The organism is Bradyrhizobium sp. UNPA324 (assembly GCF_006658635.1).
Lineage (GTDB): Bacteria > Pseudomonadota > Alphaproteobacteria > Rhizobiales > Xanthobacteraceae > Bradyrhizobium > Bradyrhizobium nanningense.
Genome location: NZ_LFJD01000004.1, coordinates 3,654,652 through 3,711,087, shown reverse-complemented (window position 1 = coordinate 3,711,087; position 56,436 = coordinate 3,654,652). Strand labels below are relative to the sequence as shown.

Here is a 56,436-nt window from a genome sequence, read left to right as displayed (position 1 = left end):
GGGAAGACCGTTGCCGCAGGCGGCGTTATGTCGTCGAGCTGCTTCAGCATCACCGTGACGTCGAGATGATCCGCAAGCAGGCGGCCGGCCTCGATCGCGGCCTCGTCGCGTCCGTAGATCAGGATTACGCCCTGGCTCGACAAGGTGACGAGCGGATAGTCCGGGGCCGGAACGGACGCGGATGCGAGCAGGGCGGCCATTTTCGCGCCAGCGCGCGCGCCGTCGCGCGACCAGCCGGCCGTTTCGCGGACATTGACGAAATTGATCGCATCAAGCCGGTCGCCGGCCTCGTCCGAGAACTGCGCCGCCTGCTGCGTGCAGGCAACGGTCAAGGCTCCTTCTGCTGCCGCGATCTTGCGGAAATGATCGAGCTCCGCACCGCAGAGATGGCTAAAGCTCTTGATCTCGCTGCTCGGACATCCGCGCCGGATCGCGGCCACGTCGAGGCGCATCGTGCCTTCGCACGAGCAGATCAGGATGGTTTTCGCTGGTTGCTCCAGGTTAACCCCTCCGCCGTTCGGGCGCCGACGATGGACTCGCGCCGACCCCTTGTCTCGTATAGACATTATCCATCGGGAAGAAAAGGAAAGCGGAGGACGGCCTGCCGTCGACCCCAGTGAGCCATGTTTCCCTGGCGGAACCGATTCACCTGCCGCCGCCGTTCACATTGGTGCGGCTGCGCGAGAGTGGCGACGCTTTTGCCCACGCATGCCGCATTGCACCGGAAAGCGGCGCCGGCACGCTCGTCTATGTCGGCCGCTTCGACCTCGCGGAGTTCGCCGTCGTGCTCGAGCCGGCCGAGCCCTTGCGCAGCGCGCGGCGTGCGTTTTACGCCGGCATGGTCGCTCTCACCGATGCGCTTCGCGCCTATGCGCCCCCGAGCAAGCCGATCACGATCGGCTGGCCGGATGCCGTCAGGATCGACGGCGGGCTGGTCGGCGGCGGACGCATGGCTTGGCCTTCCGATGCCGACGAGGATGCGCCGCCGCCGTGGCTGGTGTTCGGCGCCATGATCCGGACAATTGCCATGAGCGATGATGATCCCGGCGTTCACCCGCTGGTCTCGGCACTGGATCACGAAGGCTTTGGCGAGGTCGGCGCCGCGCAGATCACCGAGAGCTTTGCCCGGCACCTGATGCTGGCGCTCGATAGCTGGCGGGTTGATGGCTTTGACAGCCTTGCGCGCGACTATCTCACCCGGATGCCGCGTGAAAGGCAGACGATTCAGCGCATCGACGATCGCGGCGATGTTCTGACACGCCGCATCGGAACGGATCGGGTCGAACGAAGCGATCTCGTGCAGGCGCTCGCGACGCCGTCCTGGCTTGATCCCTCCCTTGGAGGACCGCGCCTGTGAAGCTCCTGCGCACCATCGCGCTCGATCCCTCCGATACCTTCGTGTTCGACGTGGCCGCGGAGCCGGGCGAATGGGCCGTCTCCGGCGCGTTCCGCTTCTGGGATCGCGACGGCGCCCGGCTCGAGGGCAAGGAGCGAGCGGCGTTTCGCGGCGGCTTCCTCGGGGTGCAATCCTGGGGCTGGTCGACATTGGCGCAAATCGTTCCGGCCACCGCGGACGACTACCATGGTTTGATCGATCTCCTAGCCGGGCAGCTCGTCGACCGCTTCGGCGCGCCGGATATGGCTGTTGCCAAGATGGCCGCGGAAGAGGAGGTCGCATTCGCGCAGTCGCTCTGCAGCCATCCGATCAGCTCGCTTATTGCAGTGCACCGGACCTCAAGCGATGGCGAGGTGCGCGAGTCCTTCCGCCGCCTGCAGCTCCGCGAAGGGCAGGGGCATAGCAAGGCGTTCTCGTTCATGGAAATGGAGGACGACGTCGAGCCCGGCGGCGCTCTCAAGCTTGCGGATCTGGGCCGGGAGCCAACCGTCAGATGAACGATTTCTGGATCGCGTGTGGCCATCACCTGCTCGATCGCGACGAGGGCGGCGGGCTCCGCGTCACCGATGAGTTCCTCAAGGCCTATTTTGCCCGTCCAGAACTGATGCCGCCGGAGGACGCGTGCCCCGTCGAACGCCGGCTGCACCGGGAGCTGCTCGCCGAGCCGCGTCGCATGGTCAGCGCGGAGGAAGTCGCCGCGATCGTCGATGCCGATGCGAGGGAGAATTGGCGCTTCGTGCTGGCGTTTCGCGATCTCCTGGTGCGGCATCCGACGCTCGAAGCCGCCTATCTTGCATCGGTACGGTCCGGAGCGAACGATCTGCCGCCGCTGTTCGTCAACCAGCTCGTGCACGTCATCCTGCGGAATGCGCTCGACGGTTGCGACGACCCGTTCGTGCTGCGCGCGGCCGAGCTGTTCTTCCGGATCCAGCGCATCCTGCCACATGAGCAGGCCCTGTTGCTCGGCGACGAGGAGATTGTCGGCGGCCGGAGCCCGACCCCGGTGCTCTCTCTGATGTCGATGCTGGGGGCGGCCCTTGATGCGACGATCGAGGTGTTGAGCGAGGAGAATGCGCAGGCCTATTGGCAGCGCAGCGACCAGTTCGACATGGCTCTCGACCTCACGCCCGATGGGCGTGGACCCGCGGCGCTGGCTCTGGCGATGACGCGTTGGGTATCCCATCTGCTCGGTATCAACGTGACGATCGAGCCGCTGCGGGCGCTGCAGGACGCCAAGCTGAGCTGGTATGTCGGGCTCGACGCCGACGCCACCAGGCTCGGCGACCGTCTTTGGCGCGGCGAAGAACTCGACGAGCGGACCGCGGACCGCGTGCTCGCGCTGTTCCGGCTGACCTTTGCGGATTCCAGCCACGCGCTCGACGATGTCGGGGATGAGCCCGTCTACTTGATCCTGTCGATGACGCCCGATCAGAAGCTTCGGTTGAAGCCGCAGAATCTGCTGACCGGGCTGCCGGTGAAACGTCTGGAGATGGCGACATGAGCCCTGCTGCGCTGCCGTCCCTCTCGATTCCTGTCGGCGTCGTGGTCGAGCGGCGCAAGGCGGCCTCGCCTTGGGCCGATTTCGTCTGGCGCGGGATTGCCGTCCTGCCGGACGAGCCGGCCACAACACCCTGGACGGTGCTTCGCGAGCAGGACGACACGACCCTGTTCTATGCCGGAAGCGCCGCCATCGAACTTTATCCGTCCGAAACGGCGCGCTATCGTGACAATCTGGCTTCAAGCAATCCAAGCCTGTGGACTGTGCTGACGCCATCGGAAGGCGTCTGGCCCTATGCGGTTGCGGCGGTGACCGCCGATCCTGCGGAGGGCGAGGGCTTTACCGAAGCCGCCGACAATCTCGTCGAGGCGGTGCCGATGCCGGAGGCCCTGCTTGAGGTCATTGAAAAGTTCGTTGCCGAGCATCATGTCGAGCGGGAGTTCGTCAAGCGTACGCGGCGCCGAGCCGACCCGGAGGCGTTGGCGCGGCGCGAACATGAAGGCGGACAGGAATGAGCGAGGAGGAGTTCCTTTCGCGTTGGTCCCGCCGCAAGCGCGAATCGCGAGCGGAGCCGGCGAAGCCTGCCGAGGCACAGCCCACGCCCGCGTCCGAGAGCAGGGACGTCGAGAGCGAGTTTGACCTCTCCAGCCTGCCGTCGATCGACGACATCAACGCGGTGACCGACATCACTGCCTTCCTGAGCAAGAATATTCCCCGGGAATTGAGCCGTGCGGCTCTTCGCCGCGCCTGGGCGACCGATCCCGCCATTCGCGACTTCATCGGGCTTGCGGAGAATGCATGGGACTTCAACGACCCGACGGCGATGCCGGGCTTTGGACCCCTCGATTGCTCCTCGGAGGAATTGGCCGCGCTTGTCGATCGCGTCGTCGGCGGGGTGCGTGAGGCGGTCGAGTCTCTCCCAGAGGCGTTGATTGAAGCAGTGGATTCCCCCGTGGAATTGCATCAAGCGGATGCGACGGTCGCATCCGATGCTGTCGAGCAGTCGAACGCGACGGAATGCGCGGCAAGCCCTGCTGCAGTGCAACCGACGGTCTCAGGCAGATCTGCGGATCTTGCGGAGCCCGTCGGGCCCCGCACCCACGGTGGTGCACTGCCGCGCTGAGCAGCACGACCAAAGGCTATAGGTCCGGGCTATGGGCGGCAATTGACCAGCTCTGGAACCAGGATTACGCTCCCCTAGTGCTTTGAAACAAAGACAATAATCAAGCAGACGGGACTCTTGGATGGGAGGTCCACGTGCGTGATGACGGGCTCGAACGCGCGATCGGTGCCGCAGGCGGCATAGCTCAGCTTGCGCGGAAAATCGGCATCAGCCAGCCCTCCATCTCGAACTGGACCCGCGTGCCCGCACAACGGGTGATTGCAGTCGAAACCGCGACGGGTGTTCCCCGCAACGACTTACGGCCCGATCTCTACGAACAGGCCACGCCCGCAGAACTGGTCGACCCCGTCGATGACGCGCGTGCGCAGGAATACGCGCTGCTGGCGACACTGCTGTCTGCGCCTCCGTCGAAACGTCTGCTCGATCGGCTCGCTGCGCTGGCCGGTAACGCGACGCCGCTCGGGCGCGCGCATGCGGCGCTGGCCGATGCCGCCGAGAGCGCGGTCGCAGCGCAAGTCGAGCGGCAGTATTTCGATCTGTTCGTCGGGCTGGGCCGTGGCGAATTGTTGCCCTACGCCTCCTATTACCTGACAGGTTTTCTGAACGAACGGCCCTTGTCGCGCCTGCGCGCGGATCTGACGCGCCTCGGCATTGAGCGGATTGCCAATAATTCCGAACCTGAGGATCACGCCGCCATCCTGTGCGAGACCATGTCGGGTCTTGCCGACGGCAGCTTCAATGCTTCGCCCGAGGCGCAGCACGCGTTCTTCGAAAAGCATGTGTCACCTTGGATGGGGCGGTTGTTCGCCGACATGGAGAGTGCCGGCAACGTCCACTTCTATCGGGCAGTCGGCGCGGTCGGCCGCACATTCATCGAGATCGAGACGGAAGCATTCACATTCGCCAACTGACCGAGGTGCCTTGGTCCAGGAGAGATGCGATGAGTGACGAGACGAAAGCAAAGGTCGGACGCCGCGACTTCCTTCGCAAGGTCGGCATCGGCACGGTCGGCGCCGGCGCGACGCTTGCGACGCCGCTCGTCGGGTCCGCGCAGGCGGACAGCGAAAACAACGATGAAAAGCGCAAGGCCCGCTACAAGGAATCCGATCACGTGAAGACGTATTACCGCGTCAATCGTTATCCGGCCAAGGGAGGCTGACCGTGCTGATCAAGCGAACACACCAGCATTCCCTGCGCCGGGGCTCCGTCATGGAGTCTCTTGCGGGACAGGCCGGCGGTCTCGACCGCCGCAGCTTCCTGCGCAAATCCGGTGTTGCCGGCGGCGCGCTTGCTGCGCTTGGTACCATGCCGCTCGGCAGCGTGCGTAAGGCGGAAGCAGCCAAGGCCGGTCCGCTCACCGAAGGCGCGACCATCCGCAAGAGCATCTGCACGCATTGCTCGGTTGGCTGTACGGTGACTGCCGAAGTCTTGAACGGCGTATGGATCGGCCAGGAGCCCAGCTGGGATTCGCCGATCAATCGAGGCTCGCATTGCGCCAAGGGCGCGTCGGTGCGCGAACTCGTGCACAGCGAGCGGCGGCTGCGCTATCCGATGAAGCTCGTGGGCGGGCAGTGGACACGCGTGTCCTGGGACACCGCGATCAACGAGGTCGGCGACAAGCTTCAAGCCGTACGCGAGAAGTCGGGCCCCGATTCCGTCTATTGGCTCGGCTCGGCCAAGATGACCAACGAAGGCGCCTACCTGTTCCGCAAGCTCGGTGCGTTCTGGGGGACCAACAACACCGATCACCAGGCTCGCATCTGCCATTCGACTACCGTCACCGGCGTCGCCAATACCTGGGGCTACGGCGCGATGACCAACAGCTACAATGATATCCGCAATGCGAAGACACAGGTCGTCTTGGGCGGCAATCCGGCCGAAGCGCATCCGGTATCGCTGCAACATCTGCTCGAGGGCAAGGAGCTGCAAAAGGCCAACTTTGTCGTCATCGACCCGCGCCTGACGCGCACGGCCGCGCATGCAACCGAATATGTGCGGATGCGGCCGGGCACCGACATCCCGGTGCTCTACGGCATGATGTGGCACATTCTCCAGAACGGGTGGGAGGACAAGGAGTTCATCCGTCAGCGCGTCTACGGTTTCGACGACATCAAGAAAGAGGTTGAGAAGTGGCCCCCGGAAGAAGTCGAGCGCGTCACCGGCATTCCCGGCGAGCAGCTCAAGCGCGTCGCCAAGATGTTCGCCACCGAGAAGCCGGCAACCCTCATCTGGGCCATGGGCCAGACCCAGAAGACCGTCGGCACCGCCAACGTGCGGGCGAGCTGCATCGCGCTCCTGATGACCGGCAATGTCGGTAAGGCCGGCGCTGGCGCCAACATCTTCCGCGGCCATGACAACGTGCAGGGTGCGACCGATGTCGGGCTCGATATCGTCACGCTGCCGTTCTACTACGGCCTCGCCGAAGGCGCCTGGAAGCATTGGTCGCGGGTCTGGGAGGTCGATTATGACTTCCTGAAGTCCCGCTTCGACTCCAAGCAGATCATGGAAACCCCGGGCATTCCGCTGACCCGTTGGTTCGACGCGGTGACGCTGCCCAAGGATCAGGTCGCGCAGAGAGATAATGTGAAGGCGGTGTTCGTGCAGGGACACGCCTCCAACAGCATCACCCGCATTCCTGAGTCCCTCAATGGTCTGAAGGCGCTCGAGCTGCTCGTCATTGCCGACCCGCATCCGACGACCTGGGCCTCGCTCGCCGTCGAGGCGGGCCGCAAGGATGGCGTCTACATTCTGCCGGTCGCCACCCAATTCGAATGCAAGGGGTCCCGCGTCGCCTCCAACCGCTCGCTGCAATGGGGCGAGCAGATCGTGAAGCCAATCTTTGAATCGAAGGATGATCTCGAGGTCATCTACCTGATGGCGAAGAAGCTCGGTTTCGCCGACCAGATGTTCAAGAAAATCAAGGTCGAGAACAATCTTCCTGAAGCGGAGGATGTGCTGCGCGAGATGAACCGCGGCAGCTGGTCGACCGGCTATTGCGGGCAATCGCCCGAGCGCCTCAAGGCGCACATGAAGAACCAGGCCAAGTTCGATATGCTATCGATGCGGGCACCGAAGGACGATCCCGAGGTCGGAGGCGACTATTACGGTCTGCCCTGGCCGTGCTGGGGGGCACCGGAGGTCAAGCATCCCGGCACGCCGCTGCTCTACAACACCAATCTGCACGTGATGGACGGCGGCGGCACGTTCCGGCCGCGGTTCGGCATCGAGCGCGAAGAGAAGTTGCCGGACGGCACGACCCGGAAGGTGAGCCTGCTGGCGGACGGCTCGTACTCGTTGGGGTCGGGAATTCAGGACGGCTACCCGGAGTTCACGCTGGCGAGCCTGAAGAAGCTCGGCTGGGACACCGAGCTAACCGAAGCGGAAATAGCTGTGATCAACAAGGTCAATCCGGCCAATCCGGACGCGGTGTCGTGGGCGCTCGACCTGTCGGGCGGGATCCAGCGGGTGGCGCTGGCCCATGGCTGCGTGCCTTACGGCAACGGCAAGGCGCGCATGAATGCCTTCGGCTTGCCGGATCCGATTCCTGTTCACCGCGAGCCGATCTACACGCCGCGCGTCGACCTCGTCGCCAAATATCCGACGCTGCCCGACGCCAAGCAGTTCCGCATGCCCAATATCGGGTTCTCCGTGCAGAAGGCGGCGGTGGAGAAGGGGATTGCAAAACAGTTCCCGCTCATCCTGTCGTCCGGCCGCCTGGTCGAATATGAGGGCGGCGGCGAGGAGACCCGAACCAACCCGTGGCTCGCTGAATTGCAGCAGGACATGTTCATCGAGATCAATCCTGCCGATGCCGCCGAGCGCGGTGTCAAGGACGGTGGCTGGGTTTGGGTCACCGGTGCCGAGAACAATTCCAGGGCGAAGATGAAAGCGCTCGTCACCGAGCGCGTGGGCAAGGGCGTTGCCTGGATGCCATTCCACTTCGGCGGCTGGTTCGCAGGCAAGGATCTTCGCGGCAATTACCCGAAGGGCACCGACCCGATCGTGCTCGGCGAAAGCGCCAACACGATCACGACCTACGGATACGACCCCGCGACGGGCATGCAGGAGCCCAAGGTCACTCTCTGCCAAATCGCGGCGGCTTAGGAGTAACGACGATGGCTCGGATGAAATTTCTCTGCGACGCCGATCGCTGCATCGAGTGCAACGCCTGCGTCACCGCCTGCAAGAACGAGCACGAGGTGCCATGGGGCATCAACCGGCGCCGCGTCGTCACCATCAACGACGGCAAGCCGGGCGAGCGATCGATCTCGATGGCCTGCATGCACTGCACGGACGCGCCCTGCGCGGCCGTGTGCCCGGTGAACTGCTTCTACACCACCGCCGACGGCGTCGTGCTGCATTCCAAGGATCTCTGCATCGGCTGCGGCTATTGTTTCTACGCCTGCCCGTTCGGTGCTCCGCAATATCCGAAGGTCGGCAACTTCGGCTCTCGCGGCAAGATGGACAAATGCACCTATTGCGCCGGCGGCCCCGAGGCCGACGGCAGCAAGGAGGAATACGAGAAATACGGCGCGAACCGGCTGGCCGAAGGCAAGCTGCCGCTGTGTGCCGAAATGTGCTCGACCAAGTCGTTGCTTGCAGGCGACGGCGAGATCATCGCGCAGATCTACAAGGAGCGCGTCATGAAGCGCGGCTATGGCTCGGGCGCATGGGGCTGGAAGACCGCATATCGCGAGACAATCGAGTCCTGACATGGGCAGTCGAAGGGCGCGCAATACCGGGGAGGACGTCATGGCGTCGTTTGGAAGGTTCATTCGTCTGGCGCTGGGCGCCTTCGCGCTGCTTCTCTTGGTCATGGCGGTGCCCGCGAGCGCACAACAGGTCAATCCGACGGCAAGCTCGGTCAAGGAGCAGCAGCTTCTGCAGGAGTTCAACCGGATTCAGGGACGCGTCAGCATTCCCGATCAACGTTCCGGCGTTCTCGAGCAGCCGCAGGGCCGTGAGTGGCGGGAATTCCGCAACGTGACGCTGCGTTGGATCGGTGGCATTGCCATCCTCGGCATGATTGCGGCCATCGTGATCTTCTATCTGACCGTCGGGATGGTGCGTCTCGAAGCCGGACGGTCGGGGCGCACCATCGTGCGCTTCAACGCGTTTGAGCGTTTCGTGCACTGGCTGACGGCAACCTGCTTCATCGTCCTGGCGATTTCCGGGCTGAACATCACGTTTGGCCGGCCGTTGCTGTTGCCGCTGATCGGCTTCGAGGCTTTCTCGGAATGGTCGCAATGGGCGAAGTTCGCCCACAATTACCTGAGCTTTCCGTTCACTCTCGGTGTCATCCTGATTTTCCTGATGTGGATCGGTGGCAATATCCCGAACAAGGTGGATATCGAATGGGCGAAGCGCGGCGGGGGCTTGATCGGGCATGACCATCCGCCGGCCTATCGCTTCAACGGCGGCCAGAAGATGATCTACTGGATCGTCGTGATCGGCGGCGGGCTGGTCGCGACGAGTGGCTATGCGCTGATGTTCCCGTTCTACGGGACGGGAATCGAGGGCATGCAAATGGCCCAGATCGTCCACTCGATCGTGGCGGTCCTGTTTGTTGCGGCGATGATCGCGCACATCTATATCGGCACCATCGGGATGGAAGGTGCGTTCGAGGCCATGGGCTCGGGCGAGGTCGACGTCAACTGGGCGCGCGAGCACCACAGGCTCTGGCTCGACGAGCAGAACGCGCGAACCGGGCCGAACGACGGACAACCGCAGCCTGCAACCGCCGCGGCGGAGTAGGACGCGCAGCCTGAAGCGGCCGGCCTTATGGTGCCGGCTCTTTGCCAAACAAGACGGAGCGGTCCTGGATGTCCTGTTCGGGCAGCCGGGCCGTTTGACCTGTCTGCATGTCCTGAATGGACGCCATGCCGCTCTGACCGGAGCGGAGCAGGGCATGCGATTTGAGTATAGTGCTGGCTGCACCGGCCAGAACCAGGGCTGCAATGAGCGAGAGCATGAGGCGTTTCACGCGCATCTCCGTCTGTCATTTCCACCCGGCACGACGAATACATCCGGATTGTCCTTTTGGATGTGAGCCACTTCACAGCCATCGGTTCCATGTTCGTTGAGACGTCCAACATGCTCCGCACGTCGCATGCGGATTCGAGCTTGCGATGCAGACGAAAGCCAAATCGAATTCACGGCAGACAAGCGTCGAATGCCGGACTTGAGCTCCAGCCTCAGAGGAGGTCGCTCAGGCTGAGAGCGAGAGAGACCGTTCTTGACGATCGCGCTCTCTATTCTCTCTGCCAAATTTCAACAGCACTGATTGGAATTGTTTGAAAAACGCTTTGGAATCTTTCCAGATTTTAGCTGCGCCACATCGCGGATGATCGAGACATTCTAAATCGCTGCGCACGCATTTGCGTTGCCGTCACGCGAGCGTCTTCCTAAAGAGGCGATGCAGATTGCTGGCAATCGGATGTGGCTGACAAGACAAAAGCCACCAACGCGAAGTGCGAGCCTGCAAGAAGTTGAATGACGGGCCATGCGCGTCGAGCTCGGATGCGAAGAGGGGATCTTCGATCCGTGATCGCCGCTGGCTGCGCGTGAGCCGCTTCACGGCGACCACGTGCATTGAGGAAGGGCTTCCTTGAAATGCGACGTAGGGGTGGGGTTGGTGCGGTGGCTCGCTTTGCTGCGGCGCTGGTAGGTGGTGTGGCGTTGCTGGCGTGGTTCGGATCGCCTGCTCGATCTCAAGCGCCGCAAGGCGGCAACTCCCTTCCACCGGTGACTGTCGAAGCGCCGGCCGAACAGTCGGCCCGCCGTGCGCCACCCAGGCGAAACGACGCCCGGGCCCGATCGACGCCGCGGCGCGCCCCGCAGGCCCCAACCGTCGCCGTGCAATCGCAACCGAGTGTCGTTCCCACCTTTGCCGGCGGTCAGGTCGCGCAAGGCGCGCGGCTGGGACTACTCGGGAATACCAGCACGATGAAGTCGCCGTTCAACGTGACGAGCTACACGGAAAAGTTCATTCGGGATCAACAGGCGGCAACGGGTGCGGACGCCTTGATCCTCGATCCATCGGTGCGAAGTTCCCACCCGACGGGCGGCGTGGTGGACTCCTTCAACATTCGTGGATTTCCGATCAACGAAGGCAACAACGGTGAATTCGCCTTCGAGGGCCTTTATGGAATAGCGCCGACATATCGCATCTTCACAGACTACGTCGAGCGCATCGAGGTGCTCAAAGGTCCCTCAGCCGCGCTCTCCGGCATGGCGCCCAATGGCGGCGTTGGCGGGATCATCAACGTCGTGCCCAAACGCGCGGAGGAGGACCTGACCCGCCTGACCGCAAGCTACGGTTCGGCTGCACGCTTTGGCGGTCACTGGGACGTTGCGCGGCGCTACGGCGACGGCAAGGAATGGGGTGTACGGGCCAGCGGGAGCCTCCGCGACGGCGACACGCCCATCGATCGTCAATCCGAGACGACGGGTGTCGGATCGCTGGCTCTCGACTATCGGGGGGAACGGTTCAGGTCCTGGCTCTATCTGATCGCGCAGACCGACCGGTTCGATGCTCCGTCGCGTCCCTTTCTGATGGCTCCCGGCCTGCAGGTGCCAAAGGCGCCGGACGGCCGGCTGAACGTGACCCAGCCCTGGGAATGGTCGCGCATCAACGACCAATCCGCCTTGCTGCGGACCGAATACGATGTCAGCGATCAGGTCACGCTGTTTGCGGATGTCGGCGGCTCCAGGACCAATGTCGAGCGGTTCTTCGGTCTTCCGACGATCGTCAACACGCGCGGCGACACCACCTCGACGCCCCAGTTCTTCGGACTCAGCATCGATCGAACCACCTATGATGGCGGCCTTCGCGCTCGCTTCGATACCGGCTTCGTCCATCACGCCGTCGCCTTCCAGGCCTCGGTCTATCATGACGCTCTGTACCGGCGGCTGACCAATGGCAGCCTGGTCGGGTCGAACATCTACGATCCGACCGTCGCGCCGACCCAGTTCGCCAACGAGATCAGCGATCGCCCGCGGCTCTCGGACAGCGAACTCACGGGGCTCTCGATCGCCGACACCTTGTCCGTGCTCGACGAGCGGGTGCTGTTGACTTTGGGTGTCCGGCGCCAGGGCATCGAGGCGAACAACTACCTGTCCAATGTCGGGACGCTGACGTCGTCCTATGACAAGAGCGCGGTCACCCCGGTGGTCGGCCTCGTCGTCCGGCCTCTGGAAAATGTCTCTCTTTACGCGAACTACGTCGAAGGTCTCGCGAGGGGCGACGTTGCTCCTCAGAACGCGTCCAATTTCGGCGAAGTGCTGCAACCCTACGTCGCCAAGCAGTACGAGGCCGGCATCAAGGTGGACTTCGGCCGGGTCGCGACCACCTTCAGCGCCTTCGAGATATCGAAGGCGAGCGGCGAGCTGTCCGCCGGGCGTTTCGCGGCGACCGCCGAACAACAAGTCCGCGGGCTCGAGCTCAACGTCTACGGCGAGCTCATGCCGGATGTTCGTGTTCTCGGAGGCGTTTCGCTGCTGGATGGCACCCTGACGAAGACGGCCGTCGCGGCCAATGTGGGCAACACGCCAATCGGCGTTCCGAACATCCAGGCCAATATTGGCGTGGAGTGGGACCTGCCGTGGATGAGAGATCTTACTTTGAATGGAGCCGTCATCTACACCGGCAGGCAGTTCATCGACACCGCGAACAAGCAGCCCATCCCGGATTGGACGCGGCTCGATCTCGGCGCCCGTTACACCACGGCGATCAACGGCAGGAAGACGGTCTTCCGCGCAAACATCCAGAATGTGACCGGTGAGAGCTACTGGTCCAGCGTGGCCTCGTTCGGAACCTTCTTCCTGGGAGCACCGCGCACCTATCTGCTGTCGATGACTGTGGACATGTGAACCACCTGCGCGCCTTCGTGAAGGCGCGGTGGTGGAAGCAGTTGGCGGCAACGCATCCGCGGACCGTCAACTTGGTCGGCAAAGTGGATAGTTGCTTGCCAATCGAAGCACCGCATGCCGCTCCCGCACCGTGCGGAGGGCGACCAAAAATCCCCCATTGAATCAATGAGGTGACTTTCCTTTCCGTGTGCCTTTCGGCCGCCAGGTTGAAAGTGGCGCGGCTCTTGCTCTTGCCAGTATGAGGGTTCTTGATAAACGTCATACTGCGGGATGAGGCGGATGGAGCAAGCGGTGAGGCGGAGTTTGCGGGCGATCGAATCCGGCACGATGGTGCTGTTCGGCGGGCTCGTTGCCGCCAACATCGCCGCATGGGTTTGGGCCTTCGCCCTGTTCGGTGACCGGCCGACGGTGCTGGCGACTGCGCTGCTGGCCTGGGTGTTCGGTCTGCGCCACGCCGTCGATGCCGATCACATCGCCGCCATCGACAATGTCGTGCGCAAGTTGATGCAGGCAGGTGGCGCGCCGCAAAGCGTCGGCCTCTATTTTGCGCTCGGCCATTCCACAATTGTCGTGGTCGCGACCATATTGCTTGCGTTCGGCGTGGTCAGCCTTGGCGGCGACAGCCTGCTCAGGGAGATCGGCGGCCTCATCGGCACATCGGTGTCGGCGCTGTTCCTGCTCGTGATCGCGGCCATCAATCTCGTCATTTTCACCGGCCTGTGGCGGACGTTTCGCGCCGCACGGGAGCAGGGTGTTCACGACGCCGAAGGGCTCGAGGCGCTGCTCGCCAATCGCGGCTTCCTCGCGCGACTGCTCGGGCCGCTATTCCGCCTGGTGACAAAACCCTGGCACATGTATCCGCTCGGATTCCTGTTTGGGCTCGGCTTCGACACGGCGACCGAGATCGGCCTGCTCAGCATCTCTGCGACCGAAGCCGCGCGCGGCGCTTCGGTTGCAGATATCCTGGTTTTCCCTGCGCTGTTCGCCTCCGGCATGGCGCTGGTCGACACTGCCGATTCCGCGCTGATGGTGAGCGCCTATCGATGGGCGTTCGTCGATCCCCTGCGAAAGCTCTGGTACAACCTCACGATCACCGGTGCCTCGGTGACGGTCGCCCTGTTGATCGGCGGCATCGAGGCGCTCGGGCTCGCCGCCGACCGTCTCGGCCTGTCCGGGGGCGTTTGGACGCTGGTCGACGGCCTCAACGAGTCGCTCGCCAATGTCGGCTTCGCCGTGATCGCGCTGTTCGCGATCGCCTGGCTCGTCTCGGTCGTGCTCTATCGTCGCATCTTCGAGGGCGGTCGGCACCCCGCTGCAACGGAGGCTCTGGAATGCGCCGATGCGACCGAAGCGGCGTGAGCCCGGTCGTGGCGGCGGCGCGCTGACGGCACTCTCGGCCCTGGTCCTGCTCGCGGATGACGGCCGCGCCTTCGCGCAGAGCAGTCCTACCTCACGCGAGCTGCCGGCGATCGAGATCGATGGCAGCGAAACGCCGGGGCGCAAGAGGCCAGTTGCACCGCGCCGCACCGGCAGGCCGCCCGCGGCCGGCCACCGCATCTTTGTGTATCCAGCGGCAGCGCAGGCCTCGGATGTGCGCAGCGTTGCCGCGGGTGCAAAGGACCAGCCTGGCATGGCCAGCGAGATCACCATCTCTGGCGAAGAGCTCAACGCCCACCCTTTCACACGGCCGGGCGAAGCGCTCGAAGCCGTGCCGGGCCTCATCGTGACGCAGCATTCCGGCGAAGGCAAAGCCAACCAGTATTTCTTGCGCGGCTACAATCTCGACCATGGGACCGACCTTGCCATCACCGTCGACGGCGTCCCCGTCAACATGCGCACCCACGCGCACGGCCAGGGCTATGCCGATCTCAACTGGCTGATTCCGGAAACGATCGCCGAAGTGGATGTGCGCAAGGGTCCGTACTTCGCCGACGAAGGCGATTTCGCCTCGGTCGGCAGCGTCCATGTCGGTTTGATCGACCGCACCAAGGGACTGGCGCAGGTCACCGCCGGCAGCTTCGGCTATCGCCGTCTGCTCGGCATGGACTCCGCCAAGGTTGGTGATGGTGCGTTGCTCGTGGCCGGCGAGATCGGCACCTACAATGGCCCGTGGGACAATCCGGACAATGTGCGGAAGCTCAACGGTCTCGTGCGCTACAGCCAGGGCACCGCGACCGATGGCGTGTCCGTCACCGGCATGGCCTACGCGAACACATGGAATTCCACCGATCAGGTGCCGCTGCGCGCCATCACGGGCGGCTTGCTCGATCGGTTCGGTTCGGAAGACCCGAGCGACGGCGGCAACGCCAACCGTTTCGCACTGTCAGGCCGCATCGCGCAGACTGACGAGGTCGGTTCGTGGAGAGCAAACGCCTATGTGGTGAAGAGCCAGCTCGATCTCTTCAACAACTTCACCTATTTCCTCAGCGATCCCGTGCTCGGCGATCAGTTTCACCAGCACGACGATCGCCTGATGGCAGGCGCCAACATCTCGCGCACGCTGGACAGTTCGTTTGCCGGCCTGCCGATGCAGACCACCTTCGGCCTGCAATCGCGCTATGATGCGATCGATCTCGCGCTCACCAACACCCTCCGGCGCGGCTTTCTCTCCAACGTCCGCGGCGACAAGGTCGGCGAGGGCAGCGTCGGCCTCTATGCCGAGAATACCGTGCGCTGGACTGACTGGCTTAGAACGACAGTGGGGTGGCGCGGCGACTATTATGCCGCCGACGTCACGTCGCGGTTCAATGCCAACAATTCGGGCCGAATTGATGCCGCGCTCGGCAGCCCGAAATTCAGGATGATGCTCGGCCCATTCAATCAGACCGAGTTCTTCCTCGGCGCCGGCTACGGCATGCACTCCAACGACGCCCGCGGCCCGACCACGACGGAGGATCCCCGCGATCCCGTGACGAGGCTGACGCCATCGCCGCTGCTGGTGCGGACCAAGGGGGCGGAGGTCGGCGTGCGCAGCAGGATCGTTCCTGGCCTGGATAGCTCGCTCAGCGTCTTCATCCTGGATCAGGATTCCGAAATCCTGTTCTCCGGCGACGCCGGCGACACGTCGGCGACCCGCGCCAGCCGCCGCTACGGCTTTGAATGGACCAACCATTATCGGCCGAGATCGTGGATCGACATCGACGCCGATCTCGCCATGACCCATGCGCGCCTCCGCGGCTATGACAGCGAGCAGGCGGCGGTCTATGTCTCGCTTGCCGGCTATCCCGAGGCGCAAGTAGGCAACGCGCCCGGCAACTACGTTCCGAACGCGCCGGCGATGGTGGCATCGGCCGGCATCACGCTCGGCGAGAAGACCGGCTGGTTCGGAACCTTGCGCTGGCGCTATCTGGCATCGAGCCCGCTGACGGAGGACAACGCGTTCCGCTCCTCTGCGATCAGCATCTTCAACGGCCGTCTTGGCTATCGCATCGACAATGGTTGGCGCCTCCAGCTCGACGTGTTCAACCTTTTCAACACGAAGGCGAACCAGATCACCTATGCCTATCGATCGCTGCTCAAGACCGATACGCTCTATAACCTCTGCACGTCAGGCACCGCGCCAACTTCAGTCTGTCAGAATGGCGTGATGGACTACGTGCTGCATCCCGTGGAGCCGTTGACGGTTCGGGTCACCATCGCCGGGGCGTTCTAGCTTTGCTTGGGTCGCAGGTGGTTTCCGCCATCCTGGGATTGCTAGAACATGGGTGTGTTGTGGTAGTGAACGGTCAGGTTGGCGGCACATCGCGGCCTGAAAGCGTAGCAGGGAACCGTCGATGAACCGTGACCTCGATCTCGCCAACTTTGAATTGCATCCGCAACGTGGTGCGGTGCTGGCCGAGGTGCATGCTCGCCCCTTCACCCGGTTGACGGCGCCGGTCACTGTGCTCCGCTTTGCTTTTCTCAGCCAGGGCGAGGTCGCTGCCGCGGACCGGCAGAAGTTCGTGGCGTTCTGTTTGTCGCACGGGCAGGCGCCGCCGGACGCCGGGACCAAGCATCACCAGGTGACGATCGATGCCGCTCAGCTGCGCTGGGAGCAACATTCGGAGTTCAGCACCTTCACCTGGATCCTGGGCGGTTCCGAGACGTCCGCTCGCCGGTTCGGCGAGATCGGCGAGGAGTCCGCCGCGCTGATCCGGTCGCTGCGGCAGTCCGGCCAGTTGCTGGTGGCGGTCAAGCTCGAGGTCGAGCAGACCTCGGCGGCCCTGGAACGTGCGCAGCAGCTGTTCGAAAGAGGCAGCCTCGCCGTCGCCGCGGTGCGCAGCGGACCCGCGGTCGTCGCATCCGATTTTCGCACGGACGATCAGGGCTTCGTTCGTATCCTTGTTTGCAACGACGGTTTGTCGCCGGGGCGGCTCGGCGCCCTCGTGCAGCGCGTGCTGGAGATCGAGACCTATCGCACGCTGGCGCTGCTCGGTCTGCCTGCTGCGCTCGAGCTTTCGCCTTCCGTCGATCATATCGGCCGGCGGCTCGTCGAGGTGCTCGAGGAGATGCAACGCGCCGAAGACCTCCAGCTCAACAACCATCTCTTGACGGAACTGACCGCATTGGCGGCTTCGCTCGAAAAGGGCGCGGCCGGCAGCCTGTTTCGGTTCGGCGCCAGTCGGGCCTACAACGAGATCGTGCAGGCTCGCCTCGCCGTAATCGAAGGCGGCGAGATCGCGGGCTATCCGACCTGGTCCTCCTTCCTCGCCCGCCGGATGGCACCCGCGATGCGCACCTGTGCGACGATGGAGGACCGGCAGGCCGACCTGTCGATCAAGCTCGCGCGCGCGGCCGACTTGTTGCGGACACGCGTCGACGTCGAGCTCGAGGAGCAGAATCGCGACCTGCTGCGCTCGATGAACGACCGCACCCGGTTGCAATTGAGGCTTCAGAGCACGGTCGAAGGCTTGTCGGTGGCGGCCATCGGTTACTACGTCGTCAGCCTGTTCGGCTATCTCGCCAAGGGCGCCCATGACGGCGGCCTGCATGTCGAGCCTTCGCTGGCAACCGCAATCTTCGTGCCGATCGCCGTCGCCGTGATCTGGATCGTCACCCGCAATATCCGCAGGCGGCACTTGAAGCATGACGAAGCATCCGGCGCTCACGACTGAGGCGCGAACGAGCCTCTTGCGCTTCGTCGATGAGCGGTTGAAGCTAGGGCGACCGGGAGACATCAGATGAGCCGATCCGATGCAATGACCAACGTGCTTTGGCTGCAGGGCGCCAGTTGCGGTGGCTGCACCATGTCGATCCTCGAAAGCGGCGCCTCCGGCTGGTTCGACGAACTCCGTCAGTTCGGCGTCAATCTGCTGTGGCATCCGTCCGTCAGCGAGGAGACCGGCGAGGAGGCGGTCGAAATCCTGCAATCCGTGCTCGAGGGCAAGGTACGGCTCGACCTTCTCCTGCTGGAAGGGTCCGTCGCTCGTGGACCGAGTGACACCGGCCGCTTCAACATGCTCGCGGGCACCAACCGTTCCGTCTATCGCTGGATGCTGGATCTCGCGCCGCACGCCGGCTATGTGATCGCGGTCGGAAGTTGCGCGGCCTATGGTGGCGTACCGGCCGCAGGATCGAATCCGACCGATGCCGTCGGCCTGCAGTTCGAGGGAACCGATAGTGGTGGCGCGCTGGGGGCGGCGTTCCGCTCCCGGCTCGGTCTTCCCGTCATCAATGTCGCCGGCTGTGCGCCGCATCCGGGCTGGATGATGGAAACCATCTTGGCACTGACCACCAAGGATATCGCAGCGAGCGATCTTGACGGATACGGGCGGCCGAAATTCGTCGCCAATCATCTCGCCCATCATGGCTGCTCCCGCAACGAGTTCTACGAGTTCAAGGCCAGTGCGGAGACCATGTCGGAGCGCGGCTGCCTGATGGAGCATCTCGGGTGCAAGGCGACGCAGGCGGTGGGCGACTGCAACCAGCGCTCCTGGAACGGCGGCGGCTCCTGCACCAAGGGCGGCTATGCCTGCATCGCCTGCACGTCGCCGGGGTTCGAGGGCGTCCAGAACTTCTTGCAGACCGCGAAGCTCGCCGGCATTCCGGTCGGCTTGCCGACCGACATGCCGAAGGCCTGGTTCGTCGCGCTCGCCGCATTGTCGAAGTCCGCGACGCCGCGACGCGTGCGGCTGAATGCAACCGCCGATCATATCGTTGTGCCGCCGGGCCGCGCGACGACCAAGACCAAGCCATGACACGGATCACGATCGGCCCGTTCAACCGCGTCGAGGGCGATCTCGAAGTCCGGCTCGACGTCGAGAGCGGACGTGTCATGCGCGCCGAGGTGACGGCGCCGCTCTACCGCGGGTTCGAGCAGATTTTGGAGGGGCGCCCCCCGCTTGACGCGCTGGCGCTGGCGCCGCGGATCTGCGGCATCTGCTCGGTCTCGCAATCGGTGGCCGCAGCCGCGGCCCTGCGCGACGCCATGGCGATTGAGGCCGTGCCCAATGGATTGCTCGCCACCAACATCGCGCATGCCGCGGAGAACGCGGCCGACCACCTGACCCATTTCTACATCTTCTTCATGCCGGACTTTGCCCGCGAAGCCTACGCCAGGCATGACTGGCACGCGGCGACGCGCGAGCGCTTTGCCGCGACCCGCGGCAGCGCGGCGCGCGACGCCTTGCCGGCGCGGGCGCGGCTGCTCGAGACCATGGGCATCATCGCCGGGAAATGGCCACATAGCCTCGCGTTCCAGCCCGGCGGCACGACGCGCGCCATCGATCTCGGCGAGCGCGTCCGGCTGCTGTCGATCGCGACGGCGTTCCGAAGCTTCCTCGAGCGCATCGTGTTCGCGGATTCGCTGGAGAATGTGCTGGCGATTGCCAGTGCGGACGAGCTCGATCGTTGGCGTGACGGCCGCGGCGGCGACTTTGCCCATTTCCTGCGGCTTGCGGACAGTCTCGCGTTGAGCAAGCTCGGCAGGGGCACGGGCCTGATGATGAGCTACGGCGCCTATCATGGCATCGACGGCGAGTTGTTTCCGCGCGGCCTGTTCGGCCCGCGCGCTGCGATCGAGCCGCTGCCTCTGGCGCAGATTACGGAAGATGTCTCGCACGCCTGGATGCGGGATTCCTCCGCGGATCCCGCCCACAGCAGCACGGTCCCCGATCCCGACAAGCCGGCTGCCTATAGCTGGTGCAAGGCGCCGCGGCTGTCCGGTCAGCCGATCGAGGTCGGCGCCATCGCGCGCCAGACGGTGGCGGGACAGGCGCTGATTGCGGATCTCGTATCGGTCAGCGGGACCAATGTGCCCAACCGCGTGATCGCGCGGCTGATCGAAACGGCGCGCATCGCGCTTGCCATGGAGCAGTGGACGCGCGCGCTCCGCCTATCGGAGCCGTTCTGCCACAATTCACGCGACATCCCCAACGGCAGCTATGTCGGATTGGTCGAGGCCGCGCGCGGCAGTCTCGGGCACTGGATGGCGGTACGGGACGGCAGGATCGAGCGCTACCAGATCATTGCACCGACCACCTGGAATTTTTCGCCGCGCGATTCCTTCGACGTTGGCGGGCCGCTGGAGCAGGCGCTGGTCGGCACCGATGTCGGCGATGCCGGCGCGCGCGCGGTTGCGATCCAGCACATCGTGCGTTCGTTCGATCCCTGCATGGTGTGCACCGCGCACTAGCCGGAAACTTTCTTGCCGACTGCAAATCGAGTTGTTTCCGCTTCTCGTCCTTTTGGTGTCCTTCCCACCAGCCGTGAGAGCAATTCCAATACGTAACGTTTTGGAATCTCTCTACATTTGAATCGCTCCAGGCTGTTGGCCTGCTTCTTGCTGTCTTTGGCGTCATCGAAAAGTCAAAGCCGAAGGCGGGAGGATTCATGGGCACGGCGACGGAAACGTTTTACAGCGTGATCAGGCGGCAAGGCATCACGCGGCGGAGCTTTCACAAGTTCTGCAGCCTGACGGCGACGAGCCTCGGGCTCGGGCCGCTGGCGGCGAGCCGCATCGCGAACGCGCTCGAGACCAAGCCGCGCGTACCCGTCATCTGGATGCATGGGCTCGAATGCACCTGCTGTTCGGAGAGCTTCATCCGGTCCGCGCATCCACTGGTGAAGGATGCGGTGCTGTCGATGATCTCGCTCGATTATGACGACACCATCATGGCGGCGGCGGGCCACCAGGCGGAAGCCATTCTCGATGAGACCCGCGCCAAGCACAAAGGCCAGTACATCCTCGCGGTGGAAGGCAATCCGCCGTTGAACGAGGGCGGCATGTTTTGCATCGACGGCGGCAAGCCGTTCGTCGAGAAGCTGAAGTTGATGGCCGAGGACGCGATGGCGATCATCGCCTGGGGCGCCTGCGCGTCCTGGGGCTGCGTGCAGGCGGCAAAGCCAAATCCGACGCAAGCAACGCCGATCGACAAGGTGATCACCAACAAGCCCATCATCAAGGTGCCGGGATGCCCCCCGATCGCCGAGGTGATGACCGGTGTCGTCACCTTCATCACCACCTTCGGCAAATTGCCCGAGCTCGACCGCCAGGGGCGGCCGAAGATGTTCTACTCGCAGCGCATTCACGACAAGTGCTACCGGCGGCCGCATTTCGATGCCGGCCAGTTCGTCGAGGAATGGGACGACGAGGCCGCTCGCAAGGGCTACTGCCTCTACAAGATGGGCTGCAAGGGCCCGACCACCTACAACGCCTGCTCGACCGTGCGCTGGAACGGCGGCGTCTCGTTCCCGATCCAGTCCGGTCATGGCTGCATCGGCTGCTCGGAGGACGGCTTCTGGGACAAGGGCTCGTTCTACGACCGTCTCACCACCATCAAGCAGTTCGGCATCGAGAAGAACGCCGATCAGATCGGCATGGCGGCCGCCGGCGCGGTCGGTGCCGCGGTGGCCGCACATGCGGCAGTGACGGCGGTGAAGCGGCTCGCGTCGAAGCGCGAAGACGTCGACCACAACAGCTGAGCAAAGAGACACACTAGGGTAGGGCAATCATGGGCATCCAGACTCCCAACGGCTTCAATCTCGACAATTCCGGCAAACGCATCGTCGTCGATCCAGTGACCCGTATCGAAGGTCACATGCGGGTCGAGGTCAACGTCGATGCCGACAACGTCATCCGCAACGCGGTCTCGACCGGCACGATGTGGCGCGGCATCGAGGTGATTCTGAAGAACCGCGACCCGCGCGACGCCTGGGCGTTCACCGAGCGGATCTGCGGCGTCTGCACCGGCACGCACGCGCTGACATCGGTGCGCGCGGTCGAGAACGCGCTCGGAATCACCATTCCGGAGAATGCCAATTCGATCCGCAACCTGATGCAGCTCGCCCTGCAGGTGCACGACCACATCGTCCATTTCTATCACCTTCACGCGCTGGACTGGGTCGATGTCGTCTCCGCGCTCTCGGCGGACCCGCGCGCGACCTCGACGTTGGCGCAGTCCATTTCGAACTGGCCGCTGTCCTCACCCGGCTACTTCAAGGATTTGCAGACCCGGTTGAAGAAGTTCGTCGAGTCCGGGCAATTGGGACCGTTCAAGAACGGCTATTGGGGCAGCAAGGCCTACAAGCTGCCGCCTGAGGCCAACTTGATCGCCGTGGCGCACTATCTTGAAGCGCTCGATTTCCAGAAAGATATTGTCAAGATCCATACCATCTTCGGCGGCAAGAACCCGCATCCGAACTGGCTCGTCGGGGGTGTGCCCTGTCCGATCAACGTCGACGGGACCGGCGCGGTCGGCGCCATCAGCATGGAGCGGTTGAACCTGATCTCCTCGATCATCGATCGCCTGATCGAGTTCAACGAGATGGTCTATCTGCCCGACGTGGCGGCGATCGGCTCGTTCTACAAGGACTGGCTGTATGGTGGCGGCCTGTCCGGCAAGAGCGTGCTCTCTTATGGCGACGTGCCCGAGCATGCCAACGACTATTCCGCCAAGAGCCTGAAGCTGCCGCGCGGGGCCATCATCAACGGAAATCTGTCCGAGGTGTTTCCGGTCGATCACGCCAATCCGGATGAGATCCAGGAATTCGTGGTGCACTCCTGGTACAAATATCCTGATGAGACCAAGGGCCTGCATCCCTGGGACGGCGTCACCGAGCCCAACTACGTGCTGGGCGCCAATGCGAAGGGCACCAAGACCGCGATCGAGCAGCTCGACGAGGCCGGCAAATATTCGTGGATCAAGGCGCCGCGCTGGAGGGGACACGCCATGGAGGTCGGTCCCCTGGCGCGCTGGATCGTCGGTTACGCGCAGAACAAGGCCGAGTTCAAAGATCCCGTCGACAAGTTCTTGAAGGATCTGAACCTGCCGACGTCGGCGCTGTTCTCGACGCTCGGCCGCACCGCGGCGCGCGCGCTGGAATCCGTCTGGGCCGGCCGCCAGATGCGCTACTTCCAGGACAAGCTCGTCGCCAACATCAAGGCCGGCGATTCTTCGACCGCCAACGTCGACAAATGGAAGCCGGAGAGCTGGCCCAAAGAGGCCAAGGGCGTCGGTTTCACCGAGGCGCCGCGCGGCGCGCTCGCGCACTGGATCAAGATCAAGGACACCAAGATCGACAATTACCAGTGCGTGGTGCCGACCACCTGGAACGGCTCGCCGCGCGATCCCAAGGGCAACATCGGTGCCTTCGAGGCGTCGTTGATGAACACGCCGATGGTCAATCCGGAGCAGCCGCTCGAGATCCTGCGCACGATCCATTCTTTCGATCCGTGCCTTGCCTGTTCGACTCACGTCATGAGCCCGGACGGCCAGGAACTCGCCAAGGTCAAGGTCAGGTAGGAGGAAGCCATGATGGACGCCATTGCTCCCGGCCCGGACACAGGGCCGGATCTCGCGGCGCTCGCAGCCGATGCTTCCGGAGAACGGGCGGTGGGCCGACCCACCGTCTATGTCTACGAAGCGCCGGTGCGGATCTGCCACTGGGTGAACGCGTTCTCGATTCTCGTGCTGATGGTGACCGGTTATTTGATTGGAACGCCGCTGCCGACGGTCGCAGGCGAGGCGTCCGACAACTTCGTGATGGGCTACATCCGCTTCGCCCATTTCGCCGCCGGACAAGTGCTCGCGGTCTTCTTCCTCACGCGTATCCTGTGGGCCTTCGTCGGCAATCACCACTCCCGGCAGATCTTCTACCTTCCGGTTCATCGCAAGCAGTTCTGGAAGGAAGTGCTGCATGAGATCCGCTGGTACGCGTTTCTTGAGCGGGAGCCGAAGATGTATGTCGGCCATAACCCGTTGGCGCAAACCGCAATGTTCACGGGTTTCACGCTGTTCGTGGCCTTCATGATCGTCACCGGCTTTGCGCTCTATTCGGAAGGCGCGGGGATCGACAGCTGGCAGCACAAGCTGTTCGGCTGGGTGTTTGCGATCTGGCCGAACAGCCAGGACGTTCACACCTGGCACCATCTCGGCATGTGGGCGCTGGTCGTGTTCGTGATGGTGCACATCTACGCCGCGGTCCGCGAAGACATCATGTCGCGCCAGAGCATCATCTCCTCGATGGTCTCCGGCGAGCGGCAATTCCGCGATTGAAAACGGGAACCTGACCGATGCCGACATCTTCGCAACGCGACCGCATCCTGGTGCTCGGCATCGGCAATATCCTATGGGCCGACGAAGGCTTCGGCGTGCGCACGGTGGAGGAGTTCCACCGCCGCTATGCCGTGCCTGACAACGTCACCATCCTCGACGGCGGTACGCAAGGTCTCTACCTCGTGAACTATCTGGAAGAGGCCGACCGCCTGATCGTGTTCGACGCCATCGACTATGGCCTCGAGCCCGGTGAATTGAAGCTGGTGCGCGACGACGAGGTTCCGCGTTTCACCGGAGCCAAGAAAATGAGCCTGCATCAGACCGGTTTCCAGGAAGTGATCAGTGCGGCCGATCTGCTCGGCAGATGCCCGAAGCATCTGGTGCTGATCGGCTGCCAGCCGCTCGATCTCGAAGACTGGGGCGGGCCGCTGACGCCTCCGGTGCGCGACCAGATCGCGCCCGCGATCGATCTGGCCTGCCAGATATTGGCCGAGTGGGACGTCACGGTGAGCCGCCGCAGCGTGCCGTTGGCGGACACCGAGCGGTTGCTCGCCAATGACATCGACCACGCCAATTACGAGATGCGGCTGGCCTGACCGGCTGGCCTTTGGAGAAAGCGCGATGTGCCTCGGCCTGCCGATGACGATCGTCGAGACCGACGGAACGTCGGCGCTGTGCGAATTTCGCGGCGAGCAGCGCCGCGTCTCCATGTTGCTGCTCTCCAATCCGCCGGCCGGCGCGCATGTGCTCGTCTTTATCGATACCGCGATCCGGCTTCTGGAAGAGGACGAGGCGCGCCTGATTGGCGCTGCGATCGACGGGCTTGGTGCCGCGCTCGACGGCGAGGATTGCGACCGCTTCTTCGCGGACCTGATCGACCGCGAGCCGCAACTGCCCGCTCATCTCCGGTCGGAATAAACGAACCTCCTTTAGCTGTGACCGCCCTCCGCCGCCGGATCGGCCTCGCGGCGCCGAGGCGCTGCCTGGAAGTCATCTTTCCAGCTGCCAAGATAGATTCCATCCAGATCGGAAAGTAGCTTATCATTGATGGATGTGCGGTTCCGGGCGCCTGAGAATCAATGATCTAAATCAAATAGATAGCTCTTTAGACCTGCTGGAATGTCCCTGGCATGTGCCTTGCTAATCCTATCCCGACCAAAATCATAAGCTTGTCAGGGGAGGTCTGATGGAATTCCAGGTGGCGAAGCAGGATCTGACGCGGCACGGCCTGCCCGAGGTCAGTGCCGCGACGGTCGATCATTTTCTTGGCGCGGCCGACGAGGCCGGCGCGGTCGCGGTGCTGCTGTCGGCGGGCGATCCCAACCGGTTCCCAGAGGCGATCGACGTCGCCGTGGTGCTGCCGGAGTTGATCACCGCGTTCAATGGCCGCCTGCGCGGTGCGGTCATCGCCCGCGGCGACGAGAGCGCACTTGGCCAACGTTTCGGCGTGCGCGTGCAGCCGTCGCTGATCCTCGTGGCCAAGGGCGAGACGCTGGGTCTGATCGCCAAGATCCAGGACTGGTCGGTCTACATCGACCGCATCATCAAGCTGATCGACCGTCCGCGCGGCCAGGCCGCCGCAATCGCCGTCACCATCGTTCCCCAGCATCGCGCGCAAGGTGTCGAGCTATGAAGGTCGGATTCTGGGATGCGCCCGAAGGCGCCGAGCAACCGGTCAGCGTGTTTCCGATCGGCGAGGAGAGTCTCAATGCATCGCAAGGCAGCCTGACGGCGGCCGGCGCGCTGGCAAAGCTAGCAACGCTCGACAGCATTGAACTTGCCAAGCGCTGCCCGAACGCGGTTGCGCTGCTCTCGACGATCGCGCAAGCCATCGCGGGCCAAAAGGCCGATGCTCCGACGCAGCTGTTCCGGTTCGCCAATCTCAACGAGCTCGAGAGCAAACTCATAGCCGACGTGCTCGGCGAAGGGGAGGTCGGCGGGGTCGTCGCGTTGCCCGACGGGTCGCTGGCCCAGATCCAGGAATCGGTGTTGGCGGGAATCTGGCGCGTGCGGCTCGAGACCGACGCTGCTTCCGAATATCTCGAGATCGGCGCCGTCCCGGAGATCGTCAAGCGAGCGGCCGCGGACCTGACGTCCGCCGATTTCGAGATCGGGCCGGTGCCGGAAGGCGCCATGAACGTGCTGCCGGTGCTCGCCGAAATCCGCGAGCGCGCGCTGGCCTGGCGGCCCGGCATCCGCTCGCAGATCATCAATTTCACGCTGCTGCCGATGAGCCCGGTCGACATGAGCTTCCTGCAGGACACGATCCGCAACGGACCGATCCAGCTGGTGTCGCGCGGCTATGGCACCTGCCGGGTGCTGTCGACGGGCATCCGCAATGTCTGGTCGGTGCAGTTCTTCAACGCCATGGACACCATCATTCTCGATACGCTCGAAGTCGGCGGCGTGCCGACCGTCGCGCTGGCCGCGGACGAAGATTTCGAGGACTCCGCCGAGCGGCTGCAGGAAATCATCGAGGCCTATTTCAAATGAGCGCCTTCGAGAATTTTGGCGTGCGTCAGGACGTCACCGAGGCCACCCGGCTGGAATGCGGCATCTGCTGGACCGTCTACGATCCCGTCGACGGCGACGAGGTGGCCCAGATCGCGCCTGGCACGCCATTCGCGGCGCTGCCGGAGGAGTGGCGTTGCCCGAACTGCGATGCTCCGAAATCCAAATTCATGGCGATCGAAGCATGACGGGGGCCGCGCCAAATCCCGACGCCGACGCCGTGGCGTGGGGCGAGCTTCTGGCCGGAAGCTATCGGGATATCGGCGATCGCGCGATGCGCGATCTGCCGATCTACAACGATGCGCTCGGCGTCGAGGCGGTCGGTTTCCGCCGGTTCAATGGCACGATCGTCGGCATCATGGTCACGCCATGGTTCATGAACGTCGTGATGCCGGCGAGTGCTACGCGGGAGAATTCGGGCACGACCCTGCAGATCCGTTTTCCCGCAGGCGATATCGAGCTCACCCTGAGCGAGGTCGGACAGATGGGCCGCATCGCAAGCTGCTCGCTGTTCTCGCCGATGTTCCAGTTCGCCGACATGGCCGCCGCGCGGGCGACGGCCGAAGCGGCAATCGCCGAGCTGATGCTGCCGGCAGACAGCGAGGAGGCGGTTCGTCGCCGCGAGCCCGCGACAACCCCGATCGATCGGCGTAACTTCCTGCGCGGTGCTTTGACGGAGCGGCGCGGATGACCCTGGCCTTCCGCAACGAGATCGACATCACGGTGTGGCTTGCCGGCGGCACGATTGCTGACGTCGCGATCCGGCCACGCAGCCGGCCGCCGTTGACACGACTGTTTGCGGGAAAGCCGGCGGAGTCCCTGCTTCCGGTGCTGCCGCGGCTGTTCTCGCTTTGCTCGGTCGCGCATCAGGTGGCGTTCCTGTCGGCGGTCGAGGCCGCGCAGGGGCAGCAGGCGACGCAAGCTGCGGCGCGCCGCCGCATCACGGCCGTCGTTGCCGAGCGGCTGACCGAGTTGTTGCGGAGCCTGTTCGTCGGCCGGCTCGCGCTCGATAGCGCGAGCGCTGCCGCCGTGCGCGCCATGATGCAGGCGAGCACGGTCCTCGGCGGCGCCAGCGAAGGCGTGTCGGAGACCTTGCGGCGGGAGGCCGTGGCACAGATCAAGGCGGCGCTCGCAGCGCTCGGGATTGCCGGTGAAGGTGGGGCTCTCGCGCCGGGCAGCGCGCTCGCTGTCCATGTCGAACGCTGCGAGGGCGAGGACTTGTCGCCGTTATCGACCGAGCAATCCTTCCTGACGGCGGCTGACGATGTCGACGTCGTTACGCGCCTGCTTGCCGGCGGGGCCGCCTATTCCGACGCGCCGGAGCTTTGCGGTAAAGTTCCGGAAACCGGTGTCTGGGCGCGATGGGCGCGGCGCGAACCCGCCTTGCCGGCGGCGGGCTCGGCCGCGCGCCTCGCAGCGCGCATCGCCGAGGTCGCGCGGCTCTGCGCCTGGCTCGACCGAGGCGCCGAAGATCTCGACGATGGCGTCGTCGCGAGCTATCGGCTCGGCACAGGCAGGGCGGCGGCCGCGGTCGAATGTGCGCGGGGCCGGCTCTACCACGCCGTGGTGCTCGACCAGGACGACCGCCTCGTCAATTTTGAATTCCTGGCGCCGACCGAGTGGAATTTTCACGCCCGCGGACCGCTGGTCCGGAACCTCAAGGGAGCGATGCTGACCGCCGGCCGGCGCGGCCAGGACGCGGTGCGCGCGCTGGTCGGCTCGTTCGACCCCTGCGTCGGTTTCAAGCTCGATTTTCGCGAGGTGGGCCATGCATGAGATGGCGCTCTGCGAAGGCATCATCGGCATCGTGGAGGAGGAAGCGCGCAAGCGTTCCTTCACCAAGGTGAACGTCGTCTGCCTCGAAATCGGTGCGCTCAGTCATGTCGCGCCGGAGGCGATGAAATTCTGCTTCGAGGCGGTCGCAGCACGGACCATCGCGCGAGGCGCAAGGCTCGAGATCGTCGAGACGCCGGGAATGGCCTGGTGCATGGCCTGTTCAGAGAGCGTCGAGATCAAGCAGCGTTACGAGCCATGCCCCTCCTGTGGCGGCTATCAATTGCAGGTGACGGGCGGGGAAGAGATGCGCGTAAGGGAACTGGAGGTCGACTGATGTGTACGGTGTGCGGCTGCAGCGATGGCAAGGCGTCTATCGAACACGCGCCTGACCATCATCATGATCATGACCATGGTCACGGTGGGCACCATCATCATCACGGTCAAGGGCACAGTCACGATCATGCTCACCCTTACCACCATGATCATGCGCCCGATGAGGCGGGGTTGCTCGATTGCGGCGCCAATCCGGCAGGTCAAGAGATCGCCGGCATGAGCAGCGACCGCATCATCCAGGTCGAGCGCGACATTCTCGGCAAGAACGACAGGCTCGCCGCCGACAATCGTGCGCGCTTCCATGCCGACGAGGTGCTTGCCTTCAACCTGGTGTCGAGCCCGGGCGCCGGAAAGACCTCGCTGCTGGTTCGCGCGGTCTCGGAATTGAAGGATAGCTTTCCGATTGGCGTGATCGAGGGCGACCAGCAGACCTCCAACGATGCCGAACGTATCCGCGCCACCGGCGTGGCGGCGATCCAGGTCAATACCGGAAAAGGCTGTCACCTCGATGCCGCCATGGTCGGCCAGGCCTATGATCGGCTGCCCTGGCTGAACGGCGGCATTCTCTTCATCGAGAATGTCGGCAACCTCGTTTGTCCCGCGGCATTCGACCTCGGCGAAGCCTGCAAGATCGTGGTGTTCTCGACCACCGAGGGCGAGGACAAGCCGCTGAAATACCCCGATATGTTTGCGGCAGCGTCCTTGATGCTGATCAACAAGATCGATCTCGCGCCGGTGCTTGATTTCGACCTTGCCAAGACCGTCGAATATGCGCGGCGGGTCAACCCCGACATCGAGGTGATGACGGTGTCGGCGCGTACGGGCGAGGGATTTTCGGCGTTCTATGCCTGGATCCGCAGGCGCTGGGCGAAGGCGAAGCAGGCCGAGATGGCTATGCAAGGATGACGATGAACGGTGGGACGAGCGCGCCCGAGGTGAGGAGACTGCGTTTGCACGTGCGCGGCGCCGTGCAGGGCGTCGGGTTTCGTCCCTATGTCTACGGTCTCGCCACGCGTTATCGTCTCGGCGGATTCGTCGCCAACGATCCCCACGGGGTCATCATAGAGGTCGAGGGTGAGCGCGCCGCCGACTTCATCACGGCGCTGCCGCTCGAAAAGCCGCCGCTTGCCCGGATCGACGAAATCTCGGTGCACCCGGTCGGGGCGGTGGCGAGCGAGGGGTTTTGCATCCGCGCCAGCGAGCAGGGCAGGGTGTCGACGCGCATCGTCGCCGACGCCGCCACCTGCAAGGAATGCCTGCGCGAGCTGTTCGACCCGAACAGCCGCTTCTATCGCTATCCGTTCATCAACTGCACGCATTGCGGCCCGCGCTACACCATTGCCGAGCGGCTGCCCTATGATCGCTCGGCCACGGCCATGAAGGGCTTTGCGATGTGCAGAGCCTGTGCGGACGACTATGCCGACCCCAGCAGCCGCCGTTTCCATGCCGAGGCGATTGCCTGCCCGGCTTGCGGCCCAAGGCTCAGCCGTGGGATCGCGGATATTGCGGCCGCGATTGCCGGGGGCAAAATCGTCGCGATCAAGGGGCTCGGCGGCTATCAGCTGCTCTGTGATGCGCGCGACGATGGCGTCGTGCGGCGGCTGCGGCAGCGCAAGCAGCGCGACCAAAAGCCCTTTGCCGTCATGGTCGGATCGGTGGACGCGGTTGCGGATATCGCAGACGCCAATAGTGCCGAGCTCGCGTTGCTCGAGAGCTCGCCGCGGCCCATCGTCCTGATGCGATCGCGCGATCGGCTCGCGCCGGCCATCGCACCGGAGCTGTCTCGTCTCGGCGTCATGCTGCCGGTGGCGCCGCTGCATCACCTGATCTTCGGCGCACTGAACGTGGCGCACGCGCGGGTCGGCGACAGCTGGGCGATCGTTACCACCAGCGCCAATCCCGGCGGCGAGCCGCTCCTGATCGACAATCGGCAAGCCGAGCGACGCCTTGCCGGCATTGCCGACCTCGTCGTCACGCACGACCGCGACATCGTCACCCGTGCTGACGATTCCGTGACGGCAGTCATCGGGGGCCGGACGCAATTCATCCGCCGCGCCCGCGGTTACGTGCCCGAGCCGGTTCGCTTGGCGCGGTCCGTGCCGCCGATCCTGGCGGTCGGCGGCGCCTTGAAATCGACCGTGACGGTCACGCGCGGCAACGAGGCGTTCGTCTCCCAGCACATCGGGGACCTCGACACTGCGGAGGGCGTCCGCTTCTTCGAGGAGACGGTGGACCATCTGCTTTCGACCCTGGACATTGAGCCGGTCGTCGTCGCCCATGATTTGCATCCGAACATGGCCTCGACGCTCTTTGCCGAGGCGAGCAGGAAGCGGCTGATCGCGGTCCAGCACCATCATGCCCATGCGGCCTCCGTGATGGCTGAACATGGCACCGCAGGCCCGGCGCTGGCCCTGGTGCTCGACGGCTTCGGCCATGGCTCCGACGGGGGCAATTGGGGCGGCGAGCTCCTCGCATGCGATGGCGCTCGCTTCCGGCGGCTCGGACATCTGGCGCCGATGAAGATGCCGGGTGGCGATCGTGCCGCGCGCGAACCGTGGCGCATGGCCGCGAGCGTGCTGCATGGCCTCGGGCGAGGTGATGCGATCGCGACGCGGTTCACCGCACAGCTGCAGGCCTCACGCGTTGGCGCCATGCTGGACCAGCCGGGCGTGCCGACGACGACCAGTGCCGGCCGGATGTTCGATGCGGCGGCGGGGCTGTTGGGCCTCTGCCCAGTGCAGAGCTACGAGGGCGAAGCTGCGATGAAGCTGGAAGCGCTGGTGCGCACGCCGCGCATCGCGCAAGACGGCTGGATCATCGAGCACGGCGTGCTGTCCTTGGCTCCGCTGTTCGGGCGCCTGGCCAGTGCGACCACCGATCGGGTCGAAGGCGCCGAGCTGTTCCACGGCACGCTGGCCGCGGCCTGCGTCGACTGGATCGGCCGGGCCGCGCGCGCGACGGGCATCACCATTGTTGCCTTAAGCGGCGGCTGCTTCCTCAATGCGATCCTGTCGGACGAGATCGAGCGCGGCTGCATCGCGGCCGGCCTCTCGCCGTTGCTGCCGCGCCAGATGCCGCCCAACGACGGCGGCCTCAGCCTGGGCCAGGCCTGGATTGCCGCGCTAACACTCCTCGAACAGCAAGATCTGGAAGGAACCGCCTGATGTGTCTCGCGATACCGGCCGAGGTCACAAAACTCCTGCCCGACGAGATGGCCATCGTCTCGATTGATGGCGTCAGCAAGGAGATCTCGGTCGCCCTGATCGAGAACCTTGCGGTGGGAGATTACGTGATCATCCATGTCGGCTATGCCCTGACCAAGATCGATCCGGAAGAGGCGCGGCGTACGCTCGAATTGTTGCGCGAGCTGAGCGTCGAGGGACAGGGAGCGGCGCCATGAAATATGCCGACGAGTTTCGCGACAAGGAGATCGCGCTGGGGCTCGCGAGGGCGATTCGCGCGGAGACCCATCCGGAAAGGGCGTATCGTTTCATGGAGTTCTGCGGCGGCCACACGCATGCGATCTCGCGCTACGGCCTGGAAGACATGCTGCCGAAGAACGTGCGGATGATCCATGGACCCGGTTGCCCGGTCTGCGTGCTGCCGGCCGGGCGCATCGATATGGCAATCCGGCTTTCCGAGCGGAGCGAGGTGATCCTGTGCGTCTACGGTGATCTGATGCGCGTTCCCGGATCGCAAGGCGCCTCGCTCCTGAAGGCGAAGGCACGGGGCGCCGACATCCGCATGGTCTATTCCACGATCGACGCCGTCAGGATCGCTGAGGAGAACCTGGAGCGCGAAGTCGTGTTCTTCGCCATCGGCTTCGAGACCACCACGCCGCCGACCGCGGTGATGATCCGGCTGGCCGAGAAGAAGCAGCTTTCGAACTTCAGCGTATTCTGCAATCACGTGCTGACCCCGCCGGCCATGCAGAACATTCTGGAGAGTCCCGATATCCGCAACATCGGCCGCGTCGAGATCGACGGCTTCGTCGGGCCGGCGCACGTCTCGACCATCATCGGCACGGCGCCTTACGAGTTCTTCGCGGAAGAGTTCGGCAAGCCGGTGGTCATCTCGGGCTTCGAGCCACTCGACATGATGCAGGCAATCCTGATGCTGGTGCGCCAGGTCAACGAGAACAGGCACGAGGTCGAGAACCAGTATAGCCGCGCGGTCACGCGCGACGGCAATCTGCGCGCCAAGGAGGAGGTCTCCGACATCTTCGAGCTGCGCGACCAGTTCGAATGGCGCGGGCTCGGCCAGGTTCCCTATAGCGGGCTGAAGCTGAAGCGCTCATACGCGAAATACGACGCCGAGGTCCGCTTCGGCATGAACGAGCTTCGCGTCGACGACAACCCGGCGTGCGAATGCGGCGCCATCCTGCGCGGGGTGAAGAAGCCGGTCGACTGCAAGCTGTTCGGCACCGTCTGCACGCCGGAGACGGCGATGGGATCCTGCATGGTGTCCTCGGAAGGCGCCTGCGCGGCGCATTGGACCTACGGCCGTTTCCGCGACCATCAGCAGAGGCGGGCGTCATGAAGGCCTATCAGCGCAAGCTCGATATCAAGAACGGCTGCGTCGACCTGTCCCACGGCTCGGGCGGCCGGGCCATGGCGCAGTTGATTTCGGGGCTGTTCCACGAAGCCTTTGGCAATGAATGGCTGGCGCGCGGTAACGACCAGTCGGCCTTCGATGTCGGCGCCGGGCGCATGGTGATGACGACCGACGGCTATGTGGTCTCGCCGCTGTTCTTTCCCGGCGGCAACATCGGTTCGCTCGCGGTTCACGGCACGGTCAACGACATCGCCATGGCCGGTGCAAAGCCGCTTTATCTCTCGGCGAGCTTCATCATCGAGGAAGGGTTTCGTTTCGCCGACCTCAAGACGATTGCGGAATCGATGGGTGAGGCGGCGCGCACGGCCGGCGTCCACATCATTACCGGCGATACCAAGGTGGTCGAGCGCGGCAAGGCCGACGGCCTGTTCATCTCGACATCGGCGGTCGGAATTGTGCCTGACGGGCTCGATCTGTCGGCCGAGAACGCGCGCGTCGGCGATCACGTTCTGATCTCGGGCACCCTGGGCGATCACGGTGTGGCGATCATGTCGAAGCGGCAAAATCTCGCCTTCGAGACCGAGATCGTCTCGGACTCGGCGGCACTGAACGATCTCGTCGCCGAGATGGTCGAAGCCGGTGGCGCCGGTATCCGGCTGATGCGTGATCCCACCCGCGGCGGGCTCGCCGCCACGCTCAATGAGATCGCCCAGCAATCGAGGCTCGGCTTTCATCTCGTCGAGGAGGAGATCCCGGTCAAGCCGGGCGTGGCGGCGGCCTGCGAACTGCTCGGGCTCGATCCGCTTCATGTTGCCAACGAGGGCAAGCTGGTTGCGATTGTCGCGCCCGACGTCGCCGGTGCCGTGCTCGCCGCCATGCGGCGCCACCCGCTCGGCCGCGATGCCGCCGACATCGGCGAAGCCGTCGCCGACGACCATCATTTCGTGCAGATGGCGACGAGTTTCGGCGGAGGCCGGATCGTCGATTGGCTGTCGGGCGAGCAATTGCCGCGGATTTGTTGAGGGATCCTGATGCGTATCCTGCTGCTATCGCATTCCTTCAATAGCCTGACGCAGCGCCTGCATGTCGAGCTCCGCGAGCGCGACCATGAGGTCTCGGTTGAGCTCGACATCCACGCCGACGTCACGCGGGAAAGCGTGGCGCTGTACCAGCCGGACCTGGTGATCGCGCCGTTCCTCAAGCGGGCAATTCCCGAAGATGTCTGGCGCAACGTGCGCTGCCTGATCGTGCATCCTGGTCCGCCCGGCGACCGCGGCCCGGCGGCGCTCGACTGGGCGATTCTCCAGGGAACGACGGAGTGGGGCGTCACCGTGTTGCAGGCGGATGGCGAGTTCGATGCCGGTCCGGTCTGGGCGTTCCGCACGTTTCCGATGCGCCGTGCCGCGAAATCCAGCGTCTACCGCAACGAGGTGACCCAATGCGCGGTCGAAGCGGTGCTGGAGGCCGTCGCCGCGATCGAAGCGGGCCGGCCGACGCCGCAGCCGATGCGTGCGAATGACGCGCGCATTCGCGTGCGCGGTCCCTGCCGCCAGTCGGACCGGGCGATCGACTGGCAGCACGACACGACCGAGACCGTGCTGCGCAAGATCAACAGTGCCGACGGTATGCCGGGCCTGGTCGACAGTCTGTTCTTCCAGGACGTGAGGCTGTTCGACGTCCACGAAGCGCGGGAGATCTCCGGCGTTCCCGGCACGGTCGTGGCACAATTCGATGGTGCTTTGGCCCGTGCGACGGTTGATGGAGCAGTCTGGATCGGCCATGTGCGGCCGCTTGCCCCGAAGAGCTTGAAGCGATCCGCGGCAAAGGTTTCGCCGAGCAAGCCGCCAGCCTGCCGCGGCGGCCGGATTGCGGCTATGCTCCGATTCAATATCGCGAGCATGGCGAGGTCGGCGAGTTGCAGTTCTCCTTCTATAATGGCGCCATGGCGAGCAGTGACTGCGAAGCGCTGCTGAACGCCTACCGGGCCGCGCTGGCGCGCCCGACCAAGGTGCTGCTCCTGACCGGTGGTTTCGACTATTGGTCGAACGGCATTCATCTGGCCGAGATCGAGGCCGCCGACAGTGCCGCCGATGAATCCTGGCGTAACATCAACGCGATCGACGATCTTGCGCGCGCGATCATCGAGACGACGGACCGGCTGGTGATATCGGTCATTCGCGGCAACGCGGGAGCGGGAGGCGTATTCTTGAGCCTCGCCGCCGACGAGGTCTGGGCCAGCGATCAGATCGTGCTCAATCCGCATTACAAGGACATGGGCAATCTGTTCGGCTCCGAATATTGGACCTATCTGTTGCCGCGTCGCGCGGGCGCCGAGAACGCAACCCGGATCACGCAATGCCGGCTGCCAATGGGCGTCGCCGAGGCACAGCGCCTCGGGATCGTTGATCGGGTCCTCGCAAGCGAGGAGCTGGCACGCGAAAGTCTTGTGAAACTTGCGACTGGTGCAACTTCGGAGCAAGGCTTTGCGGCGCGTCTCGCCGATAAGAAGAGGTCCCGCGCGGCGGACGAGGCCGAAAAGCCCCTGCAGGCCTATCGTGACGAGGAGCTGCGGCGGATGAGGCTCAATTTCTACGGCTTTGATCCGAGCTACCACGTCGCGCGCTACAACTTCATCCACAAGGTGCCGAAGTCGCGTACGCCGCTGACCATCGCCAATCATCGGGCGCGGCGTGCGACCGACCGGCCGAGAGCCATGGTGGTGCCCTCATGAGCGTTCTAGGGACCATTCTCGTCGTCGACGACGAAGTCCGTTCGCAGGAAGCGCTGCGGCGCGTTCTCAGGGAGGAATTCGAGGTGCTTTGCGCCGGCAATGCAGCCGATGCGGAAAAGCTGCTGGAAGGCGAGATCGTCCACGCCATCCTATGCGACCAGCGCATGCCGCATGAATCGGGCGTGAGCTTCTTGAAACGCGTGCGGGAGCTGTGGCCCGATCCGGTGCGGATGATCATCTCCGGCTATTCCGATTCCGAGGATATCATTGCGGGCCTCAACGAGGCCGGCATCTATCAGTACATCACGAAACCCTGGCAGCCGGAACGGCTGGTCGATATCGTCAAGGAGGCGGTGCAACTCTATCGCCTGCAGAAGGAGACGGAAACCGCCGGTGTCGATGTCAAGGCGACGCCGGGGCATATCAAGAAGGTCGTCTCGGTCAAGCGCGGGGTTGCCAAGCAGCTCTATGATTTCGACCGCATCGTGCATTCGTCCGAAAGTCCGATGCACAAGGTGATCGAGCTCGGCAGGCGCGCCGCAGACTACGACATCTCCGTGTTGATCACGGGCGAATCCGGGACCGGAAAGGAGCTGCTTGCACGCGCGATTCACTACGGCTCGGCGCGCGCCAACAAGGCCTTCGTGGTCGAGAATTGCGGCGCATTGCCGGACGAGCTGCTCGAAAGCGAGCTGTTCGGCTGCAAGAAGGGCGCCTTTACCGGCGCCTATCAGGATAGGATCGGCCTGTTCGAGGTCGCCGACGGCGGAACCATCTTCCTCGACGAGATCGGCGAGACCTCGCCGGCATTCCAGGTCAAGCTCTTACGCGTCCTGCAGGAGAGCGAGATCAGGCCGCTCGGTGCGCAGCGGGTGCGCAAGGTCGACGTCCGTGTCGTGGCGGCGACCAACCGGGATCTCGAGGCCGAGGTCGAGGCGGGCCGCTTCCGGCGCGATCTCTACTATCGCCTGGCGGCGTTTCCCGTCCACATGCCGGCATTGCGCGACCGCCCGATGGATGTCACGTTGATTGCCGAAGGGGTGCTGTCGTCGGTGAAGACCTCGTTCAACCGGCCGGGCCTGCGCTTTGCCGCTTCCGCGCTCGAGGCGTTCGCCAGGTACCATTGGCCCGGCAATGTCCGCGAGCTGCAGAACGAGATCCAGCGTATGGTGGTGCTGGCGGACGCGGATGAATTGCAGGCCCCGCCGTTGCTGGGCCGGCGCAACGGCAAGCAGCCCGTGGCCGCGATCCCCGGCAAGTTGAACGGCTCGGCGACCCTCAAGGACAAGGTCGAAGACCTCGAGAAGGCGGTTATCATCAGCACGCTAGAGCGATATGATGGCAATATCAGCAGGGTCGCCAACGAGCTCGGGCTGTCGCGCGTCGGTCTCAGGAACAAGCTGTCCAGGTATGATTTGAGGAAGAATGCCTGAGGTGACGCACCCTCCTGAAGCCGGCGAGACCGAAACGCTGCTCAAGATGATCACCAAGCGCGGCGCGCTGGAGCTTGATCAAGAGCGCGAGGGCGCCTGGATCGAGGTCATCCGCAAGATGGACGAGGTCTATTCCGACCTCCTGCGCTATGAGGTCGACCTCGAGCACAAGAATGCGGAGTTGGAGGAGGCGCAGGCCTTCGTCACCAACGTCATCGAGTCCGTCTCCGACATCCTCATCGTCTGCGATGCGAAGGGGCTGGTGCAGCAGGTCAATTCCGCCTTCCAGCACACGCTCGGCTGCGGCGTCGCCGACATCGTCGGCAGGAACATCGCCGACGTCATCGATGCCCAGGACAAGGCCAAGCTGGTCCCGCTCCTGAAGCCGCGCAGCGCCTCCGATGTCGTCGACGGCGAGCTGCGGTTTTCGCGCGAGGGCGGCAGCTCGGATCTGTTCGCCATCAACGCATCCCCCCGCCACGATCATCGCGGCCGCTTCATCGGCGTGGTGCTGACGGGACGTCCGATCGGAGAGCTTCGCCGTGCCTATGAGGAGCTGCACAAGGCGCATCACGAGTTGCAGCGCGCCCAGCGGCAGCTGGTCGAGCAGGAGAAGATGGCAAGCCTCGGCCGTCTGGTTGCAGGCGTCGCGCACGAGCTGAACAACCCCATCAGCTTCGTCTATGGCAACGTCCACACCCTGATGCGCTATCGCACCGCGATCGCCGCCTATCTCGATGCGGTTCATGGCGAGGCCAAGGAGGGGGAGCTCGCAGCTCAACGACGGAGCCTGCGCATCGATGAGATTTTGGAGGATTTCGGTCCGCTAATCGAAGGCACTTTGGAAGGCGCGGTCCGCATCAGCGAGATCGTGAAGAATCTGCGCCGGCTGTCCTTCAGCAAGCTCGGTGAGGTCGAACGCGTCGACATCGAGCGGCTCATCAACACCGCGGTACTGTGGGCCGTGCGCACCAAGCAGGTGCGCATCGACCTGCAGTTGGAAATCGAGCCGGAGCTCTGGGTCTGCGGCAACGAGGGGCAATTGCACCAGGTGATCGTCAATCTCGTGGAGAATGCGATCGACGCAATGCGCGGCACGGAAGCGCCGCGGCTGGTCGTCTCGGCGGTACGCAAGGGCAACGAAATCCTGTTCCGGATCTCTGACAACGGACCGGGAATCGACAAGGATCACATCGGCCACATCTTCGAGCCGTTCTTCACGACCAAGCGGGTCGGCGAGGGGACGGGACTTGGCCTCTGGATCAGCTATGGCATTGTGCGCGAGCACGGCGGCGAGCTGGTCGCGGGATATGGGCCGGAGGGTGGCGCGACATTCTCGTTCGCGCTGCCTGCCGCATAGGCGGCTGGCGCTGGTCTCGCACACATCCCGGCGTCGTTTCTTTTGCGTAAAGGATCTCAGGATCCCGACGCTGCGTGTGAATCGCGCCGAGCCCGGTGTGTCGGCCGCCTCAATGCTCGCCCATCGTAACGATCGAATGTCGCGGCGCTTTGCCGCGGTGCGAATCCGGCGAGCGGCAGCAGGCCGACAGGCGACTGCAGCCGTCCCTTGGTAGCGAACGCGCAGGAGTTTGCGCTTCCACAAAGAGCCATGGATGGAAATAGGTCGATTGTTGCACCGCGGGTGGTCCGACGCACCAATCGAATCTTGATGGAGCGCCGGGCAAGACGGCCCCTCGGTGGAATTGATCCAGCTCAAAATATGACGCGATGGATGATCAATAGTCAGGCACCAGGATCAAACATCAGGGATGAGACGATGATGGCGCCCACTCCGGCTGATCTTGGGATCGCTGCGGAAATACCAGTCTTCAGTGGACTCGAGCCGCAGGCGCTCGCGATCTTGCTGGGGCCAGCCAGCATCTTCAATCTCCGTCCGGGTCAAACGCTGTTTCGTCAGGGCGAGCCGGCCCAGGCATTCTTTGTCGTGATGGACGGCTGGGTCAAGCTGTATAGGGTCACTCCTGCTGGCGACGAGGCCGTGCTCAACGTGCTCACCAGGGGTGAGAGCTTGGCCGAGGCGGTCACCTTCACGTCCAGCCGCTATCCCGCTACCGCGAGTGCGGTAACACCCGCCCGTGTGATGGTCATTCCAGCCGACCACGTCGTCGCCTGCATTCGCCAGATGCCAGACGTCGCGATCGCGATGATCGCATCGACGTCGCAACATCTGCACCGAATGGTTCAGCAGATCGAGCAATTGATGGCGCAGAGCGCCACGCAGAGGGTGGCCGAGTTTCTCGCCTCGCTGGCTCCCCGAACCAGGGGGCCATGCACGATCATCCTGCCATACGACAAATCGCTGATCGCCGGCAGGCTCGGCCTGAAGCCAGAATCGCTCTCGCGGGTGTTCGCCAAGTTGCGCATGGTAGGCGTCGATGTCCGGGCCTCGAATGTGGTGGTGCGCGACATGGCGCAGCTCTGCAAGCTCGTGGCCTGCGACCGGATCAGCGGGCACTGCCCCGTAAAGCCCAAGATGATGTGCTCCCAGCCGCCCGCTCCACGCGCGATCCAGCCCGAGGTGAAATCCGTGCCGGCGTGAACCTTCATGCTCCTCAAGCTGGAGAACGTCGGTTTCCCGTCATTTCTCCGAATCCACGCTGGCCTATCCGGGGCGTTGCCCAGACCAGTCCCACTCAAAACAGGAGACGACGACATGAGGCGTGTCTTGATCGCAATCGCAGTCGCTGTGGCTTCGAGCAGTGCTGCTTCCGCGCAGGATGTGACGGCCGGCGCTACAGCCTTCAAGAAATGCGCCAGCTGTCACGATGTCGGCGCGACCGCGAAGAACAAGGTCGGTCCGGTACTCAATGGACTCGACGGCCGCAAATCGGGATCGGTTGCTGGCTACAACTATTCGGATGCGAACAAGAGCTCCGGCATCACCTGGGACGAAGCGAACTTCCTCGATTACATCAGGGATCCCAAGGCCAAGGTGCCCAATACCAAGATGGCATTCGCCGGCATCAAGAACGAGGCCGAGGCGAAGAATCTCTGGGCCTATCTCAAGCTATACGACGCCGACGGCAAGACCAAGTAAGAAAATCGCCCGAATTGAGCGCGCGCCTCGTCCTTCGAGACGACCGCTTTGCGGTCTCCTCCAGATGAGGCTAAGCGGCATAGGTGCTCGTTGAAACGAGCGTAATGCACTCGGTCCTCATCCTGAGGGCCCGCCAACGGCGGGCGTCTCGAAGGATGGCCACAGGCGAAATCGTCTCTATTTCCCTGGCTCCGCTCGGCGGGCATCGTCGCTCAGCCAACGATGCCGTCGCGCGGGCCGGCGGCCCAATATGAGTGGCGCCCGGCCGGATCGGTAGCCCAGATCGCAGTGCCGCTCAGCCGTGGCAGCAACGCCTGGATCTCGTCCGCAGACGCGATGGAGAGCGCCGTCGACAACGCGTCGGCCACAGCGGCCGAGCGATGGTGCACGGTGATGGTGCGCCAATGAGCTGCACTGCGGCCGCTGCGCGGATCGAACAGGTGGTGCGCCGCGCCATCGGCACCGAGCACGCAGCCCGAGCCTTCGGACGTGGCAAGGGCACCTTCCGCCAGGTGCAGCGGATCGGCGTCACGACGCGCGATCAGCCAGGGCGATCCGTCCCGGCGCGGTGCGATCGCCCGCATCTCGCCGAGATCGACCAGGATGTTGGTGAACCCTTTCGCCGCCAGCAACTCCGCCACGCGGTCGGTGACGTAACCCTGGCCGAGACCATTGAGCGTCAGACGTTGGTTGTCACCCAGATGAATTGAATCCGGCTCGAGCCGGACGCCTCGCCAGTCCACGGCCCGCCGCGCGTCGGCAATGACGGTTTGCGGCGGCAGGCCCGTATGGGTCTTGTCCGCGAACCAATCGACATGGGCTTCCCACAGCGCCTGCACGGTCGGGTCGAACAGGCCGTTGGTGAGATCTGCGACCTGAAGCGCCAGCGCCAAGGCGCGACGCAGATCGCCGCCCGGCTCGGCGAGCGCGCCATCGCGATTGAGCCTGCACAGCTCGGATCCGGATTGGAATAGGCTCAGCGCATTTTCCAGGCGATCGATCTCTGCCTCGACCAGCGTGGCAATTCCTCGTGCGCACCCCGGCTCGATGTCGCTGAACAGGATCCGCGCGTCCGCGCCCATCGCCGTACCGCGCCATTCGAAATCGGCCCGGGCAGGACTGGCGGGACCCGCGATGGCGACCGCGACGGCCGATGCCAGGATCGTGATGGCACGACGTCGTGTCGGATGATCAGGGAGCATCGTATCTCCTCACGACGGCTTCGAAGGAGCTTGCGGCAACGGTTGACGCCGTTGTGCGCGCTTCTTCAGATGCAGGCAGACGTCCTGGTCGAAATAATTGGCCTGGCACTTCAGGCAGTAGATGCATTCGTTGGGGTTGATCTGGCCGAGCGGATGAATTGCCTGCACGGTGCAGCGCCGCGCGCAGACATGACATTCCGCGCCGCATTCGCGGTAGCGCTTGAGCCATTCGAACATCCGCATCCGGGCCGGGATCGCCAGCGCCGCGCCGAGCGGGCAGAGATAGCGGCAGTAGAAGCGCTCGACGAACAGGCCGGCCAGCAGCAGCAACCCGGCGTAAACGCCGAACGGCCATTCCCGCAGGAACTTCATGGTGATCGCCGTCTTGAACGGCTCGACCTCGGCGAGCTGGAAGGCCGTCAGAATCGAGCGCAGCGAGATCGCCAGGATGGCGACGAAGAGGACGTATTTGATCATCCACAGCCGCTCATGCAGTCCGAACGGGATCTCGATCTGCTTGATGCCGAGACGACGCGCGAGCTGATTGGTGAGCTCCTGCAATGTCCCGAACGGGCAGAGCCAGCCGCAGAATACGCCGCGCCCCCAGAACAGCATGCTGAATGCGACGAAGCTCCAGAGCAGGAACACCAGGGGATCGAGCAGGAAGAGCTCCCAGCGGAAGCCGGACAGCAAGGCATGGATGAAGGTCAGGACGTTGACGACGGAGAGCTGTGCGTTGGCGATGAAACCGAGGAACACCAGCGTCGTGAGCAGATAGCCTGTGCGGAGCCGAGAGTAGAACGCGCCGTGGGCCGTCACCGTGTCCTGGAAGATCAGGATGCCCGCGAGCACCGTCAGCATCGCGCCGAGCACGCCGATCTCGTAGCGTCGCGCCCACCAGATCTCCTGCCACACCGTCTGGACCGGAGTGGGGGCGGCCGTCGTCGATGCCGCGGGCGGCTCGGCCGGCGCGGCGATCAAGTAGCGATCGGGAATGCGATAGTCGAGCGAGACCAAAGCGGGGCCGCTCGCTGCGGCGCCGGCGCCGAGATCGACGTCGAGCCGGAATGGTTTGGTCGAATCGAAGCCGCTCGCCTGCGGAATGCGGAACACGGCGATCTCACGCAACTCCGGCGCGCCGGCGGCATGCAGCGACTCGACCGCCGTGTGATCGGCGGGCTTGAGACGAAGCGTTCGCGAACCTTGGACGATCTCGATCCGGGTGAAGGTCCCCGACTGGCGCCATTCCGTACCCTTGAACGAATAGAGGCCGGATGCGCCGATCAGAAGCAGATCGTCGTCGGGGCCGATCTTCGCCGTCTCGCTTTCGTAAGTCCGCTGGCCGAGCAGGCTCTCCCCGATCGGCGGCGGCGTGGCGAGCGCCATCCACAGATCGATGAAGGCCTTGTCGGGTTCACTGTCCCGCGTACCGAGCAGCTTTGCCGCTTCGCCACGGCTCACCAGCCGTCGCTGCACCGCGCCCTCGGCGAGCAGCGAGGACCAGGACGACCGGCGCAGGGTCTCGCGGTCGAGCCGCACAGCCCGCTCGGGCGCGTTGATCCGGCTGCGCAGCACGGCACGTGCCGAGCGCACGATCGCATCGCGGATCACGGTGCTCGTAATGGTCGCGCCGGCGACGGCGTGCGGTCCATGCGCGGGTTCACCGGCGGATTTGAGCGTGGCGCTGCCGCGCACGTCGAAGCCGCGGAAATCGGCGACATAGGCGGCGAGCGCATCGCGCGGAATTCCGATCACGAGGATCGGTTCTTCATGCGCGACGATCTCGGCGCCGGCGACGATGCCATCGGGCGTCACCGCCGCGACGATATCGAGCGGCCGGCCCGCATAGCCGACGGATCCCGAGACATCGAGGCTTGAAAAGGCGTAGCCGAGCACGCGTCCGTCTGCGGCCCGCACCAAAGCTGCCGGAGGCTTGCCATCGGCACGGTCGATCACGACGGGCTCGGAGAAGAACTTTGCGGCAACGCCGAGATCGGCAGCGTTTGCGCTGCAATACATCAACGCCAGCGCCGCCAGTGCGGACAGTGCGTGCCGTACGGCGGCGGAGATGATTCCAGACGATCGCATGCGACGGATCAGGCAGCGTTGTTGGCAGCGCGCATTGAGGTGGATCAATGTTGCGATTAACCGCGGTCAAGGAGAAATCACGGGATTCCCTGCATAAGCCTCTCATCGGATTCTCATGCTGGAGGAATGTAATGCGAGGCCGACCTTCACTATTTCCAAAGCTTGCAAGCTGCGTTGCAGCAACGAGCCTTATGCTTCTGAGTGCGACGGCGGCCGGCTACGCGCAGCAGCAGGCTCCGGCACCGAAACCTGCCGATGTCGAGCAGCACAAGACGACACCGGGCGGCCAATATCAGCCGAGCTTGGACGTTCTCGGCAAGGGCGCGACCGAGCAGCCCGGCACCAAGCCGGGCGATCCCAACCTCACGAAGGCCGAGTTCGACAAGGCCAATCAGATCTATTTCGAACGTTGCGCCGGATGCCATGGCGTGCTGCGCAAGGGCGCGACCGGCAAGCCGCTGACACCTGACCTGACCAAGAAGCTCGGCTTCGACTATCTGCGCGACTTCATCACTTACGGCTCGCCTGGCGGCATGCCGAACTGGGGCACCTCGGGCCAGCTCGAGGCCGCCGATATCGATCTGATGGCCCGCTATCTGCTGAACACCCCGGCGCAGCCGCCGGAGTTCGGCATGAAGGAGATGAAGGACAGCTGGAAGGTCCTGGTTCCGGTCGCGCAGCGGCCGACCAAAAAGATGAACAAGCTCGACATCGACAATCTGTTCTCGGTGACGCTGCGTGATGCCGGTGAAATCGCCCTGATCGACGGCACGACCAAGAAGATCGAGCACATCATCAAGTCCGGCTATGCCGTGCACATCTCGCGCATGTCGGCGTCGGGGCGCTACCTCTACATCATCGGGCGCGATTCCAAGCTCAATCTGATCGATCTCTGGATGGACCCGCCGCAGACGGTCGCCGAGCTGAAGATCGGCACCGAGGCGCGTTCGGTCGAAACCTCGAAGTTCAAGGGCTATGAGGACAAGTTTGCGATCGCCGGAGCCTACTGGCCGCCGCAATACGTCCTGATGGACGGCGCGACGCTCGAGCCGATCAAGGTGGTCTCGACCCGCGGCATGACCGAGGATACGCAGGAGTACCACCCGGAGCCGCGCGTTGCCTCCATCGTGGCTTCGCACTTCAAGCCGGAGTTCGTCGTCAACGTCAAGGAGACCGGGCAGGTTCTGCTCGTCAACTACCAGGATCTCAAGAACCTGAAGGTGACGGCGATCGAGGCCGAGCGCTTCCTGCATGACGGCGGCTTCGACAAGACCGGTCGTTACTTCCTGGTTGCGGCGAATGCTCGCCACAAGGTCGCGATCGTCGACACCAAGGAAGACAAGCTGGTCGGCGTCGTCGAAACCGGCGGCCAGACGCCGCATCCCGGACGCGGCGCCAACCTCGAGCATCCGAAGTTCGGACCGGTGTGGGCGACCAGCCATCTCGGCAGCGAGACGATCTCCTTCATCGGCACCGACCCCGAGAAGCACAAGCAGTTCGCCTGGAAGGTCGTGCAGACGGTCGAGGGGCAGGGCGGCGGATCGCTCTTCATCAAGACGCATCCGAAGTCGGAGAACCTCTACGTCGATACGCCCTTGAACACGGACGCCGAGATCTCCTCGTCGGTCGCGGTGTTCAAGATCAAGGACCTCGCGGGCGAGAAGCCGACCTACAAGGTGCTGCCGATCGGTCAGTGGTCCGGCATCTCGGAAGGCGCGCGCCGCGTCGTGCAGGGCGAGTTCAACAAGGACGGCACCGAGATCTGGTTCTCGGTCTGGAACAACAAGGCGCAGGACTCGGCGATCGTCGTCGTCGACGACAAGACGTTGACCTTGAAGGCGGTCATTCGTGACCGGCGGCTGGTCACGCCGACCGGCAAGTTCAACGTCTTCAACACCCGTAACGACGTCTACTGACAAGCATGGGTTGGTGCGGCGAGCGATCGCCGCACCAACCAGCCTTTTCGCGATGGTTTCGGCGGAGCGCAGCATGGCTGTTGGAAAAGTCTATCTCGTCGGCGCCGGCCCGGGCGATCCCGAACTGCTCACGCTGAAGGCGGTCCGCGCCATCGGTGAGGCCGACGTCGTCGTCTATGATCGCCTGGTGCCATCGAGCATCCTGGCGACCATTGCCGACGGGGTACTCCAGATCAATGTCGGCAAGCAGGCCGCCCATCATCCGGTGCCCCAGGAAGAGATCAACGAGATGCTGGTCCGGCTGGCGCGCGCCGGTCGCACCGTCGTCCGGCTCAAAGGCGGCGACCCCTTCATTTTCGGGCGCGGCTCGGAGGAGGCGGCCGAACTCGACCAGGCCGGCATTCCCTATGAGGTGGTGCCGGGCATTACTGCGGCACAGGGCTGCGCGGCGGCGGCGCGGATGCCGTTGACGCATCGCGGCGTCGCCTCCGGCGTGCGCTATGTGACGGGCCATCGCAAGGCGAACGAGCCGCTCGATCTCGACTGGAAGAGCCTCGCCGATCCCGACACGACGCTCGTCGTCTATATGGGCCTTGCCAATATCGCCGAGATCGTCCGCAACCTGACTGCGCAGGGACTGCCGGGAACCACGCCGGTGCTTGCGGTGTGTCAAGGAACGACGGCGCAGGAAAGCCGAATATGTGCGCCCCTGGAGGCGCTTCCGGTCGCTTTGAAAGACGTCTCCTTCAGCGGTCCCGTCCTTTTCATCATCGGAAAGGTCGCGGGAATCGCCCTGGAACGGAGCGCGCGGAGCGATGCGGCAATTTGCGAGGCGATTTCAGTTGTGGCCTAGCGTCGCCCTGGCATCGGCCGTTGCGATCGGGCCGGCTACCGCGGGCGAAGCAAATGCCGATGCCGCAAGGCTTGCCAATCTGGTGCGGCAGGACTGCGGCTCCTGCCACGGGCTGACGTTGAAAGGCGGGCTCGGCAAGCCGCTGACGCCGGACCATTTGAGCGCCTGGAGCCGCGACCAGCTCATCAGCATCGTCCTGGACGGCGTGCCGGGCACGCCGATGCCGCCCTGGCGTCCGTTGCTGAGCGAAGCCGACGTGCGCTGGATCGTCGAGCGCCTGCAGCAGGGAGATCTGCCATGAAGGCTGCGGCGCGATGGTGTCTGGCCCTGCTTCTGCTGCTGCCAATGCTCTCGCGCGCCGACGAGCTGCGCGGCACCGGAAATCTTGGCCTGGTGGTGGAGCGCGCGACGGGCTCGGTGCTGATCGTCGATGCCACCGCACGCAAATCGATCGGCCGTGTCGAGGGGCTCGGCGATCTCTCGCACGCCTCCGCGGTGTTTTCGCCGGATCAGCGCTACGCTTATGTCTTCGGACGCGACGGCGGCCTGACCAAGGTCGACATGCTCACGAGCACGATCGTCAAACGCATCGTGCAGGCCGGCAATTCGATCGGCGGCGCCATCTCCGACGATGGCGCGCTGATCGCGGTCTCGAACTACGAGCCGGGCGGAGTGAAGGTGTTCGACGCCAGGACGCTCGATCCCGTCGCCAACATTCCGGCGATCGGCTCAGGCGGCAAGGCCTCGAAGACGGTCGGGCTGGTCGACCTGCCCGGACGGCGTTTTGCCTGGGCGCTCTACGACACCGGCGAGATCTGGATCGCCGACCTCACTGATGTCGAGACCCCCGCGATCACCAGGCTGACCGATGTCGGCAAGCTGCCCTATGACGGCAACGTCACGCCCGACGGCCGCCATTATCTTGCGGGTCTGTTCGGCGAGGACGGCGTCGTGCATGTCGACACCTGGCGCGCGCCGCTCAAAGCCGAGCGCATCCTCAACGGCTATGGCCGCGGCCAGGAAGCGCTGCCGGTCTACAAGATGCCGCATCTGGAAGGATGGGGTGCGACGGGTGACAAGCTGCTGCTTCCCGCCGTCGGCCATCACGAATTGATCGCGGTCGATCTTCGCAGCTTTACCGAGGTCGGGCGCACCGCCACCCACGGCCAGCCGGTCTTCGCCGTGGCGCGGCCGGACGGGCGCCACGTCTGGGTGAATTTCGCCCACCCGTTCAACGACACGGTCGAGATCGTCGACACCGAGACGCTGAAGGTGATTCATCGCCTGACGCCCGGCCCGGCGGTCCTCCACATGGAGTTCACCCCGCGCGGCAACGAGGTCTGGATCTCGGTGCGCGATGCCGATCGCATCGACGTCTACGACGCCGCCTCTTTCGCCAAGAAGGCGGAGATCCCGGCGCAAAAACCGTCCGGAATTTTCTTCACCGTACGCGCGACGAGGATCGGACAATGACGCCAAGCTCCGTCGAACTCGCCCTGATCGATCGCTGGCAGCACGACTTTCCGCTTGTAGCGAAGCCGTTCGCAATCGTCGGCCGCTCCGCCGCGCTCGACGAGCAGGCGACCATCGGCGTGTTCCGCCGCATGCGGGCGTGCGACCTGATCTCCCGTGTCGGTGCGGTGGTCCGTCCCAACACGGTGGGGGCGAGCACGCTCGCCGCGCTGCAGGTTCCGCCCGATCGGCTCGACCAGGTCGCCGAGGTCGTCAGCCGGGAGCCGCTGGTCACGCACAATTACGAGCGCGAGCACGATCTGAACTTGTGGTTCGTGATCGCCGGCGGAGATGCCGGGGCGATCGCTGAGACCATCGACAGGATCGAGGCGCAGACGGGGCTGCCCGTCGTGGATCTGCCCATGGTGCAGGCCTATCATCTCGGCCTCGGCTTTTCGCTGCGCGAGCCGCGCGCGCAGAAGCGCCAGCCGCCGGCCGCCGGGGACTATCGTCCCGATCCGCGCGACCAGCGCATTCTCGCCGCGATCGAGAACGGGCTGCCGCTGGTCGAGCATCCCTACCTCGCGGTCGCCGATCAGCTGGCGCTGGGCCAGGAAGAGGTCATTGCGCGGCTGGAGCACCTGGTCGCAGCCGGCGTGGTGACGCGTTTCGGCTGCGTCGTGCGCCACGACAAGCTTGGCTTCCGATCGAATGCGATGGCGGTTTGGAACATCCCGGGCGAAATCATCGACGATGTCGCCGCGATCTTCGCCCGCCACGCCAGCGTGACGCTGTGTTACCAGCGTCCGTCCCGGCCGCTGGTCTGGCCGTACAACCTGTTCTGCATGGTGCATGCGCGCTTCCGTGAGGAGGCCTATGCCGTGATCGACGAGCTCAATCTGCTCGCCGATACCGGTCTGATGCAGCAGGCCGTGCTGTTCTCGAAGCGCTGCTTCAAGCAGCGCGGCGCGGTCTTCTCGCGGCACAAGGAGACCAATTGATGCGCGCGCTGGACCCGACCGAAAAGGCGATCATCAACGGCCTGCAAGGCGGCTTTCCCCTGACGCACCGGCCGTACCGCGATGCCGGCGCCCAGCTGGGCCTGAGCGAGGGCGAGATGATCGAGGAGATCGGCAATCTGCTCGCGCGTGGGCAGCTCAGCCGGTTCGGCCCGCTCTGGAATGCCGAAGCCCTCGGCGGCGCCGTCTGCCTTGCCGCGATGGCTGTGCCGCCCGATCGCTTCGATGAGGTCGCCGAGCTCGTCAATGCCCATCCCGAGATCGCGCATAATTATCAGCGCGATCACGAGCTGAACATGTGGTTCGTCGTGTCGACGGATGCTCCCGCGCGCATCGATCAGGTGATTGCGGAGATCGAACGTGAGACGGGCCTTGGCGTGCGCGCGATGCCCAAGACGCGCGAGTTCTTCGTTGGTTTCCGCGTGGAGGTGTAGGCAATGCTCGATGCCATCGATCGCAAGCTGATCGCCACCACGCAAGCAGGGCTTCCGCTCGTCGCCGAGCCCTATCGCGCGCTCGCCGACGAGCTCGGCCTTGACGAGGCCGAAATCGTCAGCCGCCTCGGGCAGCTGCTCGAAACCGGTGCGATCCGCCGCATCGGCGCGATCCCCAATCATTATGCGCTCGGCTACACCGCCAACGGCATGTCGGTGTGGGACGTCGCCGACGAGGCCATTGCCGAGATCGGCGCCAGGGTCGGCGCGCTCGATTTCGTCACGCATTGCTATGAACGGCCGCGTCATCCGCCGCTCTGGCCCTACAATCTCTTTGCCATGGTCCACGGCCGGACGCGCGACGAGGTGAGGGCGAAGGTTGCCGAGATCGCCGTGCTGGTCGGTCCGGCCGCGCGGGCCCACGAGGTTCTGTTCTCGACCCGGATCTTGAAGAAGACCGGCCTTCGCATTGCCGCCTGACGACGGGAGCCGGTCATGTTTCGCCTGAGCCAATACTTGCGCGAACTGGACGAGCCGGCTCCGACCGGGCCGGTTCGGCAGCCGCCCGGACCGGTGGTGATCTGGAACCTGATCCGCCGTTGCAACCTCACCTGCAAGCACTGTTACTCGATCTCCGGCGACGTCGACTTTCCCGGCGAGCTCTCCACCGCGCAAGTGTTCGGCGTGATGGACGACCTCAAGGCGTTCCGCGTGCCGGTGCTGATCCTGTCGGGCGGCGAGCCACTGATGCGGCGCGACATCTTCGAGATCTCGGCGCGCGCCAAGGCGATGCGGTTCTATGTCGGCCTGTCGTCCAACGGCACCCTGGTGGACGCAGCCATGGCCGACCGCATCCGCGAGATCGGCTACGACTATGTCGGCATCTCGCTCGACGGCATCGGCGAGACCCATGACCGTTTCCGCCGCAAGCAGGGTGCCTATCAGGAGGCGTTGAACGGCCTGCGGCTGCTGCGCGACCGCGGCATCAAGGTCGGGGTCCGCTTCACCATGACGGAGGACAATGCGGCGGAGCTGCCGCGCCTGCTCGATCTGGTCGAGCAGGAGAACTTTCCAAAGTTCTACCTCTCGCACCTCGTCTATGCCGGCCGCGGCAACAAGAACCGCGGCGACGACGCCATGTGGCAGACGACGCGCGATCGCATGGACATGGTGATCGCGCGGGCGTGGCGATGGGCGCAGTCGGGCAGCGAGATGGAGATCGTAACCGGCAACAACGATGCCGATGCGGTCTATCTCCTGCATTGGGCCGAGCGAACCGTGCCCGATCGCGCGAGCGATCTGCGCGCCAAGCTGGTGCGCTGGGGCGGCAATTCCTCCGGCGTCAACGTCGCCAACATCGACAATCTCGGCAATGTGCACCCCGACACGATGTGGTGGCACCATACGCTGGGCAACGTGAAAACGCGTCCCTTCTCCGAGATCTGGCCGGACATCTCCGATCCGATCATGGCCGGCCTGAAGCAGAAGCCGCGCCACGTCTCCGGGCGCTGCGGCGCCTGCGCCTATCTCGACATCTGCAACGGCAATACCCGCGTGCGCGCGCAACGGATTACTGGCGACGCTTGGGCGGAGGATCCCGGCTGCTATCTCAGCGATGCCGAGATCGGCCTTGCGACGCCGACCGATCGGGTGAAGACCAGCATCTATCGCGGAACACGTCATGAAGCGCCGCTCTCTGTTTGATCGCATTCTCCTCGCTCTGGCGCTGCTGGCGCTGGCAGGCCCTGCGCGCGCCGAGCCGGATGCGGCAAAGCTGTTCGCGGACAATTGCGCCGAATGCCACGGCGCGGACCGGCTCGGCCGGCTGGGGCCGGCGCTGCTTCCTGAAAATCTCGGCCGCATGATGGGTACGCGGGCCGCCGCGGTGATTGCCGACGGACGGGCCGCGACCCAAATGCCGGGCTTCTCCAGCAAGCTCTCCAGGGACGAGATCGCCGCGCTCGCGGCCTATGTCTCATCGCCGTTGCCCGCGGTGCCGGCCTGGGGCGCGGCTGAGATCGACGCCAGCCGCGTCGTGCATGCTACGGCGCCGCCGCTGGAACGACCGCGCTTCGAGGCCGATCCCATGAACCTGTTCGTCGTGGTCGAGGCCGGCGACCATCATGCCACGATCCTGGACGGCGACCGCATCGAGCCGCTGGCGCGCTTCCAGACGCGATTTGCGCTGCATGGCGGCCCGAAATTCACGCCCGACGGCCGCTACGTGTTCTTCATGTCGCGCGACGGCTGGGTCAGCAAATACGACCTCTGGACGCTGACCATGCTGACGGAGGTGCGCGCGGGCATCAATTCCCGCAACATCGCGATCTCGCGGGACGGCAAGCATATCGCGGTTGCCAATTATCTGCCGCACACGCTGGTGATGCTCTCGGCGGACGATCTGTCGGTGGAGAAGATCTTCGACGTGAAGGACCGCCTGGGGACGTCCTCGCGGGTCTCGGCGGTGTATCAGGCGCCATCGCGCAACAGCTTCATCGCGGCACTGAAGGATGTTCCGGAGATCTGGGAGATCGCCACCGATCCGAATGCGGGCCCGGCTTATGCCGGCTTCGTCCACAGCCACGAGAAAGGCATGATCGAGGCGCTGCCGTCCTCTCAGGGCCTGTTTGCGCTACGCCGGATCGAGACCCCGGAGCCGCTCGATGACTTCTTCTTCGATCCGCCCTATCGCAACCTGATCGGCTCGGCGCGGGAGGGCAGGGCGATCGTGGTCAATTTGACGGTCGGGCGCGATATCAAACAGCTCGATCTGCCGGGGCTGCCCCATCTCGGCTCGGGCATCTCCTGGACCTGGAACGGCCGGCTGGTGATGGCGACGCCGCTGCTGAAAGCAGGCAAGATCAGCGTGCTGGACATGCAGGACTGGTCGCAGATCAAGCTGATCGAGACGCCTGGACCCGGCTTCTTCATGCGCAGTCATGAGAACACGCCCTATGCCTGGACCGACAGTATGATGGGCAGCGGGAAAGACACGCTTTCGATCATCGACAAGCGCTCGCTGGAAGTGGTCCGTCGCGTCACGCCGGAACCGGGCAAGACTGCAGCGCATGTCGAATTCGACAGATACGGGCGCTATGCCCTGGTATCGATCTGGGAAGACCAGGGCGCGCTGGTGGTCTATGATGCGGCAACCTTTACTGAGGTGAAGCGTATTCCGATGTCGCGTCCTTCGGGCAAATACAACGTGTGGAACAAGATCACCTTTTCCGATGGCACCAGTCATTGAGCAGCCGGGCACTGCCCCGTCGATCGCGTTGCTGTTGGCAGCCCATGGCGAGCGGCGGCTGGGTGCCGGCAACACAGGGGCGTTCCAGCTTGCCCGCGCACTGGCCGCTCGCGGTCTGGTGGCCGAGGTCGCCGTCGGCTTCATCTCGGGCACGCCTGGCATCCGGCAGGCGCTGGAGACGCTGACCTCCAGTCGAATGCTGGTCTATCCGCTGTTTGCCTCCAGCGGCTATTTCACCCGCGACCGCCTGGTTCAGCTGCTCGACGAAGCGAAGGGCGATGGCCGCAGAATCGACGTGCTGCCGCCGCTGGGGCTTGATCCGGGCCTGCCCGATCTATTGTGCGATCAGGCCGTGCGCCGTGCGCGCGACCACGGTGTCGCGCCCGAGGATTGCACACTCGTCCTGCTGGCGCACGGCTCGAAGCGCAATCCAGCCTCGCGCCAGGCCACCGAGCAGGTCGCGCGCGAGATTGAGACACGGGCGGTCTGCCGAAACGTCGTGGCCGCCTTCCTGGAGGAGCGGCCGTCGCTCGAAGAGGCCGCGGCATCCATTGATGGCTCTGCGATTGTCGTTGGCCTGTTCTCCGGTGAAGGTTTGCACGGCGCAAAGGATGCGCCGAAGCTGGTTGCACGGCTTCGCCGCCGCGACATCATGTTCGCGGGCATCATGGGCAGCGGGCCCGGCATCGAGGATCTCGTCGCGCGGGCGGTGGCCGCTGCCCTGCAAAACCCGGTAGCGGTGCAGGCCGGGGAGGACCAGTCGACGCTTGCGCCGGCACCGGGATGCTGCGCCGTTTCAGTTGATTGATGGCGCGGCGTTGAAGCAAAGGGACAAGAGATGACCGAGTACCTTGATGTCGATGTCCGTCCGATCCTGCGGGCCGGGGGCGAACCGTTCTCGACCATCATGGCCGCGGTGGAAAATGCAAAACCGGGCCAGGGCATCCGGCTCTACGCGCCCTTCAAGCCCGTGCCCTTGTTCGGCGTGATGGCCGGCAAGGGCTTTGCCCATTCCGCGACGGAGATCGGCGGAGGCGATTGGCAGGTGCTGTTCACCCCGACCGGAGCGCCTGCCGAGGGTCTGGCGCCGAAAGCGCAGGCCAGCGCCAAATGGCCGGAGTCAAAGGTACGGCTCGATACCAGGGAGCTCGATCCGCCGGAGCCGATGATCAGGATCCTCGCCGCGGCGGAGACCCTGGGAGCCGGAGAAACACTGACGGCGTTTCTCAGCCGCGAGCCCGTGTTCCTTTTTCCGCAGCTGGAGAAGAGGGGCTACAACTGGCTCGGCGGCTTTCTGCCCGACGGCGTGACCTACGAGCTGACGGTGCGGGCACCGTCATGAGCGGGCAGAGATGCACTTTGCTCCGAATCGATCAGAGCAGCGGATGTTTGATGAACCGCGTCTCGCCTTTTCAATTCAGCTCCGCAATGCGTCGTTCCCATCACAATTCATGTCCCGGAGCGCCGCTCGAAGCGAAGTGACCCACACCGCGATCGCGGCAGGCGATGAGCCTGCCCCTGCCGCGTCTGACGCCAAGCGTGGGACTGCGACAGGGCAACCCACCGGCAGACGAACAGTCAAGCCGGGACCCTCACGAAAACATCGAGGCGATCGTCTGGATATGATCGGTCGCGGCGGCGACAAGATCGGCATAATTGGTGTGCCCTTGCGCGGCCGCCTTGAGAATGCATTCGGCGAGGAATGCCTTCGTCGATATGGTCACGAGGTCGGCAGGCACCTTGGTCATGGCCTCCTCGAGGGCCGTCCTCATGGTGCACACGAGCTCAGGATCGAATTGCGGCATCTAGACAGCTCCATCCATCGCAGCGTCCGGATCCCCAATCAGGCAACCGGTGCGGCAGAAGTCTCGCCACGCCGGCCGCAAAATCAAATCAACTGCGTTTGACATCCATGAAATCTTGGAAAGGTTGGGCGTTCTCGCGTCGCGCTGGCCCTGAGTTCGGTGCGGCGGTCCGTTTGATTGGCAAAACCGATCGCATGGCTCATCATTGTTCGCATAAGCCACCTTGCCCCAAGACCTGTCGCCTTGCTTCTTGTCAGCCGAGATGACCCATGCACCAGATCGATTGGATTTCGGCGAACATTGCAGCTTCTGCGACTGAACGCGCGCTCAGGGCCGGACAGACCTTGTTTCGAGCCGGCGCGAGACCGGCCGGGCTCTACGAGGTCGTCAAGGGCAAGATACGGCTGGTGCGGTTCGACCGCTCCGGACGCGAGGCTATCCTGCAGCTTGCCGCGCCTGGCGACGTGCTGGCGGAGGCGTCGCTGTTCTCCTCGGCCTACCACTGCGACGCCATTGCCTCAAGCGAGGCGACCGTCCGGCTGTACCCCAAACCAGCTCTGCTCGCCGAACTCGAACGCGACCCAAAGCTCCTCCTGGCATTCTCGGTAATGCTCGCACGCCAGGTCATGGCGCTGCGGACCCGGCTCGAATGTCGCAACATCCACTCGGCTCGCGATCGCGTCCGGCACTATTTGACGGTCAACGCCGATAGCAGGGGGCGCAGCGTTACCTTGCCCGGAACGTTCAAGGATCTCGCAGTAGAACTCGGGCTGACGCACGAAGCCCTCTATCGCACGCTTGCCGGGATGGCGGCCGATGGCGAGATCGAACGAGGCAAAGGACAAATCCGCATCTTGAAGTGCGCGATATGATCGAGATCATATGCTGTCGGCGGCCGTCGGTTTAGAGGGAAAGAGGCGGGCGCCTGCAACAGAGGAATCGATCATGGTTTCGTGGCCGACCAGAGCCGCATTGGGCGGCGCCGCAATCCTGGCGACGGCTGCCCTGGCATCGGCCGGCACCTCGAGCCATTCCGGTATGCATCATCAGATGCAAGCTGGCCAAAGCCATGGTCAGGGCCAAGCGATGAGTTCGCACATGTCCCATGACGGCGCGGCCAAGGACGCGCGCGAGATGGTGCAGTTTCCGCCGGACATGCAGACCCATTTTCTGGGCAACATGCGTGATCACCTGCAGACGCTGAACGAGATCGTCGATGCCCTCGCCAGGGACGACTATGCTGCTGCTTCGAAAGTCGCCACCGAGCGCCTGAGTCTGGACTCGCCGTCGGCGGCAGGATGCAAGCCGCAGTCGATGCATCAGGCAAGCCGACCTCCGGAGAACAGATCCCAGAAGCCGATGACAATGGAGGACATGATGGAGACCTATATGCCAGAGGCCATGCGAGGCATCGGCCTGTCGATGCATACGGCGGCGAGCGAGTTCGCCAAGGTTGCGATGACCCAGGACCGCGCCGGGGCGATGACGGCCCTGTCGCACGTCACCCAGAACTGCGTCTCCTGTCATTCGAGCTATCGGCTGCGATAACCATCAGCAGGGTCGCGGCCAGGGTGTCGCACCTTGCCTGTGTCGCGCTCTGTCAATCCGTCTCGCCAAAAATATTCCACTTTACCGAAATTCGGTTTTGGCGTATGTGTCGCG

At 64.3% G+C, this 56,436-nt stretch carries 56 protein-coding genes (1 of these 56 only partly in view); 51 read left to right on the top strand and 5 right to left on the bottom strand.

Annotation, left to right across the window (positions count from 1 at the left end; translation table 11 throughout):
* A protein-coding gene (locus tag UNPA324_RS18035; protein ID WP_141935245.1) for a 4Fe-4S binding protein crosses the window boundary here: on the bottom strand, positions 1-452 show its beginning. Its footprint begins 1,519 nt before the window's first position; only the first 452 of its 1,971 coding nucleotides appear in the window; the start codon lies at positions 450-452; the stop codon falls past the left edge of the window.
* Positions 453-616: 164 nt separating this feature from the next.
* Between UNPA324_RS18035 and UNPA324_RS18030 the strand changes: the two genes are divergently transcribed.
* The 10 genes from UNPA324_RS18030 (at position 617) to UNPA324_RS17985 (ending at position 9,771) form a co-directional block, all read left to right on the top strand.
* Positions 617-1,357 (top strand): biotin/lipoate--protein ligase family protein, encoded by a 741-nt coding sequence (locus UNPA324_RS18030; RefSeq protein ID WP_246667187.1) that lies wholly within the window; start codon positions 617-619, stop codon positions 1,355-1,357.
* Positions 1,354-1,893: a DUF6505 family protein gene (locus tag UNPA324_RS18025; protein ID WP_141935244.1), complete on the top strand. Its 540-nt coding sequence runs from the start codon at positions 1,354-1,356 to the stop codon at positions 1,891-1,893. The genes UNPA324_RS18030 and UNPA324_RS18025 overlap by 4 nt, the downstream gene beginning before the upstream one ends.
* Positions 1,890-2,897, top strand: coding sequence for a DUF6352 family protein (locus tag UNPA324_RS18020; protein WP_141935243.1), 1,008 nt, complete (start codon positions 1,890-1,892; stop codon positions 2,895-2,897). The genes UNPA324_RS18025 and UNPA324_RS18020 overlap by 4 nt, the downstream gene beginning before the upstream one ends.
* Entirely contained in the window at positions 2,894-3,409 is a 516-nt protein-coding gene (locus UNPA324_RS18015) for a DUF3305 domain-containing protein (RefSeq protein ID WP_128922534.1), read from the top strand. Before UNPA324_RS18020 ends, UNPA324_RS18015 begins: the two co-directional genes overlap by 4 nt.
* Entirely contained in the window at positions 3,406-4,017 is a 612-nt protein-coding gene (locus tag UNPA324_RS18010) for a DUF3306 domain-containing protein (RefSeq protein WP_128922533.1), read from the top strand. The genes UNPA324_RS18015 and UNPA324_RS18010 overlap by 4 nt, the downstream gene beginning before the upstream one ends.
* Before the next feature lie 134 nt (positions 4,018-4,151).
* Entirely contained in the window at positions 4,152-4,928 is a 777-nt protein-coding gene (locus UNPA324_RS18005) for a molecular chaperone TorD family protein (RefSeq protein WP_141935242.1), read from the top strand.
* Positions 4,929-4,957: 29 nt separating this feature from the next.
* Entirely contained in the window at positions 4,958-5,176 is a 219-nt protein-coding gene (locus UNPA324_RS18000) for a twin-arginine translocation signal domain-containing protein (RefSeq protein WP_128922531.1), read from the top strand.
* A gap of 50 nt (positions 5,177-5,226) precedes the next feature.
* Entirely contained in the window at positions 5,227-8,121 is a 2,895-nt protein-coding gene (locus UNPA324_RS17995) for a formate dehydrogenase subunit alpha (RefSeq protein ID WP_430641965.1), read from the top strand.
* 11 nt (positions 8,122-8,132) lie between these two features.
* Positions 8,133-8,729, top strand: coding sequence for a formate dehydrogenase FDH3 subunit beta (gene fdh3B, locus UNPA324_RS17990; RefSeq protein ID WP_007592757.1), 597 nt, complete (start codon positions 8,133-8,135; stop codon positions 8,727-8,729).
* Between the two features lie 40 nt (positions 8,730-8,769).
* Complete coding sequence (locus tag UNPA324_RS17985) at positions 8,770-9,771, top strand: formate dehydrogenase subunit gamma (RefSeq protein WP_141935240.1); 1,002 nt, start codon at positions 8,770-8,772, stop codon at positions 9,769-9,771.
* Between the two features lie 25 nt (positions 9,772-9,796).
* Here UNPA324_RS17985 and UNPA324_RS17980 read toward each other — a convergent pair whose 3' ends face one another.
* Positions 9,797-10,006 carry a hypothetical protein gene (locus UNPA324_RS17980; protein ID WP_128922528.1) on the bottom strand — a complete coding sequence of 70 codons (210 nt, stop codon included), beginning with the start codon at positions 10,004-10,006 and terminating at the stop codon, positions 9,797-9,799.
* A 623-nt stretch (positions 10,007-10,629) separates the two neighbouring features.
* Between UNPA324_RS17980 and UNPA324_RS17975 the strand changes: the two genes are divergently transcribed.
* The 28 genes from UNPA324_RS17975 to UNPA324_RS17845 all read left to right on the top strand — a co-directional run bounded on the left by UNPA324_RS17975 (position 10,630) and on the right by UNPA324_RS17845 (position 40,758).
* The gene (locus UNPA324_RS17975) at positions 10,630-12,888 is read left to right on the top strand and encodes a TonB-dependent receptor (protein ID WP_141938904.1); all 2,259 of its coding nucleotides are present in this window, start codon (positions 10,630-10,632) and stop codon (positions 12,886-12,888) included.
* A 279-nt stretch (positions 12,889-13,167) separates the two neighbouring features.
* Positions 13,168-14,247 carry a HoxN/HupN/NixA family nickel/cobalt transporter gene (locus UNPA324_RS17970; protein ID WP_141935239.1) on the top strand — a complete coding sequence of 360 codons (1,080 nt, stop codon included), beginning with the start codon at positions 13,168-13,170 and terminating at the stop codon, positions 14,245-14,247.
* Positions 14,228-16,540: a TonB-dependent receptor gene (locus UNPA324_RS17965; RefSeq protein WP_141935238.1), complete on the top strand. Its 2,313-nt coding sequence runs from the start codon at positions 14,228-14,230 to the stop codon at positions 16,538-16,540. Before UNPA324_RS17970 ends, UNPA324_RS17965 begins: the two co-directional genes overlap by 20 nt.
* Before the next feature lie 121 nt (positions 16,541-16,661).
* Positions 16,662-17,981, top strand: a complete 1,320-nt coding sequence (locus UNPA324_RS17960) for a DUF3422 domain-containing protein (protein ID WP_128922524.1) — start codon at positions 16,662-16,664, stop codon at positions 17,979-17,981.
* 66 nt (positions 17,982-18,047) lie between these two features.
* On the top strand, positions 18,048-19,064 hold the full coding sequence (locus tag UNPA324_RS17955; RefSeq protein ID WP_141935237.1) for an NADH-quinone oxidoreductase subunit B family protein: 1,017 nt from the start codon (positions 18,048-18,050) through the stop codon (positions 19,062-19,064).
* Complete coding sequence (locus UNPA324_RS17950) at positions 19,061-20,500, top strand: nickel-dependent hydrogenase large subunit (RefSeq protein WP_141935236.1); 1,440 nt, start codon at positions 19,061-19,063, stop codon at positions 20,498-20,500. Before UNPA324_RS17955 ends, UNPA324_RS17950 begins: the two co-directional genes overlap by 4 nt.
* Before the next feature lie 197 nt (positions 20,501-20,697).
* Positions 20,698-21,789, top strand: a complete 1,092-nt coding sequence (locus UNPA324_RS17945) for a hydrogenase small subunit (RefSeq protein WP_128922521.1) — start codon at positions 20,698-20,700, stop codon at positions 21,787-21,789.
* A gap of 29 nt (positions 21,790-21,818) precedes the next feature.
* A complete protein-coding gene (locus UNPA324_RS17940) occupies positions 21,819-23,609 on the top strand; it encodes a nickel-dependent hydrogenase large subunit (protein ID WP_141935235.1) in 1,791 nt (596 codons plus the stop codon).
* Between the two features lie 9 nt (positions 23,610-23,618).
* Positions 23,619-24,362: a Ni/Fe-hydrogenase, b-type cytochrome subunit gene (cybH, locus tag UNPA324_RS17935; protein ID WP_128922519.1), complete on the top strand. Its 744-nt coding sequence runs from the start codon at positions 23,619-23,621 to the stop codon at positions 24,360-24,362.
* Positions 24,363-24,379: 17 nt separating this feature from the next.
* Positions 24,380-24,958 carry a HyaD/HybD family hydrogenase maturation endopeptidase gene (locus UNPA324_RS17930; protein WP_141935234.1) on the top strand — a complete coding sequence of 193 codons (579 nt, stop codon included), beginning with the start codon at positions 24,380-24,382 and terminating at the stop codon, positions 24,956-24,958.
* 25 nt (positions 24,959-24,983) lie between these two features.
* Positions 24,984-25,280 carry a HypC/HybG/HupF family hydrogenase formation chaperone gene (locus tag UNPA324_RS17925; protein ID WP_128922517.1) on the top strand — a complete coding sequence of 99 codons (297 nt, stop codon included), beginning with the start codon at positions 24,984-24,986 and terminating at the stop codon, positions 25,278-25,280.
* 268 nt (positions 25,281-25,548) lie between these two features.
* On the top strand, positions 25,549-25,995 hold the full coding sequence (locus UNPA324_RS17920; RefSeq protein ID WP_141935233.1) for a thioredoxin domain-containing protein: 447 nt from the start codon (positions 25,549-25,551) through the stop codon (positions 25,993-25,995).
* Positions 25,992-26,855, top strand: a complete 864-nt coding sequence (locus tag UNPA324_RS17915) for a hydrogenase expression/formation protein (RefSeq protein WP_141935232.1) — start codon at positions 25,992-25,994, stop codon at positions 26,853-26,855. The genes UNPA324_RS17920 and UNPA324_RS17915 overlap by 4 nt, the downstream gene beginning before the upstream one ends.
* A complete protein-coding gene (locus tag UNPA324_RS17910; protein WP_028135612.1) occupies positions 26,852-27,061 on the top strand; it encodes a rubredoxin in 210 nt (69 codons plus the stop codon). Before UNPA324_RS17915 ends, UNPA324_RS17910 begins: the two co-directional genes overlap by 4 nt.
* Positions 27,058-27,564 carry a [NiFe]-hydrogenase assembly chaperone HybE gene (hybE, locus tag UNPA324_RS17905; RefSeq protein WP_128922514.1) on the top strand — a complete coding sequence of 169 codons (507 nt, stop codon included), beginning with the start codon at positions 27,058-27,060 and terminating at the stop codon, positions 27,562-27,564. The genes UNPA324_RS17910 and hybE overlap by 4 nt, the downstream gene beginning before the upstream one ends.
* On the top strand, positions 27,561-28,649 hold the full coding sequence (locus UNPA324_RS17900) for a hypothetical protein (protein ID WP_128922513.1): 1,089 nt from the start codon (positions 27,561-27,563) through the stop codon (positions 28,647-28,649). The genes hybE and UNPA324_RS17900 overlap by 4 nt, the downstream gene beginning before the upstream one ends.
* A complete protein-coding gene (gene hypA, locus UNPA324_RS17895) occupies positions 28,642-28,983 on the top strand; it encodes a hydrogenase maturation nickel metallochaperone HypA (RefSeq protein ID WP_128922512.1) in 342 nt (113 codons plus the stop codon). Before UNPA324_RS17900 ends, hypA begins: the two co-directional genes overlap by 8 nt.
* The gene (gene hypB / locus UNPA324_RS17890) at positions 28,983-29,888 is read left to right on the top strand and encodes a hydrogenase nickel incorporation protein HypB (protein WP_141935231.1); all 906 of its coding nucleotides are present in this window, start codon (positions 28,983-28,985) and stop codon (positions 29,886-29,888) included. The genes hypA and hypB overlap by 1 nt, the downstream gene beginning before the upstream one ends.
* Positions 29,885-32,146, top strand: coding sequence for a carbamoyltransferase HypF (gene hypF, locus UNPA324_RS17885; RefSeq protein WP_141935230.1), 2,262 nt, complete (start codon positions 29,885-29,887; stop codon positions 32,144-32,146). The genes hypB and hypF overlap by 4 nt, the downstream gene beginning before the upstream one ends.
* The gene (locus UNPA324_RS17880; protein ID WP_128922509.1) at positions 32,146-32,382 is read left to right on the top strand and encodes a HypC/HybG/HupF family hydrogenase formation chaperone; all 237 of its coding nucleotides are present in this window, start codon (positions 32,146-32,148) and stop codon (positions 32,380-32,382) included. Before hypF ends, UNPA324_RS17880 begins: the two co-directional genes overlap by 1 nt.
* Positions 32,379-33,521, top strand: coding sequence for a hydrogenase formation protein HypD (gene hypD, locus UNPA324_RS17875; RefSeq protein ID WP_128922508.1), 1,143 nt, complete (start codon positions 32,379-32,381; stop codon positions 33,519-33,521). Before UNPA324_RS17880 ends, hypD begins: the two co-directional genes overlap by 4 nt.
* Entirely contained in the window at positions 33,518-34,558 is a 1,041-nt protein-coding gene (gene hypE, locus UNPA324_RS17870) for a hydrogenase expression/formation protein HypE (protein WP_128922507.1), read from the top strand. Before hypD ends, hypE begins: the two co-directional genes overlap by 4 nt.
* 9 nt (positions 34,559-34,567) lie before the next feature.
* On the top strand, positions 34,568-35,509 hold the full coding sequence (locus UNPA324_RS35750) for a formyltransferase family protein (protein WP_246667186.1): 942 nt from the start codon (positions 34,568-34,570) through the stop codon (positions 35,507-35,509).
* Positions 35,479-36,267, top strand: a complete 789-nt coding sequence (locus UNPA324_RS35745) for an enoyl-CoA hydratase/isomerase family protein (protein ID WP_246667185.1) — start codon at positions 35,479-35,481, stop codon at positions 36,265-36,267. Before UNPA324_RS35750 ends, UNPA324_RS35745 begins: the two co-directional genes overlap by 31 nt.
* Entirely contained in the window at positions 36,264-37,700 is a 1,437-nt protein-coding gene (locus UNPA324_RS17860; RefSeq protein WP_141935229.1) for a sigma-54-dependent transcriptional regulator, read from the top strand. Before UNPA324_RS35745 ends, UNPA324_RS17860 begins: the two co-directional genes overlap by 4 nt.
* A complete protein-coding gene (locus UNPA324_RS17855; RefSeq protein ID WP_141935228.1) occupies positions 37,693-39,060 on the top strand; it encodes a sensor histidine kinase in 1,368 nt (455 codons plus the stop codon). Before UNPA324_RS17860 ends, UNPA324_RS17855 begins: the two co-directional genes overlap by 8 nt.
* A 372-nt stretch (positions 39,061-39,432) precedes the next feature.
* Positions 39,433-40,260 carry a Crp/Fnr family transcriptional regulator gene (locus UNPA324_RS17850; RefSeq protein WP_246667184.1) on the top strand — a complete coding sequence of 276 codons (828 nt, stop codon included), beginning with the start codon at positions 39,433-39,435 and terminating at the stop codon, positions 40,258-40,260.
* Positions 40,261-40,374: 114 nt separating this feature from the next.
* Positions 40,375-40,758 (top strand): c-type cytochrome, encoded by a 384-nt coding sequence (locus UNPA324_RS17845; RefSeq protein ID WP_141935227.1) that lies wholly within the window; start codon positions 40,375-40,377, stop codon positions 40,756-40,758.
* 212 nt (positions 40,759-40,970) lie between these two features.
* Here UNPA324_RS17845 and UNPA324_RS17840 read toward each other — a convergent pair whose 3' ends face one another.
* Both UNPA324_RS17840 and UNPA324_RS17835 read right to left on the bottom strand, forming a co-directional pair.
* A complete protein-coding gene (locus UNPA324_RS17840; protein WP_141935226.1) occupies positions 40,971-41,960 on the bottom strand; it encodes an FAD:protein FMN transferase in 990 nt (329 codons plus the stop codon).
* Positions 41,961-41,969: 9 nt separating this feature from the next.
* Entirely contained in the window at positions 41,970-44,048 is a 2,079-nt protein-coding gene (locus tag UNPA324_RS17835; protein WP_141935225.1) for a NosR/NirI family protein, read from the bottom strand.
* Positions 44,049-44,239: 191 nt separating this feature from the next.
* Here UNPA324_RS17835 and UNPA324_RS17830 point away from each other — a divergent pair, with 191 nt between their 5' ends.
* The 11 genes from UNPA324_RS17830 (at position 44,240) to UNPA324_RS17780 (ending at position 54,311) form a co-directional block, all read left to right on the top strand.
* Positions 44,240-45,964: a nitrite reductase gene (locus UNPA324_RS17830; RefSeq protein WP_181769429.1), complete on the top strand. Its 1,725-nt coding sequence runs from the start codon at positions 44,240-44,242 to the stop codon at positions 45,962-45,964.
* A gap of 73 nt (positions 45,965-46,037) precedes the next feature.
* Positions 46,038-46,817, top strand: a complete 780-nt coding sequence (gene cobA / locus UNPA324_RS17825) for a uroporphyrinogen-III C-methyltransferase (RefSeq protein WP_128922499.1) — start codon at positions 46,038-46,040, stop codon at positions 46,815-46,817.
* Entirely contained in the window at positions 46,807-47,118 is a 312-nt protein-coding gene (locus UNPA324_RS17820; RefSeq protein ID WP_245471865.1) for a c-type cytochrome, read from the top strand. Before cobA ends, UNPA324_RS17820 begins: the two co-directional genes overlap by 11 nt.
* Positions 47,115-48,290, top strand: a complete 1,176-nt coding sequence (locus UNPA324_RS17815; RefSeq protein ID WP_141935223.1) for a cytochrome D1 domain-containing protein — start codon at positions 47,115-47,117, stop codon at positions 48,288-48,290. The genes UNPA324_RS17820 and UNPA324_RS17815 overlap by 4 nt, the downstream gene beginning before the upstream one ends.
* A complete protein-coding gene (gene ahbB, locus UNPA324_RS17810; protein ID WP_128922496.1) occupies positions 48,287-49,270 on the top strand; it encodes a siroheme decarboxylase subunit beta in 984 nt (327 codons plus the stop codon). The genes UNPA324_RS17815 and ahbB (UNPA324_RS17810) overlap by 4 nt, the downstream gene beginning before the upstream one ends.
* Complete coding sequence (locus UNPA324_RS17805) at positions 49,270-49,722, top strand: Lrp/AsnC family transcriptional regulator (RefSeq protein ID WP_181769428.1); 453 nt, start codon at positions 49,270-49,272, stop codon at positions 49,720-49,722. The genes ahbB (UNPA324_RS17810) and UNPA324_RS17805 overlap by 1 nt, the downstream gene beginning before the upstream one ends.
* 3 nt (positions 49,723-49,725) lie before the next feature.
* Positions 49,726-50,202 (top strand): siroheme decarboxylase subunit beta, encoded by a 477-nt coding sequence (gene ahbB, locus UNPA324_RS17800; RefSeq protein WP_128922495.1) that lies wholly within the window; start codon positions 49,726-49,728, stop codon positions 50,200-50,202.
* Positions 50,203-50,217: 15 nt separating this feature from the next.
* Positions 50,218-51,426, top strand: coding sequence for a heme d1 biosynthesis radical SAM protein NirJ (gene nirJ, locus UNPA324_RS17795; protein WP_128922494.1), 1,209 nt, complete (start codon positions 50,218-50,220; stop codon positions 51,424-51,426).
* Positions 51,404-52,969, top strand: a complete 1,566-nt coding sequence (locus tag UNPA324_RS17790) for a cytochrome D1 domain-containing protein (protein ID WP_141935222.1) — start codon at positions 51,404-51,406, stop codon at positions 52,967-52,969. The genes nirJ and UNPA324_RS17790 overlap by 23 nt, the downstream gene beginning before the upstream one ends.
* A gap of 28 nt (positions 52,970-52,997) precedes the next feature.
* Complete coding sequence (locus UNPA324_RS17785; RefSeq protein WP_210246763.1) at positions 52,998-53,777, top strand: CbiX/SirB N-terminal domain-containing protein; 780 nt, start codon at positions 52,998-53,000, stop codon at positions 53,775-53,777.
* A 30-nt stretch (positions 53,778-53,807) separates the two neighbouring features.
* Positions 53,808-54,311: a DUF2249 domain-containing protein gene (locus tag UNPA324_RS17780; RefSeq protein WP_141935220.1), complete on the top strand. Its 504-nt coding sequence runs from the start codon at positions 53,808-53,810 to the stop codon at positions 54,309-54,311.
* 250 nt (positions 54,312-54,561) lie between these two features.
* Here the strand turns inward: UNPA324_RS17780 and UNPA324_RS17775 are convergent, their stop codons facing one another.
* The gene (locus tag UNPA324_RS17775; protein ID WP_245471864.1) at positions 54,562-54,717 is read right to left on the bottom strand and encodes a hypothetical protein; all 156 of its coding nucleotides are present in this window, start codon (positions 54,715-54,717) and stop codon (positions 54,562-54,564) included.
* A 326-nt stretch (positions 54,718-55,043) separates the two neighbouring features.
* Between UNPA324_RS17775 and UNPA324_RS17770 the strand changes: the two genes are divergently transcribed.
* Positions 55,044-55,646 (top strand): Crp/Fnr family transcriptional regulator, encoded by a 603-nt coding sequence (locus tag UNPA324_RS17770; protein ID WP_141935219.1) that lies wholly within the window; start codon positions 55,044-55,046, stop codon positions 55,644-55,646.
* Between the two features lie 10 nt (positions 55,647-55,656).
* Positions 55,657-56,322 (top strand): cytochrome c, encoded by a 666-nt coding sequence (locus UNPA324_RS17765; protein ID WP_141935218.1) that lies wholly within the window; start codon positions 55,657-55,659, stop codon positions 56,320-56,322.
* Positions 56,323-56,436: the final 114 nt, after the last annotated feature.

Excerpts from the sequence above, each read along its gene's own strand:
- hypA (WP_128922512.1), top strand. The coding sequence starts at position 28,642 with ATGCATGAGATGGCGCTCTGCGAAGGCATCATCGGCATCGTGGAGGAG.
- UNPA324_RS17965 (WP_141935238.1), top strand. The coding sequence starts at position 14,228 with ATGCGACCGAAGCGGCGTGAGCCCGGTCGTGGCGGCGGCGCGCTGACG.
- UNPA324_RS17805 (WP_181769428.1), top strand. The coding sequence starts at position 49,270 with ATGCGCGCGCTGGACCCGACCGAAAAGGCGATCATCAACGGCCTGCAA.
- UNPA324_RS18020 (WP_141935243.1), top strand. The coding sequence starts at position 1,890 with ATGAACGATTTCTGGATCGCGTGTGGCCATCACCTGCTCGATCGCGAC.
- UNPA324_RS17960 (WP_128922524.1), top strand. The coding sequence starts at position 16,662 with ATGAACCGTGACCTCGATCTCGCCAACTTTGAATTGCATCCGCAACGT.
- ahbB (WP_128922496.1), top strand. The coding sequence starts at position 48,287 with ATGACGCCAAGCTCCGTCGAACTCGCCCTGATCGATCGCTGGCAGCAC.
- UNPA324_RS17985 (WP_141935240.1), top strand. The coding sequence starts at position 8,770 with ATGGCGTCGTTTGGAAGGTTCATTCGTCTGGCGCTGGGCGCCTTCGCG.
- UNPA324_RS17980 (WP_128922528.1), bottom strand. The coding sequence starts at position 10,006 with ATGCGCGTGAAACGCCTCATGCTCTCGCTCATTGCAGCCCTGGTTCTG.
- UNPA324_RS17945 (WP_128922521.1), top strand. The coding sequence starts at position 20,698 with ATGGGCACGGCGACGGAAACGTTTTACAGCGTGATCAGGCGGCAAGGC.
- UNPA324_RS17925 (WP_128922517.1), top strand. The coding sequence starts at position 24,984 with ATGTGCCTCGGCCTGCCGATGACGATCGTCGAGACCGACGGAACGTCG.
- UNPA324_RS17915 (WP_141935232.1), top strand. The coding sequence starts at position 25,992 with ATGAAGGTCGGATTCTGGGATGCGCCCGAAGGCGCCGAGCAACCGGTC.
- UNPA324_RS17860 (WP_141935229.1), top strand. The coding sequence starts at position 36,264 with ATGAGCGTTCTAGGGACCATTCTCGTCGTCGACGACGAAGTCCGTTCG.
- UNPA324_RS18015 (WP_128922534.1), top strand. The coding sequence starts at position 2,894 with ATGAGCCCTGCTGCGCTGCCGTCCCTCTCGATTCCTGTCGGCGTCGTG.
- hybE (WP_128922514.1), top strand. The coding sequence starts at position 27,058 with ATGACGGGGGCCGCGCCAAATCCCGACGCCGACGCCGTGGCGTGGGGC.
- UNPA324_RS17995 (WP_430641965.1), top strand. The coding sequence starts at position 5,227 with ATGGAGTCTCTTGCGGGACAGGCCGGCGGTCTCGACCGCCGCAGCTTC.
- UNPA324_RS17940 (WP_141935235.1), top strand. The coding sequence starts at position 21,819 with ATGGGCATCCAGACTCCCAACGGCTTCAATCTCGACAATTCCGGCAAA.
- UNPA324_RS17775 (WP_245471864.1), bottom strand. The coding sequence starts at position 54,717 with ATGACCAAGGTGCCTGCCGACCTCGTGACCATATCGACGAAGGCATTC.
- UNPA324_RS17845 (WP_141935227.1), top strand. The coding sequence starts at position 40,375 with ATGAGGCGTGTCTTGATCGCAATCGCAGTCGCTGTGGCTTCGAGCAGT.
- UNPA324_RS35750 (WP_246667186.1), top strand. The coding sequence starts at position 34,568 with ATGCGTATCCTGCTGCTATCGCATTCCTTCAATAGCCTGACGCAGCGC.
- ahbB (WP_128922495.1), top strand. The coding sequence starts at position 49,726 with ATGCTCGATGCCATCGATCGCAAGCTGATCGCCACCACGCAAGCAGGG.
- hypB (WP_141935231.1), top strand. The coding sequence starts at position 28,983 with ATGTGTACGGTGTGCGGCTGCAGCGATGGCAAGGCGTCTATCGAACAC.
- UNPA324_RS17850 (WP_246667184.1), top strand. The coding sequence starts at position 39,433 with ATGATCAATAGTCAGGCACCAGGATCAAACATCAGGGATGAGACGATG.
- cobA (WP_128922499.1), top strand. The coding sequence starts at position 46,038 with ATGGCTGTTGGAAAAGTCTATCTCGTCGGCGCCGGCCCGGGCGATCCC.
- UNPA324_RS17880 (WP_128922509.1), top strand. The coding sequence starts at position 32,146 with ATGTGTCTCGCGATACCGGCCGAGGTCACAAAACTCCTGCCCGACGAG.
- cybH (WP_128922519.1), top strand. The coding sequence starts at position 23,619 with ATGATGGACGCCATTGCTCCCGGCCCGGACACAGGGCCGGATCTCGCG.
- hypF (WP_141935230.1), top strand. The coding sequence starts at position 29,885 with ATGACGATGAACGGTGGGACGAGCGCGCCCGAGGTGAGGAGACTGCGT.
- UNPA324_RS17790 (WP_141935222.1), top strand. The coding sequence starts at position 51,404 with ATGAAGCGCCGCTCTCTGTTTGATCGCATTCTCCTCGCTCTGGCGCTG.
- UNPA324_RS17855 (WP_141935228.1), top strand. The coding sequence starts at position 37,693 with ATGCCTGAGGTGACGCACCCTCCTGAAGCCGGCGAGACCGAAACGCTG.
- UNPA324_RS17815 (WP_141935223.1), top strand. The coding sequence starts at position 47,115 with ATGAAGGCTGCGGCGCGATGGTGTCTGGCCCTGCTTCTGCTGCTGCCA.
- UNPA324_RS17840 (WP_141935226.1), bottom strand. The coding sequence starts at position 41,960 with ATGCTCCCTGATCATCCGACACGACGTCGTGCCATCACGATCCTGGCA.
- hypD (WP_128922508.1), top strand. The coding sequence starts at position 32,379 with ATGAAATATGCCGACGAGTTTCGCGACAAGGAGATCGCGCTGGGGCTC.
- UNPA324_RS17830 (WP_181769429.1), top strand. The coding sequence starts at position 44,240 with ATGCTTCTGAGTGCGACGGCGGCCGGCTACGCGCAGCAGCAGGCTCCG.
- UNPA324_RS18010 (WP_128922533.1), top strand. The coding sequence starts at position 3,406 with ATGAGCGAGGAGGAGTTCCTTTCGCGTTGGTCCCGCCGCAAGCGCGAA.
- hypE (WP_128922507.1), top strand. The coding sequence starts at position 33,518 with ATGAAGGCCTATCAGCGCAAGCTCGATATCAAGAACGGCTGCGTCGAC.
- UNPA324_RS17770 (WP_141935219.1), top strand. The coding sequence starts at position 55,044 with ATGCACCAGATCGATTGGATTTCGGCGAACATTGCAGCTTCTGCGACT.
- UNPA324_RS17835 (WP_141935225.1), bottom strand. The coding sequence starts at position 44,048 with ATGCGATCGTCTGGAATCATCTCCGCCGCCGTACGGCACGCACTGTCC.
- UNPA324_RS17975 (WP_141938904.1), top strand. The coding sequence starts at position 10,630 with ATGCGACGTAGGGGTGGGGTTGGTGCGGTGGCTCGCTTTGCTGCGGCG.
- UNPA324_RS18000 (WP_128922531.1), top strand. The coding sequence starts at position 4,958 with ATGAGTGACGAGACGAAAGCAAAGGTCGGACGCCGCGACTTCCTTCGC.
- UNPA324_RS17930 (WP_141935234.1), top strand. The coding sequence starts at position 24,380 with ATGCCGACATCTTCGCAACGCGACCGCATCCTGGTGCTCGGCATCGGC.
- fdh3B (WP_007592757.1), top strand. The coding sequence starts at position 8,133 with ATGGCTCGGATGAAATTTCTCTGCGACGCCGATCGCTGCATCGAGTGC.
- UNPA324_RS17950 (WP_141935236.1), top strand. The coding sequence starts at position 19,061 with ATGACACGGATCACGATCGGCCCGTTCAACCGCGTCGAGGGCGATCTC.
- nirJ (WP_128922494.1), top strand. The coding sequence starts at position 50,218 with ATGTTTCGCCTGAGCCAATACTTGCGCGAACTGGACGAGCCGGCTCCG.
- UNPA324_RS17970 (WP_141935239.1), top strand. The coding sequence starts at position 13,168 with ATGGAGCAAGCGGTGAGGCGGAGTTTGCGGGCGATCGAATCCGGCACG.
- UNPA324_RS17900 (WP_128922513.1), top strand. The coding sequence starts at position 27,561 with ATGACCCTGGCCTTCCGCAACGAGATCGACATCACGGTGTGGCTTGCC.
- UNPA324_RS17920 (WP_141935233.1), top strand. The coding sequence starts at position 25,549 with ATGGAATTCCAGGTGGCGAAGCAGGATCTGACGCGGCACGGCCTGCCC.
- UNPA324_RS17955 (WP_141935237.1), top strand. The coding sequence starts at position 18,048 with ATGAGCCGATCCGATGCAATGACCAACGTGCTTTGGCTGCAGGGCGCC.
- UNPA324_RS35745 (WP_246667185.1), top strand. The coding sequence starts at position 35,479 with ATGGCGAGCAGTGACTGCGAAGCGCTGCTGAACGCCTACCGGGCCGCG.
- UNPA324_RS17910 (WP_028135612.1), top strand. The coding sequence starts at position 26,852 with ATGAGCGCCTTCGAGAATTTTGGCGTGCGTCAGGACGTCACCGAGGCC.
- UNPA324_RS17780 (WP_141935220.1), top strand. The coding sequence starts at position 53,808 with ATGACCGAGTACCTTGATGTCGATGTCCGTCCGATCCTGCGGGCCGGG.
- UNPA324_RS17765 (WP_141935218.1), top strand. The coding sequence starts at position 55,657 with ATGCTGTCGGCGGCCGTCGGTTTAGAGGGAAAGAGGCGGGCGCCTGCA.